This window comes from Chloroflexota bacterium, assembly GCA_016235055.1.
GTDB lineage: Bacteria > Chloroflexota > Anaerolineae > JACRMK01 > JACRMK01 > JACRMK01.
Window position 1 is genome coordinate 1 of the sequence record JACRMK010000054.1, and the last position, 52,121, is coordinate 52,121.

General features: G+C 65.0%; 43 protein-coding genes. 18 read left to right on the forward strand and 25 right to left on the reverse strand.

Annotated elements, in window-relative coordinates; translation table 11 throughout:
• Positions 1-538 precede the first annotated feature (538 nt).
• The 10 genes from HZB53_13930 (at position 539) to HZB53_13975 (ending at position 10,972) form a co-directional block, all read left to right on the forward strand.
• Positions 539-2,284 carry a GAF domain-containing protein gene (locus HZB53_13930; GenBank protein ID MBI5878745.1) on the forward strand — a complete coding sequence of 582 codons (1,746 nt, stop codon included), beginning with the start codon at positions 539-541 and terminating at the stop codon, positions 2,282-2,284.
• A 10-nt stretch (positions 2,285-2,294) separates the two neighbouring features.
• Positions 2,295-2,954, forward strand: a complete 660-nt coding sequence (locus HZB53_13935; protein MBI5878746.1) for a response regulator transcription factor — start codon at positions 2,295-2,297, stop codon at positions 2,952-2,954.
• 309 nt (positions 2,955-3,263) lie between these two features.
• Positions 3,264-3,707 carry a response regulator transcription factor gene (locus HZB53_13940; protein MBI5878747.1) on the forward strand — a complete coding sequence of 148 codons (444 nt, stop codon included), beginning with the start codon at positions 3,264-3,266 and terminating at the stop codon, positions 3,705-3,707.
• A gap of 183 nt (positions 3,708-3,890) precedes the next feature.
• Positions 3,891-5,411: a hypothetical protein gene (locus HZB53_13945; protein MBI5878748.1), complete on the forward strand. Its 1,521-nt coding sequence runs from the start codon at positions 3,891-3,893 to the stop codon at positions 5,409-5,411.
• 166 nt (positions 5,412-5,577) lie between these two features.
• Complete coding sequence (locus HZB53_13950; protein ID MBI5878749.1) at positions 5,578-6,084, forward strand: cupredoxin domain-containing protein; 507 nt, start codon at positions 5,578-5,580, stop codon at positions 6,082-6,084.
• Between the two features lie 168 nt (positions 6,085-6,252).
• Positions 6,253-7,665, forward strand: a complete 1,413-nt coding sequence (locus HZB53_13955; protein MBI5878750.1) for a hypothetical protein — start codon at positions 6,253-6,255, stop codon at positions 7,663-7,665.
• A 5-nt stretch (positions 7,666-7,670) separates the two neighbouring features.
• Positions 7,671-8,657: a sulfurtransferase gene (locus tag HZB53_13960; protein MBI5878751.1), complete on the forward strand. Its 987-nt coding sequence runs from the start codon at positions 7,671-7,673 to the stop codon at positions 8,655-8,657.
• Positions 8,658-8,687: 30 nt separating this feature from the next.
• Positions 8,688-9,143 carry a cupredoxin domain-containing protein gene (locus HZB53_13965; protein ID MBI5878752.1) on the forward strand — a complete coding sequence of 152 codons (456 nt, stop codon included), beginning with the start codon at positions 8,688-8,690 and terminating at the stop codon, positions 9,141-9,143.
• A 1-nt stretch (position 9,144) separates the two neighbouring features.
• A complete protein-coding gene (locus HZB53_13970; GenBank protein MBI5878753.1) occupies positions 9,145-10,569 on the forward strand; it encodes a 4Fe-4S binding protein in 1,425 nt (474 codons plus the stop codon).
• A gap of 10 nt (positions 10,570-10,579) precedes the next feature.
• A complete protein-coding gene (locus HZB53_13975) occupies positions 10,580-10,972 on the forward strand; it encodes a cupredoxin domain-containing protein (GenBank protein ID MBI5878754.1) in 393 nt (130 codons plus the stop codon).
• On the opposite strand, the gene HZB53_13980 is transcribed toward HZB53_13975, so the two are convergent.
• The 13 genes from HZB53_13980 to HZB53_14040 all read right to left on the reverse strand — a co-directional run bounded on the left by HZB53_13980 (position 10,956) and on the right by HZB53_14040 (position 18,491).
• Positions 10,956-11,693, reverse strand: a complete 738-nt coding sequence (locus tag HZB53_13980; GenBank protein MBI5878755.1) for a DUF547 domain-containing protein — start codon at positions 11,691-11,693, stop codon at positions 10,956-10,958. The genes HZB53_13975 and HZB53_13980 overlap by 17 nt on opposite strands.
• Positions 11,690-12,025, reverse strand: coding sequence for a thioredoxin family protein (locus HZB53_13985; GenBank protein MBI5878756.1), 336 nt, complete (start codon positions 12,023-12,025; stop codon positions 11,690-11,692). Before HZB53_13985 ends, HZB53_13980 begins: the two co-directional genes overlap by 4 nt.
• Entirely contained in the window at positions 12,022-12,408 is a 387-nt protein-coding gene (locus HZB53_13990) for a glutaredoxin (GenBank protein MBI5878757.1), read from the reverse strand. Before HZB53_13990 ends, HZB53_13985 begins: the two co-directional genes overlap by 4 nt.
• Before the next feature lie 118 nt (positions 12,409-12,526).
• Positions 12,527-13,012, reverse strand: a complete 486-nt coding sequence (locus tag HZB53_13995; GenBank protein MBI5878758.1) for a hypothetical protein — start codon at positions 13,010-13,012, stop codon at positions 12,527-12,529.
• Positions 13,013-13,202: 190 nt separating this feature from the next.
• On the reverse strand, positions 13,203-13,439 hold the full coding sequence (locus HZB53_14000) for a hypothetical protein (GenBank protein MBI5878759.1): 237 nt from the start codon (positions 13,437-13,439) through the stop codon (positions 13,203-13,205).
• Between the two features lie 18 nt (positions 13,440-13,457).
• Positions 13,458-14,153, reverse strand: a complete 696-nt coding sequence (locus HZB53_14005; GenBank protein ID MBI5878760.1) for a hypothetical protein — start codon at positions 14,151-14,153, stop codon at positions 13,458-13,460.
• A gap of 187 nt (positions 14,154-14,340) precedes the next feature.
• Positions 14,341-14,565, reverse strand: coding sequence for a hypothetical protein (locus HZB53_14010; GenBank protein ID MBI5878761.1), 225 nt, complete (start codon positions 14,563-14,565; stop codon positions 14,341-14,343).
• A gap of 181 nt (positions 14,566-14,746) precedes the next feature.
• Positions 14,747-15,004: a zf-HC2 domain-containing protein gene (locus HZB53_14015; protein ID MBI5878762.1), complete on the reverse strand. Its 258-nt coding sequence runs from the start codon at positions 15,002-15,004 to the stop codon at positions 14,747-14,749.
• A 38-nt stretch (positions 15,005-15,042) separates the two neighbouring features.
• A complete protein-coding gene (locus tag HZB53_14020; GenBank protein MBI5878763.1) occupies positions 15,043-15,684 on the reverse strand; it encodes an RNA polymerase sigma factor in 642 nt (213 codons plus the stop codon).
• Between the two features lie 528 nt (positions 15,685-16,212).
• Positions 16,213-16,431, reverse strand: coding sequence for a hypothetical protein (locus HZB53_14025; protein ID MBI5878764.1), 219 nt, complete (start codon positions 16,429-16,431; stop codon positions 16,213-16,215).
• Between the two features lie 33 nt (positions 16,432-16,464).
• Positions 16,465-16,737 (reverse strand): hypothetical protein, encoded by a 273-nt coding sequence (locus HZB53_14030; GenBank protein ID MBI5878765.1) that lies wholly within the window; start codon positions 16,735-16,737, stop codon positions 16,465-16,467.
• A 473-nt stretch (positions 16,738-17,210) separates the two neighbouring features.
• On the reverse strand, positions 17,211-17,654 hold the full coding sequence (locus HZB53_14035; protein MBI5878766.1) for a hypothetical protein: 444 nt from the start codon (positions 17,652-17,654) through the stop codon (positions 17,211-17,213).
• Between the two features lie 627 nt (positions 17,655-18,281).
• The gene (locus tag HZB53_14040) at positions 18,282-18,491 is read right to left on the reverse strand and encodes a hypothetical protein (protein MBI5878767.1); all 210 of its coding nucleotides are present in this window, start codon (positions 18,489-18,491) and stop codon (positions 18,282-18,284) included.
• A gap of 124 nt (positions 18,492-18,615) precedes the next feature.
• On the opposite strand from HZB53_14040, the gene HZB53_14045 reads away from it, so the two are divergent.
• Positions 18,616-20,406, forward strand: a complete 1,791-nt coding sequence (locus tag HZB53_14045) for an SWIM zinc finger family protein (GenBank protein ID MBI5878768.1) — start codon at positions 18,616-18,618, stop codon at positions 20,404-20,406.
• Between the two features lie 109 nt (positions 20,407-20,515).
• Positions 20,516-21,094 carry a DUF2293 domain-containing protein gene (locus HZB53_14050; protein MBI5878769.1) on the forward strand — a complete coding sequence of 193 codons (579 nt, stop codon included), beginning with the start codon at positions 20,516-20,518 and terminating at the stop codon, positions 21,092-21,094.
• A gap of 182 nt (positions 21,095-21,276) precedes the next feature.
• On the opposite strand, the gene HZB53_14055 is transcribed toward HZB53_14050, so the two are convergent.
• Positions 21,277-23,682 (reverse strand): hypothetical protein, encoded by a 2,406-nt coding sequence (locus HZB53_14055; protein MBI5878770.1) that lies wholly within the window; start codon positions 23,680-23,682, stop codon positions 21,277-21,279.
• Positions 23,683-24,506: 824 nt separating this feature from the next.
• Here HZB53_14055 and HZB53_14060 point away from each other — a divergent pair.
• The 4 genes from HZB53_14060 to HZB53_14075 all read left to right on the forward strand — a co-directional run bounded on the left by HZB53_14060 (position 24,507) and on the right by HZB53_14075 (position 37,358).
• Positions 24,507-27,467 (forward strand): DEAD/DEAH box helicase, encoded by a 2,961-nt coding sequence (locus tag HZB53_14060; GenBank protein ID MBI5878771.1) that lies wholly within the window; start codon positions 24,507-24,509, stop codon positions 27,465-27,467.
• 10 nt (positions 27,468-27,477) lie between these two features.
• Positions 27,478-30,642, forward strand: a complete 3,165-nt coding sequence (locus tag HZB53_14065) for a PD-(D/E)XK nuclease family protein (protein MBI5878772.1) — start codon at positions 27,478-27,480, stop codon at positions 30,640-30,642.
• 15 nt (positions 30,643-30,657) lie between these two features.
• Positions 30,658-34,077, forward strand: a complete 3,420-nt coding sequence (locus HZB53_14070; protein MBI5878773.1) for a UvrD-helicase domain-containing protein — start codon at positions 30,658-30,660, stop codon at positions 34,075-34,077.
• Between the two features lie 65 nt (positions 34,078-34,142).
• Positions 34,143-37,358, forward strand: coding sequence for a CHAT domain-containing protein (locus tag HZB53_14075; protein MBI5878774.1), 3,216 nt, complete (start codon positions 34,143-34,145; stop codon positions 37,356-37,358).
• Between the two features lie 230 nt (positions 37,359-37,588).
• On the opposite strand, the gene HZB53_14080 is transcribed toward HZB53_14075, so the two are convergent.
• Both HZB53_14080 and HZB53_14085 read right to left on the reverse strand, forming a co-directional pair.
• Positions 37,589-37,822 carry a CsbD family protein gene (locus tag HZB53_14080; GenBank protein MBI5878775.1) on the reverse strand — a complete coding sequence of 78 codons (234 nt, stop codon included), beginning with the start codon at positions 37,820-37,822 and terminating at the stop codon, positions 37,589-37,591.
• A gap of 216 nt (positions 37,823-38,038) precedes the next feature.
• Positions 38,039-38,290: a hypothetical protein gene (locus HZB53_14085; protein ID MBI5878776.1), complete on the reverse strand. Its 252-nt coding sequence runs from the start codon at positions 38,288-38,290 to the stop codon at positions 38,039-38,041.
• A 714-nt stretch (positions 38,291-39,004) separates the two neighbouring features.
• On the opposite strand from HZB53_14085, the gene HZB53_14090 reads away from it, so the two are divergent.
• Together HZB53_14090 and HZB53_14095 are read left to right on the forward strand one after the other, a co-directional pair.
• Positions 39,005-40,924: a HAMP domain-containing protein gene (locus tag HZB53_14090; GenBank protein ID MBI5878777.1), complete on the forward strand. Its 1,920-nt coding sequence runs from the start codon at positions 39,005-39,007 to the stop codon at positions 40,922-40,924.
• Positions 40,921-41,565, forward strand: a complete 645-nt coding sequence (locus HZB53_14095; GenBank protein MBI5878778.1) for a response regulator transcription factor — start codon at positions 40,921-40,923, stop codon at positions 41,563-41,565. Before HZB53_14090 ends, HZB53_14095 begins: the two co-directional genes overlap by 4 nt.
• Positions 41,566-41,647: 82 nt before the next feature.
• On the opposite strand, the gene HZB53_14100 is transcribed toward HZB53_14095, so the two are convergent.
• From HZB53_14100 to HZB53_14140, 9 genes are all read right to left on the reverse strand, one after another.
• Positions 41,648-43,885 (reverse strand): hypothetical protein, encoded by a 2,238-nt coding sequence (locus tag HZB53_14100; protein ID MBI5878779.1) that lies wholly within the window; start codon positions 43,883-43,885, stop codon positions 41,648-41,650.
• 14 nt (positions 43,886-43,899) lie between these two features.
• Positions 43,900-44,382 (reverse strand): hypothetical protein, encoded by a 483-nt coding sequence (locus tag HZB53_14105; GenBank protein ID MBI5878780.1) that lies wholly within the window; start codon positions 44,380-44,382, stop codon positions 43,900-43,902.
• Entirely contained in the window at positions 44,366-45,658 is a 1,293-nt protein-coding gene (locus HZB53_14110) for a hypothetical protein (GenBank protein MBI5878781.1), read from the reverse strand. Before HZB53_14110 ends, HZB53_14105 begins: the two co-directional genes overlap by 17 nt.
• A 14-nt stretch (positions 45,659-45,672) precedes the next feature.
• Positions 45,673-46,773, reverse strand: a complete 1,101-nt coding sequence (locus HZB53_14115) for a cytochrome c3 family protein (protein ID MBI5878782.1) — start codon at positions 46,771-46,773, stop codon at positions 45,673-45,675.
• Positions 46,774-47,051: 278 nt separating this feature from the next.
• A complete protein-coding gene (locus tag HZB53_14120; protein ID MBI5878783.1) occupies positions 47,052-48,029 on the reverse strand; it encodes a hypothetical protein in 978 nt (325 codons plus the stop codon).
• Between the two features lie 207 nt (positions 48,030-48,236).
• Positions 48,237-48,770 carry a hypothetical protein gene (locus HZB53_14125; protein MBI5878784.1) on the reverse strand — a complete coding sequence of 178 codons (534 nt, stop codon included), beginning with the start codon at positions 48,768-48,770 and terminating at the stop codon, positions 48,237-48,239.
• A 205-nt stretch (positions 48,771-48,975) separates the two neighbouring features.
• Positions 48,976-49,989 (reverse strand): hypothetical protein, encoded by a 1,014-nt coding sequence (locus HZB53_14130; GenBank protein MBI5878785.1) that lies wholly within the window; start codon positions 49,987-49,989, stop codon positions 48,976-48,978.
• Complete coding sequence (locus HZB53_14135; GenBank protein ID MBI5878786.1) at positions 49,989-50,912, reverse strand: tetratricopeptide repeat protein; 924 nt, start codon at positions 50,910-50,912, stop codon at positions 49,989-49,991. Before HZB53_14135 ends, HZB53_14130 begins: the two co-directional genes overlap by 1 nt.
• Positions 50,913-51,058: 146 nt before the next feature.
• Complete coding sequence (locus HZB53_14140) at positions 51,059-51,514, reverse strand: response regulator transcription factor (GenBank protein ID MBI5878787.1); 456 nt, start codon at positions 51,512-51,514, stop codon at positions 51,059-51,061.
• Positions 51,515-52,121 lie beyond the last annotated feature (607 nt).

The window sequence follows — 52,121 nt, forward strand, 5'->3', positions numbered from 1 at the left end:
GTACGGGTACTTTCCAATGCCGCTTGCGATGCGCTGGCCCTCAGGCGCTTGTCACGCAAGCTGGCCCGCCGAAAAAGTGGCGCTGCCCTCCCCCCGACCCCCTCCCAACTTCGTTGGGAGGGGGCGAGATTCTTAGGGGATTGGCGCGGCGGCTGCGCCGCCGCGCCAATCCCCGTTAGCTTTTCCCCTTCTCCCCCGCGCGCGCGGGGGAGAAGGGGCAGGGGATGAGGGTGCATAGTGGCAGCCGATTCCAAAATGAGAATTGCTGCTGACGCACACCCTTGCGTTCGGGTGTGCACTGGTGTATATTTGAGCCTGCGGAACCCTAGGTCAACTCCACGTGGTGGGCAATCCGATGGCAGGCACAACCCACAAGCACGCTGATCGTCGATAACTTCATGGCAAACACAACTGGTTTGCACAACTTGGAATTCCATCACGGTGAACGAAGCGCGGTCGCTGGATCGTTTCCCCCACCACCAAGGTCCGCCACATGACGGTCCAGACATGAGTCCTCTCGACAGATAAGGCGACTGCAATGAACCTCCGTGTCATGCATTGGCTGACCGTGATCCTTCCGCTGGCGTTTTTTGCGGTGACGGAGTACATCCGGCATTTCATCTATCCGGAGTTCTTGCACTCCTGGGTGGGCTACACACTCACGCTCGGCGCTATCGCCGCAGGCGTGCTCGTCTTCTCTCAAGCAGTATTCATAACTCTGGAGCGGATGGAGCGCGACATCCTAAGGCAGAACCGAGAACTCTCCGCCCTCAACACCGTCAGCCGCGTGGTCGGTGAATCGCCCGACCAACGCGAGTTGCTGAAGCGCGCGCTGGACAAGGTGCTGGAGGTCACGTCTGTCGAAACCGGAGTTGTCTTTCTCGCAGACGAAGAGCTGACCGGATTGACTCTGGCAACTCATCGCGGCATCCCACCGGAATCGGTGGACATGATGGCGCATCTCAAAGTGGGCGAGGGCTTTGCGGGCCGCGTGGCGCAGACGGGCGAACCGCTGTCCGTCGAGGACTATGGTGAGTATCCCGAGTCGACGCGCATATTTGCCCAACGGGCCGGGGTTCATTCTCTCGCCAGCATCCCCCTCAAAGCAAAAGACAAAGTGTTGGGGGTGATGTCCATCGGCAGCCGTGGCAGGCGGCGTTTCAGTCCTGAAGAGTTGGCACTGCTTTCTGTGCTGGGCAGCCAGATCGGTGTAGCCATAGAGAATGCCCGACTACACGACAAGGTGCAGCAAACCAGCAGTTACCTCCAGACGATTATCGAGAGTTCGGGCCAGGCGATTATCGTGATTGATCTCCAGGGCAAGATCGTGCTGTGGAGCCGCGGGGCAGAGACGATCTACGGCTGGAGCAAGGAAGAGGCGATCGGCAGCGTCATGCCCATGGTCCCCGAAGACGGGCGGGCAGAAGCCGGCCGCAATCTGGCACGCATCCTGCAGACGGGCGAGACACTCCACAATTCGGAGGTCGAGCGGCTGCGAAACGATGGGGCGCTGATTCCGGTCATGGTGACGGCATCGCCCATCCGGGGTGCCGACGGTCGTATCGTGGGCATGGTGGGCATCTCCACCGACATGCGCGACAAGAAGCGGCTGGAAACGGAGCTCCTGCGGGAGAGGCAAGCGCTGGCGGTGATGGAGGAACGAGAGCGCATTGGCATGGATCTCCACGATGGCGTCATCCAATCCCTGTACGCCGTGGGTCTCAACCTTGAGAACTGTGCCGACATGATACAAGAAGCGCCGGGCGACGTGGAGTACCGGCTGGGCGAAGCCGTCAAGAGCCTGAACGGCGTGATCAGGAACATGCGCAACTACATCTTCGGTTTGAGGCCGCGGTCTCAAGACAGCCACGGCTTCGACCATGCCCTGGGCGAACTGGTTAAGGAGTTCAGGATCAACACCTTGATCGAAGCCGAATTGACCGTCCAGGGCGAGGCGCACACGCGGCTCGCGCGAGACCAATCCGATCATCTCTTCCACATCGCGCAAGAGAGTCTCGCCAATGTTGCAAAGCATGCCGGGGCTACCGCTGCGACCGTCGCGCTGTCTACGGACAACGGTCGGCTGATCCTTTCGATTTGCGACAACGGCAAGGGCTTCGATTCAAAGCAAGCCCGCACGCAACATGGGCAGGGTCTGCGCAATATGTCGGAACGGGCTAAAGCATTGCGTGGCACGCTGCGCGTGAACGGTGACACGGCGCAAGGGACGCAAGTGGTCGTGGAGATGCCTGCGCCTGTGGGGCAGCCCCAGGAACGAGCGTAAGGAGATCCCAGTGACAGTCGCTCCTCTTAAGGTCCTCATCGTGGACGATCACGAGGTCGTGCGGGTCGGCCTGCGCTCTCTGCTAGATCGGAAAGACGCCTTCACCGTGGTGGCAGAAGCAGAGTCGGTGGCGGGCGCTGTTCAAGCGGCGGCGCGTCATGCGCCCGATGTGGTGATCATGGACGTGCGCCTGCCAGACGGCAGCGGCGTGGAAGCTTGCCGCGAGATCCGCAGCCACAACCCGCAGATCAAGGTCGTGATGCTGACCTCCTATGCCGACGACGATGCCATCTTTGCCTCCATTATGGCGGGAGCATCCGGCTTCTTGCTCAAGCAGATTCATAGTCGCGCCTTAGTCGAGGCGCTTCAGGTCATCGGTCAAGGCGGCTCGTTGTTGGACCCGACGGTCACTCAGAAAGTGCTGGAGCGCATGCGGCGCTTGGGGGAAGGTGAAGCAGAGTCCAGGTTGGCAGGTCTTTCCGATCAAGAACGGCGCATCCTCTCGCTAGTTGCCGAAGGCAAGACCAATAAGGAAATCAGCCAGGTGCTTAGTCTGAGCGACAAAACGGTCAAGAACCACGTCAGTAACATCCTTGGTAAGCTGCACATGGCACGGCGTACTGAAGCCGCTGCTTACTACGTCAGAAGTGAGGGTCAAAAGGAAGAGTAACCATAATCTGTAACCGAGCCCCTCGTTGACGTGATGTAACAGGCAAACTATCAGATCCGGAATTCCCGGATCGCCACGACGGCTGGACCGAATGGACTAGAAATCCCTAGTCCATTCGGCTTTTTTTGACCCATGTCTTTGAGGATCTATCGGGACATGTGCCCCTCACTCGATCACCGCAGGAATGATACGATACCACAGGCAAGTTGAGCGGCACGACAAGGCGAATTGAATTCCCAAGGAACTTGCGACACCAACGTTCGAATGATACCGGGTCCATCTGCTTCCTGACCTTCAAGGGCGATGGCGGTGAATGAAAACATCCGCTTGCTGATCGTGGATAGCCACCAGCAGGTCCGACGCGAACTTGCTGCCAAGCTGTTCCGGCGTCTCAATCCGCAAGTCGTCGGTTGGGCAGACGCGAAAGACGCAGCGCTGCGTCTGCTAAGCGAAACGCAAGCCCATGTCGTGTTGTTGGATGCGCAAATAGTCGATAGTTTCGCAATTTGTCAGGCTTTGGTTGAGCAACAGCCGGCTACGAAGATCGTGGTGTTGACCTCCTATGCGGACGAACAAGAGAAACAGAAAGCGTATCAATCTGGCGCGTCAGCCTATCTTCTAAAAACCATCCCTTCGGAAGAACTCCTGAGTTGCATTGAAGCGCTATACGCGCAACCGACCGAGTCGCCTACGGCAGTGCGCACAGGGTTAGCGGAAGCGCATCGTAAAGAGAGCGTTGCAGAGCATAAGTAGACAGGGGCGCAGGTCGAAACCAGAGCCAGTGCACGACGTTGCTTTGGGCGTGCGACTGCATTGGATGGCAGATGGCAGAAAGGAGGAGAAACCGGACGAAACAATTATCGCAGGCAATCAGTTGGACAGGTTTAACAATGAGGAGACCCGATGTGGTCCAACAGAACTAACGAAGGAGACGCAATGAAGACACCAAAACGCAGACCGATGCTGTTCACACTGCTGGCACTGCTTGCCCTGGCCGTGCTGGTGGCGTGCGGCGCCGGCGCCGGCCCATCAGCCCAGGATCTTGAGGCGCTGAAGAGCCAACTCGCCCTTAAGGACAAAGAGGCGGCCGCCCTCAAGGAGCAGCTTGCCCAGGCTCAGAAGCCGAGCGCGCCAGTGGCCCCGGTCACCGTGGTACAGAGCGGGCAACTCCAGCCGATCCCGGCCGGGGCGCAGCCCACCGGTTGGGATACGGCGGAGTCCATTCGCGGCGGATTGAAACTGCTTGCCACCTACGACTCCAGCGGCCCCAATGCCTGGGATCCGGCAGCCCACCCGATGGTGTACTACACCAGCGAGGGCCCGGCCAAGGAAGGTAGCCCGGGAACCAACAAACTGCCCGGCGTGCAGGTCATCGATGCTTACAGCAAGCAGGTGATCGCGTCGCGGCTGTTCGATTTGAAAAACGGCACGAACGGCACTCCGCACACGGTAGGCATTTCGCCCGACGGCAAGTACCTGTACATCGCCGGCGGCGCATCGGACCCCGAGAAGTTGGAGCGGATCCTGATCATCAATGCTCAGACTTTGAAACTCGACATGGTGCTGGGCCTCCCGGCGCAGCGCCTGCACCACGCCGCCGGTTTCAAAGACTGGCAGGGACGCGACCGCGTCGTGATCGACAATGGGTTTGGCGCCACGGGCGGTCCGCACTTTGTCCTGGACCCCAAGGATCGCAACCGTGTTGTGCGGGCGATTACCTACGATAATGTGCGCCCCATGGGCCACTCGTACACGGCCGTCGATCCCACGGGCAAATTCATGTACATCTCCATGGGTTCCGACACGATTCGTGAAGGCGAGTCCTACGAAGCGGCGATGGCGAAGTTCGACCTGGAGACGGGCAAGGTTACGGTTATCGACGGCGTAGGGAACCACCCGATCGGCGTTGCCTTCACCGCCGATGGCAAGTACACCTACGTGAATGACGGCACCAACAGCCTGACCTTCAAGATCGACAACGCCACGAACAAAGTGGTGGCTAAGACGAGCGCGGCCGTCATCGGGCCGTACGGCCTGCGCTTGAACTGGGACGAGACGCAGCTCTGGACGGTCGGCAAGGGCGAAGGCAGCCACAACCGTGGCGGCGCGCTCGGGCTCATCGATACGCGGGAGTTCCGGCCCAATCGTGAGACCAATCAGCCGTTCAACCTGGGCGGGTCGGCCTCCAGCATCGACCATGCGATCCTCCACCCCGACCCGGCCGTGAACGAGATGTGGGTGAGCAACATGAATGGCTGGGAAACGATCGTCTTCGATCTGAACACAAAGAAGACGAAGGCGTACATCGCCTCGCCCAACGGTGGGGACACCCACTCGGGCGGTTTCGTCAAATACGATAAGGACTTCAAGGGCGAGCTGCTGATCGACATGTTCGGCCCCCAGAAGCCGATGTACGCAATGATCCTGGAGAAGGCCAAGGCAGCAGCCGCCAAGTAAGGCAGACCAACACCGGAGTTGCTCGACCGCACACCGGCATGATGACCCGAAACCGCTGGCTACAGTCATGCTTGAACCGGCGGTTTGACAGCTCGCATAAAGTGGCGTGCCCTTTGTCTTCGGGGCAGAGGGCACGCCAGATCAGATCAGACGGAGGCAAGTTCTAATGGTTCGAATCGTCATCCTGTTAAGCGCCTTGATACTGGCGGCGCTCTCCGCTGGCTGCGGCGGCCCGTCGGCGACTGCGCCGACTTCAGCCCCGCAAGCCGCTCCCACGAATGCACAGTCGGCCGCGCCCACGACGGCACCGACCAAACCGGCGGCGCAGCCAACCGCGCCCGCAGCCGTAGCGACCAAGGCGCCTGCAGCGGCGGCCACCACGGCGCCCGCGCCGGGCGGCGCGACGCCCTTTAAGCTCACGCTCACCATCTATGACATGCAGCCGCCGGAAATGATCGTCAAGGTCGGGAGTAAGATCCATTTCGTCATCACGAACACGGACACCGAAGAGCACGACCTGGTCAGCGCAGGCGCCAAGCTCAGGAGCATCCTGGTGCCTGGCAACAAGACAGTCGAGGTTGACTGGACGGCGCCAGAAACGCCCGGTACGTTCGAGGCGATCTGCACTATTCATCGTGAGATCAAACCACTGGTTATCAAAGTGGAGAAATAGGTTTCACAGGCGCGACCAGCCAGTTAGTGGCGACATAGACCCGTCCGGTGAGGGGATCAAATAGAAGAAAGCACGTTGACCGATGCCCCGACCGCAGTGCGTGGTCGGGAAACGACGGACCAGATACTACGTCCGCCAATGGTCGTAGCGTGGAAAGAGAGTATAGCCGTGACGCAGAACGTTGTGCCCAAAGGTTCAGGCCCCGCCCCCGCTGCCGACGCTGGTTGGCCTGTGTCCGGCCGCTCCCTGTTGATCGCCGGCCTGCTCATCATCCTGGCAGCGATTCTCGCTGGTGGTTGGCTGGTGCCGGTCGTGCTCGCGGGCGGCAGTCAACTCTCAGAAACCAGGGTGGCGCGCAACGAGAATGCGCGCACCGTCGCCGAGTTCTTAACCCGCGATGCGGGTGATCTGGGCCTGGATATGGGAGAAGTCGTTGCGCTGTACGCCACACCACAGTATTTCAGGATCGCGGACAAGGCTAGTGATGCGGCGCTCTATGCGCCTGACCAGTTTCTGGTCTTCTTCATCAGCGAAGACATCCATCACGGGGAGTTGCCGCTTGCGGCGCCCGAGGCGCGTCTGCGGCTGGGGGCGGGACGGGAATACAGCGCTCATGGCGGAACCCAGGTCATCTCGGATGCAGAACACCATCGCACCAGCGTCGCGCGGTTCCCGCTGACGGATGCCGAAGGGCGCAGCCTTCTGGCGGGCGCCGCCGCGATTGACCTTGTATTGCGCAATCCCGAATCGCGCAGGTCAACCGCCACCACCACCGTTCGCTGGGATCTGCCAATCGAGTATCCAGACAGCCTGCAAGGCGGCAAAACGCTTACCGCGGGGACGCTGCTGGCGCTGGTAGCCGGGTTGCTGGCGGCGTTGTCGCCATGTCTGGCGCAGCTGACCGCGTGTTATCTCACGACGCTTGCCGGCGTCGGCGCGCGGCAGGCAGGGGACAGTCCCGTGGCGGTGCGCGGACGCGTGTTGCGCACAGCCGTTCTCTTCGTAGTTGGCTTCACGGCCGTATACACCCTGGCGGGGGCGACGGCTGGGTTTGCCGGGCAAGCCATTCAGAGTTCGGGTCTGATTGTGAGGTGGAGCGGCCCGCTTGGGGTCGTATCGGGTGTGCTGCTCGTCGGTATGGGATTGTGGGTCGCCATCAACGCCCGTGCGCCGTTGGTCTGTCGCCTGCCGATGCCGACTTTCATGCGCCTGAGCCAGAAAGGCGGCGTGTTGGGGCCCATGATCATGGGCAGTGCCTTTGCGCTGGGCTGCGCCACGTGCTTCAGCGGCGCGTTGTTCGCCGCATTGTTGCTCTACCTTGGGACGACGGCGACCGCCCTGCAAGGCGCGACGATTCTCTTCATCTTCTCGCTGGGCATTGGCGTCCCGTATCTGCTGGCCGCCGCGTCCCTCAGCCGGGCACTGCCCGTGCTTGACCGGCTGGGGAAAATGACGCCGCTGGTTGGACTGGTTTCCGGCTTGGTCATCATCGGCTTCGGCTTGCTCATGCTGACCGGCAATTTCCATGCCGTCAGCGACGAAGTCTATGTGTGGCTGCGCTGGATGCGGCTGTTGGGCTAACACGGATGAAGAAACACGGGCTCTCGCTGATCGTTCTGCTGTTTAGCGCATGGTTCGCTGCCGCCTGCGGGGAAGCCCCCGCGCCGGCGACATCGCCGAGCGGTTATGCGCACCCCGAGGTGCTGGTTGACCCGGCGTGGGTTGCGGCTCACCTGAAGGATCCTGCGTTGCGGCTGATCGACGTGAGCAGCAAGCGGGATGTGTATAACCAGGGGCACTTGCCGGGCGCGACGTACATGAACGTCACGAGCGAGCTGACGAATCCCCAGGACCCCGTCAAGAGCACGGTGTTGTCACAGAGCCAGTTGGAAGGACTGCTGGGGCGTATCGGCATTCGCCCCGACAGCCTGATCGTGCTGTATGACGACATGAACAGCCTGTATGCCGCGCGCGCATTCTGGGTGCTGCGCTACTATGGGCATGAGAAAGTCGCCATCCTGAACGGCGGCAGCCAGCGTTGGACGGGCGAAGCGCGGGAGCTGAGCAGGGAGGCGCCCACGCCGCTGCCGGCGGAGTACAAGGCGAAGGCGCCGGCGGCCGGCTTCCGCGTCACGGCCGACCAGGTTCGTGCTTCACGCGACCAAACCAATACGACCCTCATCGACGCTCGTTCGGCGAAGGAATACAGCGGCGATGACGTGCGTGCCGCCCGGGGCGGGCACATCCCTGGGGCGGTTAATGTCGAGTGGAGCAAGACGATCGCGCCGGACGGCACGTTTCGCCCGGCCGACGAACTAGCTCGACTGTACCAGCGCTCGGGAAGTGCCGGCGACCGGCCGGTTATCGCATACTGCCAGACCGGCGTGCGCAGCGCCCACACATGGTTTGTGCTTCGGTATCTGCTGGGATACCCGAACGTCACGCTCTACGATGCCTCGTGGGCGGAGTGGGGCAACCGGTCGGATCTGCCCGTGGAATCGGGTGTGACGCCCGCTGCGGGTATGCCAACGGCAACACCGAAACCGACGGCTGAGCCTGATCCTTGCGAGTGATATCACAATAGCAACGACGGAGTCGATAGCATGATTAAGAGAAAATGGCTGATACTATTGGCGCTGGCGGGGATTGCTCTGTCGCTGACCATGACCCCCGAGGTCAGCTCGGCGGGGCCGGGCGTCACACGCGACTTGCTCATTTCGGCCAAGGCGTTCGAGTACACCCCCGGCACCATTCGCGTCAACCAGGGCGACACGATCAAAGTCACGCTGGTTGCCGAGGACGTCAGTCACGGATTTTATGTCGATGGATATGACGTCAACATTATTGCCCGACCCAGGGAAAACGCGAGCATCGAGTTTGTCGCCGACAAGGCGGGCAAGTATCGCTTTCGCTGCTCGGAAACCTGCGGTACCATGCATCCGTTCATGATCGGCGAGTTGATTGTGGAACCCAATAATCCCCTGTGGAGCTCGTTCGCGCTGGTTGGTGTGACGACATTGGGTATGGTGCTATTCCTGGGTCTGCGAAAGGAGCAATAACATGAGCGCCAGTACCGTTGGCGGATGGCGTTTCGACCTGACGCGCATCGCCTTCATCAAACGCCTGCTGAAACATCGCGGCTTTCAGACTTTACTGATCCTGCCGAACCTCTTCGCATTTGTGCTCGTCATCCTGACGGGACTGATTGGCACTCCGGTGGGCAATCGCAACTTTTCGATCATCTTCACCTGGATCGTATGGTGGGCGCTCCTGATCGTCCTGCTGATTCCATTTGGAGCGCGCATCTGGTGCACGATGTGCCCGATTCCCGCACCCGGCGAGTGGATTGACCATATCGCGGTCATCACCAAAGGCAAGGAGCAGCGCCTGTCGGTCGCCACGAAAGGGTGGCCCAAGCGCTTCAAGAACATCTGGCTGCAAAATGGTGCGTTCCTGAGCGTGGCCCTGTTCAGCGCCATTATTCTGACGCGACCACTGGCGACCGGCCTGGTGCTCCTGGCCTTCATTCTGCTGGCCATTTCGCTGTCCATAAAATACGGCAAGCGCGTCTTCTGCCGGTATGTCTGCCCGGTGGGCGGCTTCATCGGCTTGTACTCGATGTTTGCTCCGGTTGAGGTGCGCGTCAAGGATCCGGAAGTGTGCCGCGGCCATGGCGCGAAAGAGTGTATCCAGGGCAGCGAAAATGGCTATGGGTGCCCCTGGATGGAGTATCCGGGCAATATGGTGCGCAATACGTACTGTGGCATGTGCACTGAATGCCTCAAGACCTGCTCGCAGGACAACATTGCGGTCAACTTGCGCCCGATTGCCGTCGACCTGTTCGTCGACAAAGGCCGCGGCCTGGATGAGGCCTACAAGGCGTTCATCATGCTGACGTGCGCCGTGGTCTATTCAGTGGTCATGCTTGGCCCGTGGGGCTGGATAAAGAATTGGGCCAACATGGCCAGTGCGCCCGAGTTTCTGGCGTACGCGAGCATGTTCCTGGCTGCAAACCTGCTGGTCGTTCCCGGCCTGTACTTCCTCGCGGCCTGGGTCGGCAAGCTGTGGGCCGAACGCACGCCGTCCACCGCATCGGCCGCGCCCGTGCGCGTGGTGACGCCGAAGAAATTCTGGATTGACGTGACGTATGCGCTGGTGCCGATGGGGCTGGCGGGCTGGATCGCCTTCAGCCTGTCGTTTGTGTTCGTCAATGTGTCCTATGCGATCCCGCTGATCTCCGATCCGTTCGGCTGGGGCTGGAACCTGCTTGGCACCGTCGACTATCACTGGACGCCCTACTTCCCGGCGGTCGTCGGCTATCTGCAGGTTCCGATTCTGCTGGCCGGCCTGGCGTTCTCGATCTTCACAGCTTATCAGATTGCACAGCAGCATTTCGGTGCACGAGCGCGCGCGCTGCGCAGTGTGATCCCCATCTCGCTTTTCCTGACCGCGTTCACGTCGCTTTTCGTGTACCTGTATATGTAGGAGGCCAGCCATGAAGAAACTAGAAGTCATCAGCGTCGCAGCGGTACTGGCGATCATTATCGCCGTTCCGCTGCTGATTGTGGCATATCAGTACGTGTATGCTCCGGCGCAGGACCCGCAGGCGATCACGCTCATCATGCGAACGCCGGAGAACGGCAACGTGACGCCGCTGGTGATCCGCGTGAAGAAAGGGCAGCCCGTCACCCTGCATGTGACCAGCCACGATGTTACGCACGGCCTGATGATCGCGGAACTGGGTGTGGACGCCGGTGTCATTCATGCTGGCAAGTGGACCACCGTGCAATTTACGCCGGAGGAAGTCGGCGAGTTCTCGTACACCTGCAACATTCGTTGCAGCCCATTGCATCCAAAAGCGCGAGGCATGATTATCGTCGAGGAGTAATCTCCCCCATCCGTTTCCCGTTCAACTGCCAGTTGTACCTGAAGTAGCGCAGACGCACCTGCGGCCGGTGGCGGGCGAGATATGCCTGGTCGTCGACCGGCAAATAACGTTCGATGTAGCCCAGCAGCGAATCCGCCGCGCGCTCAAAATCGCCGCGGTACCATTGGAAGATCTGTGATAGCCATACGGTATGCGTTTCGCGCTCGACGCGGACGCCGTCCGCGCTTCGGATGAACTGCCCCGCCGCCATGTCAAGCTCGGCGTCAATGCGCTCCGCGGCGTAGAGGCCGCGCTTGAGCGGCGGGCAACTGTTCGAGGCGCAGACCAGCGCGAAATGCACGCGCGGCTCGCGCAGCTCCCCGCGGAGGATACGGTTCTCGATCGTCGTGAGGCTGAACGGGCGCCCGCCGACCCGGTATCGCTTCAGATAGAAAAAGCGCAGCAGACCAAACCACCCATCCCCCATCACGCCGCGATAGTGCGCGTTGGTTTTCAACTCGTCGAGCACCCCCGCGATGACGAGGCAGTTATACGCGTTGATCCAGAACGCGAGCCGCTCCTCGCGTGCATCTAGCGTGCCGAGGTTGAATGTCTCCAGCTCGCGCGCACAGCTCTGTGCGCTGCCATCCGCCAGCAGGGCCGCGTAATCAACCTGGCCGTGCTCATCGACAAAGCGGCTCAGCACCCGATCCAGTTGTGGCGCACCGTGCAGCCAGCTCATGGTCTTGAAGCTCCAGCCGGTCCCTCGCTGACGGCGGCGCGAATTTTCTCGCGCAACGCCTCGACGGTCGGCGCCCCGCGGAAGCCCTGCGGCGTGAGGTAGACCCGGCAGCCGAGTGCATACTGCTCGCGCCGCTCGGGCCATAGCTCCTGGCCGTTCAAGCGGAACGACGGGGAACCCAGGAACTGGAGTCGCTCGGCTTCGTCGTCACCGTGCACGTTGACCATTCGAACGTCAGTCTCCATGCCCTCGGCGGCAAGCGCCGTCTGCAAGTGCGCTAGCCCCGTCTCCCAGGATGGGCAACCGTCAAAATACAGCAGATCGATTTTCATGTCTCCGCCTCCTGATTGTTGGCTGCTTCTGCTCCGACAGCGCAGCTGCGACTGTCATGAACGCTGCAGGCCCCGGCCTCGCTCCGCAAGCCATTGCGCACGCGCTCGATCAGTCCCGTCTGTCGAATTCCGAGGCGCCTCAGAACGTCGCCTGGCCACGGCTCGACCAGCGTAGTCCCGTCCGGGAAGACGACGGTGGGCACGGATTGATAGCCGCGCGCCAGCTTCGCCAATTCCACGCGGTAGCGCGGATCGCCCAGCATCACGTCGCGCCATTCGTGCGCTATCTGATGGTGTTTCAACGCTAAAGCCAATGCGCGAGACTGCGGGCAGGCGTCGTGGCCGTATACGATTAGCTGGGCTGCAGGTTTTGTGTTATCCATAGGGCAATAGTCCGGAAGGTTCCTCTCGCAGTTACCGTACAGAGGCCGTTGGCTAAATTAAGAAACCGGGGACGCCGCGCCCCCGGCTCCATCGCCGTCCCGTGGCCGGCATGGCCGGTCAATGGGCTGCCGCGATCTGGTGGTTCAACAGGCCGAGCACGGCGCCCCACATGAGGTGCCCGAGGAAGAAGACTGCTGCGTTGAGCTTGAGCATGACCGGATCGGCCAGCGGCGCGACGATGAACCACATCAGCGCGAAAATGACCGCGCCGTACACCATGCCCGCCGTGATTTGCCCGCCGCGCGCGCGCGCGCGCGGCGCGATGAAAAACGTGAAGATGAGGCCGAAGATGACCGAGTTCATCATATGTCCCATCAGCCCGGCCACCACCGCGACCAGATCGAACGGGACCGGCACGGCGACGCCTTGCAGGTTGCGCACGACGGTGGCTGCGATGAAGACGACCGGCGCCCAGAAGCCCGCGCCGACGACGGCCTCGATCATCATCTCCCACATGCCCATGACGAGGCTCGCGCCGAGCCCCGGCACGAGCCATTTGGCCGAGACGACAGACCGTGTGGCGTTGAGTGTTGTGCTTGTCACTGGATGTTCCTCCGCAGATTGAAGATGCTGTTCATGCTGAAATAAGCGTGAATGAGGACGGAGACGCGTCGCTGGTGGCGCCACCACTGGCTTGTCACTGCCCGTCCGCTTCACTTCTTCAGATGCGGGGGCCAGGGGATTTCTTACTCATGACACAAAACTGCGCCGGCGGCTGCCGGCGCACTGGCCGTTACATTTCGGTGACGGTACCGCCGGCAGGTGCTTCCTCCAGCAGCGTCAGCGCCGCCCGGAGCACCGCGCGCTGCCCAGCCACATCATGTGGAGCACCCAGCGTCTGGCCCAGCACGTTTGGTGTCAACAGCAGGCGCGGCACGCGCATGGCTGTCAGGCGGACGCGGAAGGCTCGTAGGCCGGCGATGACGGTTGGAATGCCCGCCGCCTCGAAGACCCGCGCTACGTGTCCCACGGACACATGGCAGACCGGTCAGGCTGGCACCAGCAGCGCGCCGTCGACGTGCTGGCGTTTGAGCAATTCGGCCCAGTGCGGCGCGGTTTCCTTCAACAGGCGGCGCTGCGCCGCCGCGCCGACAAACGAATACGCGTGCGGCAGCAGTTCGCCGATAGCGCCCTCGCGCTGCAACTCTGTCAAGTGCGCCAGCGGCAAGACCACATTCGGGTCGGCCTGCGCCGCGCGGATGTCGTAACCGCCGTGCCGTACGCGCAATAGTGCGGGCGGCGTATCGAACGGGATCTCTGTCAGCGCCGGCGCCTCGCGCAGAAACTCATCGATCCGGCGGGCCGCCTCCGCCTGCGTCATGTCTTTGACGCCGAACGGTTCCGGGTCGCGCCCGGCGACAAAGTGGCCGCTCGACGCCACCAGCGCAAGGCGCGCCTGCGCGACCGGCTTGCGCATCGGCGTGAACGGCGCGTCATCGTACGCCCAGGGCCCCGGCGCCGAGTAGCTCTGGACCTGGCCGTCGCGAATGTGGCTGCGGATGCGCGCGAAATCCCCGTCGACGAGCGCGTCGCCCAGCTTCCACAGCAATTCCTGCAGATAGGCGGTGGCAGCTTCGTCCGACAGTCCCTTAAGGAACTTGAAGTTGAGGTCGGTGCGCGAGCCATACGAAAACGAATTCTTGAATTCGCTGAATGTCTCCTGTGGAGCAAGCGAATCAGTCATGTGTTGCCTCCTGAACGATGTGCGCCTGTCCGGCTGAGCGTAGCCGGATCAGCGATGCGAGACGATCTCCCACAGGTCGGCTTCCAGGCTGCCGAACGAGCGGTTTTCGATGATCCGTCCGAGTTCCTGGCCGCCGTCCAGCAATTCCCATTTTGGCTTTGGACGGGTACTTTCCAATGCCGGCTTGCTATGAACTGGCCCCTTGGTGCTTATCACGCAAGCGGGCTCGACAAGAAAGCGGCGTTGCCCTCCCCCCGACCCCCTCCAACGAGAATTGCTGGCCGCCGTCGCAGACGATGAAGGTCGGGATGGCCTTGATGCCAAAGGCCTGCGCGCGTTCCTCGTCTTCGCGCGGATAGATTTCGAACTGCCAGCCGGGCAGGTGGTTCGCGATACGCGCCAGGCGCGGCACGTTGCGGAGGTATTGACGCGTTGGGAGCCGAAATTCTTACCTGCGCGCTGCGCCGATGGGCGGCGCTTCACCGCGGGGCGCGCGGTTGTGCACGGATAGACGCTGTTCCGAGCTAGAGCGGAAGCGGTCGATCGAGCGGGATCACGGCGAGGTGATGCTGCGGCCTGGCGCTCGCGGGCGGCTAGGGGTGCGCGGCCGGCGGCGAGCCGGCGCGCAAGACACGCATGAGCGCCTCGAACTCCTCCATGCAGTCGGGGCACATGGCCAGGTGTTTGTACACCAGCGGCAGCATGGCTGCGGCGTCCTCGCCGCGCATCACGCAATCGGCGTATTCGTCCAGCAGGCGCAAAGTCTGGTCACAGGAGTACTCGACGTCCTCCGTGCGCGCCACCATGCCGGCCAGGCGCTGCATTGCTTTCTTCGGGTCAATCATCGCCATGTGCTTTCGCAGCTTAGACGCGCCGCATCGCCCAAGCGTTACCCCTCCGCAAACGCCGACAGGACGTCGTGCGCCGTCAGATGCTCGCGTTGCAGGGCGGACTTGATCCGCCGGCGCGCGTCGTGCAGCAGTTTGTACAGCGCATTGCGGTTGGTGCCCATCCGCCACGCTACCTCTTCGAGCGGCATGCCGTGCACGTTGACGGCCATCAGGGCCGTGCGCTGCTTGTCGGTCAGTTCCTCGGCGATGATTCGCTCGACGCGCCGCACGATGTCGTTTTGCTCGACGGTGCGGGCGGGCGAGGCGGAGGAGGCCATCGGCATGCTGTCGCCCTGCACCTCCATCAGCGCATCGAGCGACGTGTCTTTCCAGCGCCGGCGGCGCAGCTCGGTCAACGCCACCCGTACGGCAATCTTGTGCGCCCAGGTTGTAAAATGGCTGCGCTGCTCGAACGAAGACAGGTTGTCCAGCACGCGCAAGAGCGTTTCCTGTACGACGTCCTCGGCGAGCTCCTCAAACTGCGGGTTGGACGGCGACACCCAGTTGGCGAGCGCATAGGGCAGGCCCGAGAGGATGATGCCGCGCAGATCGGCCAGGGCCTGCTCGCGCCGCTCGCCGGCGTCGTGCAGGTCGGCCAGCCAGCCGGTATTCGTGCGGGCCGCCGCTGCCTGAAGTTTCATCGTGCGTACATTCTAGCACGCCCCCACGGCGCGCCAAGCGACATGTGTTCGCATCGCCCGCTGGTCTCTGAGCGCCGGCTGTAAGAACCATGTGGCTGAATATATCGAGTAGGCATTTCAGAACCAGGTGGATCAAATTGCCATGACACACATGCCCGCCGTCCCGTCGCTCACGCCCGCTCAGATGGTGGAAGTCGACCGGCTGATGATCGAGCAGATCGGCATCCAACGGATGCAGATGCTGGAGAATGCCAGGCGCAGCCCCGCGGAGTTGGCGCGGCGGATGCTTGGCGGTCACGTCAATCCGCGCCGGATCGTTGTGCTAGCGGCGCCTGCGCATCGAGGTGGAGCCGCTCTTCGCCGCCGATACGGTTGTCAGGCTCGGTTGATAGGTCATGCGTTTACGGCCCGGCGCCGGCGACCGGCGGGTAGTCTGGCGTCCGGTTACACACGGCGTCGGCAGCGCCACGCGCCAACTGGTTCGCCAGCTCGAAGGCGATGCAGGACAAGCGGCTGACGGTCGCACGGTCAAGGCTGCGCGACGGCCTGGTCAATAGCTCGCGCGATAGTGGCCGCGCCAGGCCAGCCGGCGTACGATTGCGCCACGCGCCCGTGGCGGTTGAAGAGCGTGAAGCTCGGCGTGACGCGCACGCGGTATTTGGCCAGATACGGCCGCGCTTCCGGGGCATCTACGTTCACGGTGATAATGCGTACGCTTCCATCATACTGCTTCTGCAAGGCACTCACGGTGCCATCGCGCTTCAGCGCCTGGCAAGTGATTCACCAATCGGCGTGAAACCAAACCAGCACCGGCTGCCCGGCCGTGCCTTGCTCGGCGGCCTGCAAGCCCGGAATATCGGTGCCCAGAGGGTTGGCGCTAACCTGCGACCCGATCGCGCTGGTGAAACCGGCTGCCGTGTCGCTGCGGGCCGTCGACCACCAGACCACGATGGCAACAGCCGCCATGGCGACGGTGCCGAGGACGATCAGCCGCCGGCGTGATGCGGCGGGTGATGTTACGACTGCCCGGCGAGTGCGTTTTACGTTTGACATGAATTCCCTCGTGTGCGACTTTAAAGAATCGTGCGGCTTGCGTATGCCCACCGCCGCGGCCGACACGTATGAACTGGCGACGAACGGCGACGCGACTGGCGGCCAGCCAATCGCGTCGCCGCTTTGCCGCCGTAGTGCCGCCGGGTATTTGTTTACCGCGTCTGCCGACGCATATTCGTTGGTGTTGCCGCGTGTCCGGCCTGGTCGGCCGCTCGATGGCCGCATGCGCGATGCTGCTGGCACGACTCGTATTGAATTCTCACTTGAAGCATGCCGAGCGCGCTCCCCTATGTTTTTCGCCCCTCCCCGCGAAAACGGGGAGGGGTTGGGGGTGGGGTTGATGGGTACAAGCGAGTTCGCCCGGGGCGCCATCCCGCGCAAGCGTGCAGGGCGCTCATGCGATTTACGCCCAAACTGAGTAGAACGGGTTGCATGCTCACGACGACTACCCGGTAAACAAGTACGCCGCCGGATTAGCGCTTCGAGAGCCGCTTGAATGTCACGCCGGTCACCATGCCGTAGATTACATGGCCCATCAGACTCATCCACTGCGTCGTGCCGATGACGAGCACCATCTGGCTCATGCCGAGCAGCAGCGGCATCAAAACGAGAGCACCCAGCACCCACCACACCATGCCGTTCAGGACGCCGCCGACCAGGGCGGTGGTCAGTGTATTGGGCGCACGCGACGCAACCAGCCCATATACCGCGCCGATGAACGCGCTGATCAGCATGTGCACCCCGAAACCGACCACCGCGTTATCCTGATGCACGAGCATGCCGATCATCGGCAGCATGCCCATCATAGCCATCAGCATGCCAAAGACGCCGCCGCCGGCCAGTCCTGCCAGCGCACCGGCAATGATGGGATGGATGGTTATCCCTGATTTGACCTGCATTGAACTGGTAACTGCCATTCGTAGCCTCCTATATGGTGAATTAATCCTCGCTCGCCGGTATTGACGATGCCAGAAGCGTGAATCTTACGGGAAGCACAACAGGAACGTGCGATGTGAGTTCGCGTGCCCAGATTGGCTGGGATTGATGACGTACTGCATACTGCGTTGGCGCACTGCCGGCGCGCTCTGCGACTCATCGCGCAGGAGGCATCGCGCCGCTGGCTGTCGCTCGGCGCCTTGCCACGCGCCATCTATCGGCGGCTAGCCAGCGATTGTGGCGTGCGTTGTGCGTGACACTTATTCGTCTAACTGTTACAGTGCATCGGCGAGCTGATCCACAAACTCCACATAACCCGTAGCGTTACCGGACAAGGCATCACGGTGATCCGTCTCGCGAAGAGCGTTTTGGCGAATACATTGAGCAAACCATGCAGGGCGTGCGGAGCAAGACTTTCATGTGGCGAACCAAAATGTACTTCTCCCCAACAAAGGCGACATTCTCACCCTATTTTTCGTACCATCAGCCGCCGTCAGTGCAAGGAGTTGGTGTCATGCTCAGCGTTGTTGGTCTCGTGGAAGTCGCACGCTGTGTGCGACGCAGCCGTGAACGGCGCCGCCTCAACGCTGAGTCGGTTGGCAGCGCGATTATTCCTTGCGCACTATGCGAGCGGCTGGTGATTGCATGGATGAAATGCGCGCTTGGTCACGCGCGGCCCGCTCCGGCGCGGCGGCATCGCGGCCGCGTGCGCTCGCAATTGCCGGCCGTACCCGCCATAGACGAGTGCCGACCAGCGACAGCAGCCACGGCACGCGGTAGGTCAGCGCGTACAGCATCAGCAGATGAATACTGGACATCGCGACTGCAGTCGCGTTGCAGTGCAAGGATCTACGGGCCGGCGTGATCGCGACACCAATTTCGCTTGCCCCACACCGTGAGTCGGACTAGAATAGAGGCAGGAAGACGCCCGGGGGCCTGTGCATGATTCTGCCGAAACTGACCGAGTCCATAATTCGTGCCGCCGCAACGCCGCAAAGCTTCGAGCGCGGACAAGACTACTACCAGCGCGACGCGATCTCGAACCCGGCGGTGCTGGAGAGTACGCTGATGGGCGACTGCGAAGGCACGCAATCGCCCTACTACCGCGTCCGCGTGACGCTTGACTCGGCCGGTATTCGCGCCGGTCAATGCACGTGTCCTTACGAGGGCGGCGGGTTGTGCAAGCATGTTGTCGCGCTGCTGCTGACGTACGCGCATCACCCCAAACGATTCGTCGTGCGGCAGGAGCCTTCCGCCTTGTTAGCCGAGCTCGATCGGGACGCCCTCATCATTCTGTTGACGCAGTTGCTGCGCGAGCGGCCCGAGTTGTATGACGTGGTCGAAGCCGCCATTGCGAAACCGGAACCCACCGGCAAGCGCGGAAAAGCGCGACGCCAGAAAGTGGATGCCGACGTGTATCGCCGCCAGGTCATCGGCATCCTGCACAGCCTCGACGGCATGCGCGCCTCCGAAGCGTACTGGCACGTGGATGGGTTGACCGGTCAACTAGATCAGGTGCTAGAGACTGCCGTCAAGTTCCTCGATGCCGAGGATCCGGAGACAGCGCTCGAAATCCTGCTGGCGCTGGTCGAGGAAGCCGGGCGCGCCATCGAATACATCGACGACTCGGACGGCTATTTCGGCGATTTCATGAGCGGGCTGGGGCAACCGCTGGCGGAGGTCGTCTTGAGTTTAGACTTGAGCGCAGTCCAGCGCGACGCGCTCGTGCGCCGGATCGAGGCGCAGACGCGCTATCTGTCCGACTACGGCATGGATGAGGGTCTCGACCTCGCCATCCGGGCTGCACGGGCGGGATGGGACACGGAGAGCGCGCCAGCCAGCAACGACATACATCGTGGGCGGGACACGGCTGAGGAAGAAGCGGACGAAGAGGAACCGGCCTATTTCGGATCGGGCGCGAACCCGTTTGGCGATCTGACCGATGCCAAACTCAACGTCCTGAAACGCCAGGGACGCACCGCCGATTACCTCGCGCTCTGCAAGCAAACAGACCGCCACCTGCGCTACGCGCTCATGCTGTGCGATCTGGAGCGCGTGCCAGAAGCCATCACGTACGCAACCAGGCACTTCGATTCGGCGCCGGAAGCGCACGCCCTGGCGGCGCATTTGCGCGAGTTGGGACACATCGACGACGCAATCGCCATGGGCGAGCGCGGTCTGAATTTGGCCGGCGCCAAACTGCTGCTGGCGCAATGGCTCGCGCCGATTGAGGAAGCGCAGGGACGCACGCAACCTGCGCTGCGGGCGTGGCAGGCGGCGTTCGCCGAACACCCCACGCTGACCGCGTATGAGACGTTGAAACGACTGGCGGGAACGTCGTGGCGGAAACTGCAACCGCAGGTCATGCAGGCGCTGCGGATGACAGGCACCGCGTTGACGCTAGCTCAGGTCTTGCTGGTGGAGGAAGCGTGGGACGAAGCAATCACGGTAGCGGAACGGCGCGACGCATGGTACGATGTGATTGAAACCGTCGCCGATGGGGTCATCGGCCACCGCGCCGAATGGGTCGCGCAGATGAGCATCAAGCAAGCCGAGCGCTTGATGGAAAGGGCGGATAGCAGCAAGTATGTCTATGCAGCCAACTGGCTGACGAGGGCGAAAGACGCCTACACACGGCTTGACCAGGCTTCGGAATGGCAGGCTTATCTGGAGAAGGTGAAGCAGACGTACAAGCGGCGCCCGGCGCTGCAAGCGCAACTGCGCCGGCTATAGCACGCGGTGTATTGGTGTGGAATCGGACACTGAACTCAAAGTCTTCATCTCACTGCACGATCCGACCTGCGACGAGTGCGGCGCCACACTGCCTCGCGGCGGCTGGATCATGCCGGTCGGGAACAATCGCGCACTGTGCTTGAGTTGCGCCGATCTCGACCACCTCCTCTTCCTGGCGGCGGGCGATGCCGCGCTCACGCGCCGGGCGCGCAAGCACTCGGCGCTGTCGGCGGTCGTCCTGAAGTGGAGCCGCGCCCGCAAACGCTACGAACGGCAGGGCCTGCTGATCGAGCCGCAGGCGCTGGAGCAAGCCGAGCGCGAGTGCCTGGCGGACGCCGACGCCCGGGCGCTCCGCCAGGAGCGCGAGGCGGTGCGCCGCGCGGCACTCGACCAGGCATTCGTGGAGCGCTTTGCCGCGCGCGTGCGCGAACTATTTCCGCGCTGTCCACCCGGGCGGGAAACCATCATCGCCGAGCATGCGTGCCTCAAGTACAGCGGGCGCGTCGGTCGCACGGCCGCGGCGAAGGAGTTGGACGAAACAGCGGTGCGCCTGGCAGTGATCGCGCACATCCGCCACAGTGAGACCGAGTACGGGCGCCTGCTGGGACAAGGGCGCGAGCGGACGGAGGCGCGCGCGGCTGTTGAGAGCGAGGTTGCCCGGGTGCTGGCACACTGGGAAGCGGGCTAGGCGAATCGCACGGGCATGTCCGCCAAGTTGCCGCAACACCTTGCACTTCACGATCCTGATTGGTCCTGCGAAGGACCCGCTCCCGTGCAAAACGACTCATCGTCTGCGCGCACCCAATAAATAAGAACCTCTGCTTCCACATCGGAAGCAGAGGTTCTTTTCGTGGTGCCTAACTGCGAGTACTACGGTTCGCGCACGTACGGCGGTTTGTACGGATTCGCGACGTTGTGCGCTTTGTCCGGGGCGTAGTCGCGCCCGGCGCCGTGGCACAACGTGCACGTCTCGACCTCGTCGCCGCTCCAGGGATCGGCCGGCGTCGGATCATCCGTGTTGAACTTGGCGTGCGTGCGCGCTTTGTCGCTGTCATGACACGCCAGGCAGGCCAGGCGCGAGGGGTTCTGCTTCCACGCCGCGCTGCCCTTCGGGTCATGGCACTTCGTGCAGTTGCGCACATCCTGCGGGAAGATCACCTCGTTGAACGCATTGGGATTCCCCGCGTAGATACCCTCGGGGTAATCCAGGTAGCGGCCGAAGTGAACGGCGTGCAGGCGCTTGGCCAGCGGCATGGCGCCGTAGCCGCTCCAGCCGGAGGTCGACGTTCCGCCGAGGCGGGAGAAGTTGTCGCCGGTGCCCATGCGGGCGTAGTCGTGGCATGCCTTGCAGTAGTCGGTGTCGAACGGCTCCGGGTGCTGCGGACCCGCATCCAGGTGGAAGATCGTCTTGCCGTGGCAGTCGGCGCAGTTCGTCGCCACCTTGGGCTCCACCGTTGCCGTGCCGACCTGGAAGGTCATGAAACCGATGGCCGGCGCCGTGACGTTCGGCTGCTTGCCCGCTACCGGCTGGATCCACGAGTAAATCATGTACGTGCCGGGCTTGAGCCCCGCCACGTCGTCAAGCGGGTACGTGATGTTGCCCGCGCTGCGCGTCACGGTCGGGTCCGCGTAGTCGAGCGGGTCGGTCAGTGCGCGCAGATCGTTGATGGCGTAGCTGCCCTGCGCGACGATGACGAACGGTTCCACCATCGTGCCGGCGGTCGTGCCGCCGCGGGCCAGCGGGAGCGGGCCTGGCTTCCAGCCCATGATCTTGGTGACCGGGCTGTCGTAAATCTCGAAGCGCGACTTCGCGCCCTGCAAATTGCTGCGGAGCGACACGGTGCCAGCGGTGGCGTTGGATGTGACGGTCACGTCCTTGAGGACGCCCTTCAGCCAGTCGCGCACCTGGTCGGGAGTCTGCGGTCCGGCGGGAGCCGCCAGCACTTGCGGTGCGTTGCCGTTGACGGCGATCTTGAACGTATCGCCGGCGTTGAACGTCCAGACCTTGGTCGGCGTGCCGGCCGCGGCGATCGAGCTACTCGCCGAGGCGCGCAGCTTGTCGGCGCCGTTCTTGGCCGCCATCGTCAGCACCGGCATCGACTCGTAGCGCGGGCCATACACGAAGAGGCCGGCGGTCGCGAAGTTCGCATTGTCGACTTTGGCGTGGTCGATCGGGTTGCCCTTGTCGTCCTTGATGACCAGCGTGACGACCGGCTTGTCGCCCTTGGCGTAGAACTTGCCGTTGGCGGGCGCCGTCATCGTGATGGCGACCGTGTTCACGATCTGGGTGATCTTGTGTGCTTCGGTTACGCTCTTGCCAGCGCCGCTGTCCGCGGCCGGATGGCATGTCGTACAGGCTGCGTCGTTGGCCTGGGCGCCGCCCTTATGCGCCTCAAAGCCCTTCGGCATAGACGCCGTCGCGCCGAACCAGGTCGCGTCGTGACAGGAACCGCACGCCTGGCGCGTCGGCACGGTCTTGTAGCGGTCGTCGAGATGGCAGGTCGCGCAGTCCTTCACGTTGGACGGGAAGACAACGCCGGTGTAAGCCTTGAAATTGCCCGTGACCGGGTCGATGTTGAATGGGTTCTTCAGTTCCTCGCCCATGTGGACGCCATGCGCGCGGCGCATGATCGAGTCGGGCGTGCGGAGGGTGGCGTCGGTCGAGGCCGGCGTATTGATGTCACCTGTGTAGGCCGCGTAGCCGTCATTATTGTGGCAGGCCTTGCATGTGCGCACCGGGTCCGAGTCAATCGACCAGCTGCCCACGGGGCTGCGGCCCGGATCGATGTGGTGCATGTAGAACTTGCCACTGTCCGCGCCCTTGTGGCACGACTGGCACTTGGTGCCATCCGTGATCTGCTTTTCCACGGTGGCGGTGCCGATCTGCACCTCGACGAGCGGCATTTGCTGCTGCAACCCGTTGTCCTTCAGCACGGCCCAGACGGTCACGATGTACGTGCCCGGCTCTTCGTCGGTGACCGACTTGAGCGCATACGTCACGACGTTGCCGTCGACCTTGGCGTCGGGGTTCTTCAGCAGGTCAATATAATGGTGCGGCGTCTTGGTGCGGTCCGTGTCGGCATTCAGCAGTTTGACCGCGGTCTTGGTCTTCAGCGGATCCTGCGGGCCGGCTATGTACAGGTTCATCGTCGCGAAATCGTCTTTGGTTCGCGCGGCGCCGAAGCTATCTTTGAGGGTGACGGTGACGACGGGCTTGTCGCCGGCGACGAAATGGGTGCCGTTTGTCGGTTTGGAAACCGCGATGGCGACGGCCACGCCGCGCTCAGTTCCTGCTGGGAGCGGGCCTTGCGGGCCGGTGGCGCCGGCGGGACCCGCTGGACCAGCCGGACCGGCGGGGCCTGCCGGACCGGCTGAACCGGCGGGACCCGGTGCGGGCTGGCAGGCGATCAGTACCAGGAGAGCAAACGCAACGAGGGCGGCAAGCCGCAGAACTCTGTATCCCTTCATCAATAAGGCTCCTGAGATGGTGATGGCGTTGGGTATCCGATAGGCAGTGCTCTACCTTCTGCCCAAACGCAGACGTCGGGCGCAGCCGTAGCGCCCCGCGCCATGCACCGTCGTCAGTGCCGCTGCTGGTTGCCATCATCAGCAACCGGACCGCCATTGCAGATCAAGCGATCGTGCCCCCAGCTCCGTCGTTCAGCCAGGAGAGGTCGTACAGAACTACCGTATTATGACAAAATCGGAAGCCGTTGTCAACGTCGGAATGTGGAATTGGGTATATGCGGATAAGCGCAAGGCGTTGGAGGGCAAGAAATCAGCCGCGACCCAACAACCCGTCATTCCGACACGTCATTGTCCACGGGCTTCGTGCCGGTATGTCCATAGCCGGATGCGGCCAGCAGCGTGCTGATGTATACTGGTGCTGTCGAAAAGCGCCTCGCTGACAAGATCGTGGCGCTGCGATGAGCACATCGGGCGCACGGAAATGACAAAGCAACGCGATGCCGTGCCTTCCGTGAGTTTGGGGGCGTTCTGAATCGGTCCACGGCCATCCGCGCGCACGCGGCGACGGCCGCCGGACGGTTGCCGTGGAACCGTATGCACAGATCGCCATTGCGTAACGACTGGAGTCAATCATGAGCGATATCGAAGTCCAGATCGCGCGCCGCCGGCAGCGCGCGCTGGAGGAAATCAAGCGTGTCACCAATCGCGGCACGCACCCCTTGTTCAGCACGTTCGACGTGCAATCCGTGTCGGGGCGCGACTACGCCGTGACCATCCGGTCGTTGACCGAGCGCCGCAATTCGTGCACTTGTCCGGACTATCAGACCAATCTGATCGGCACGTGCAAACACATTGAGGGCGTGCTGGCCCACCTGCGCAAGCGTCACGCCAGGCAGCTTGATGAGCTGGCCGCGCAGAAGCCGCACACCACCGAGGTCTTCCTGCACTATGACGAAGATATCAAAGTGCACGTTTCACTACCGCTGCCGCGCTCGGCTGCGCTGCGCGATCTGCTCAAGCGCTATTTCGACTCCGCCGGTCAGTTGCAGGGGCAGGCGCTTCAGATGCTTCCCGCATTGCTCGACGAGTTGAACGCGCTCCCCGCGCGAATGAAACCGTTGCTGCTGGTCGATCAGTCGGTGCGCGCGCATCTCGCGCTGCTGCAAGACCAGGCCGAAGTGGACAGGCAGAAAGAGTGGTTCCTGGAACAGGTGGCGCACGGCAATCGCTCGCTCACCGTCCTCAACTCGCCGCTCTATCCTTACCAGGAGCGCGGCGCGCTGCATCTGGCGTTTGGCGGGCGGACGCTGCTGGCCGACGACATGGGGCTCGGCAAGACGGTGCAAGCCATCGCCGCCAGCGCCTTGCTGCAGCAGTTGCGCGACATCCGCCGCGTGCTCATTGTCACGCCGGCCTCGCTCAAGCACCAGTGGGCGCGCGAAATTCGCCGCTTCAGCGCGCTACCTGCAACGGTGGTGCAGGGCGGACTGGCCCTGCGGCGCGCCCAGTACGGCGCCGACAGCTTCTTTACGATCATCAACTATGAGCTTGTGCGGCGCGATCTGGCCGAACTCGAACGGCTGGGCCCCGATCTCATTATTCTCGACGAGGCGCAGCGCATCAAGAACTGGCGCACCAAAACAGCCGATGCCGTCAAGCGGCTGCGCAGCCGATACGCGTTTGTGCTGACCGGTACGCCGCTGGAGAACCGCCTGGACGAGCTGTACAGCATCTTCCAGTTCATTAACCCACGTATCCTCGGCCCACTCTGGCACTTCAATGATCGCTTCTTCGAGCTCGAGGAACGCGACGACCATTCGTACAAAGTACTGGGCTACAAGAACCTCGACGAACTGCGCGGCACGATCGCTCCATACGTCCTCCGCCGCACGCGCGACGAGGTGCTGCGCGACCTGCCGCCGCGCGTGGACAACAACTACTTCGTCGAAATGACGCCGCCGCAACTGCAGGCCTATGACGGCTTCAAAGAGACGTTGGCCAAGCTGTTATCCATGTCGAAGCGACGCCCGCTCACGCCCAAAGAGCAGGTCTTGCTGCTGCGCGCGCTGATCAAGATGCGGCTGATCTGCAACGCCCTTGCGCTGCACGACAAGACCATCCCCGCCGCCGACCGCGAAAAGACCGCGCCCAAGCTGCGCGAACTGCATCACATCCTCGAGGAGCAGATCGCGAGCAACGGCCACAAAGCCATTGTGTTCAGCCAGTGGGAAGGGATGCTCGACCTCACCCGCCCAATCATGACCCGGCTCGGGCTGGGCCATGTGAAACTGGCCGGCTCGGTGCCAACCGCCAAACGCGGGCCGATTGTCGACCGCTTCCTGAATGATAAGGCCTGCAAAGTCTTTTTGTCCACCGACGCGGGCGGCGTGGGGCTGAACCTGCAGGCGGCGGATCTGGTCATCAATCTTGATCTGCCGTGGAATCCAGCCGTGCTCGAGCAGCGCATCGGGCGCGCGCACCGCCACGGCCAACTGAACACGGTGCACGTCGTCAATCTGATCGCGCAGGGCACCATCGAAGAGCGTATGCTCGACACCCTGGCAGCCAAGCGCAACGTCTTTGGCAGTGTGTTTGGCACGGCCGATGCCCCGAACGCGATCTCGTTCCGCGATGCGGGCCAGGGCCTGCTCAAACGGCTGGACAGCATGCTGGACTCGGAGTCTAAACCGGCCGACGAGCCGGAGCCAGTAGACGAAGAGCGCCACGCTGCTGCGGCCGCAACCGCTGAAGTCGCACGCGACGTGCCAGCCCATGCCACGCCATCGTTCGACGTCGGGCTGCCCGGTCGCCGCAGCCTCCCGCCGGCGCCCGCCGCCGCACCGGCGTCTCCGACCGTTGCGGGCTTCGCCGCCGCGCTGGTGGCGCGTTATCCCGGACGCATCCTTCTCGTGCGGCACGCACCGGTCAGCGGCAGCGTGCTCGTCGTGGTGGATCGTGAGCCGGCCGAATTCCGGCGCACCGTCGAGGCGTTTGCCGGCGAGTATTTCGCGCCGTCCGCGCCTCTGATCCATTTGATGGAGCAGGAAGGCTATCGCGCGTTCGCCGCGTTCGCGCCGCCGGACGCGCTCAACGCGGCGTCCGGGGCAGACGTCTGGCGCGCACCGGCATTGCCCCCGTTGGCCGACAGCCGTGCGCAGTCCGAGCAGCAGGTAGCCAGGGCGCGCCAGGCTTTTGACTTTGCCGCCAAGCGCTTGCACCTGGCGGAGGTCGTATTGCGTGGCGGCTTTCCGGAGGAGGCCGTGCGTCCCATACGCGATGCGCTTGGATGGGCGCTGTCGGCGCATCTGCTGTTGGCTTCGGCGCGCGAGAGCGCCGACGGGTCGCCGACGGCGGGCCGTGTTGAGCCATCGGCCGATCTGCCGACGGCGCGCGTCGTCCAAGCCGCGTTGGTGGAACCAGGCTATATCACAGACGACCTGGCGGCGCGTCTTGCGCGAGCGCGCGAGTTGACCGAGCCAACCGCAGCCGGCGAGAGCGCTCCCCTTTCGGTGCGCAGCGCCGAATCGCTGCTCGTCGGCGTAAACCAACTCATCGACGCAGGCCGGCAGCGCGTGGTATCACAGAGCCTGTAGGCGCTGACCCATGGCCGCAGACCTCCTCCTCGCGCCCGCCATCGGCGGCAAGACGGCCTATGCGATTGCCCGCATTCACGCCGTGCGCCGCGCCGAACCGCTTGCAGCGATCTGGGTCATCCTGCCCAGCAACGTGCAGGTCGCCGCCTTTCGCCGGCGGCTGGCGGCCGAGCCGGTGATGCCCGCTCCCGCGCATCTCGGCGGCGCGCTGGGCGTGCGGCTGGGCACGTTCTACGCGGTCTATGCCGAACTGCTGGCCGAGGCGGGAACGCTGGTGGCATGTCTGGACGAGCCGGTGCTCTATCGCCTGCTGCGCGATGTGGTGGCCGATCTGCATGCGCGCGGCGAACTGGAGTTCTTTGCCCGCGTGCGCGACAAGCCTGGCTTTATCCGCCTGCTGCATGCCACGATTCAGGAGTTGAAGCGCGCGCGCCTGGCCCCCGAAACGTTCGCCAGCAAGGTACAGGGCCGGGAAGCGCGTCTGGGCGAACTCGCGCGGATTTATGCCGGCTACCAGGCGCGCTTGCTGGCTTCCGATTGGGTCGATGACGAGGGCCGCGGCTGGCTGGCGGCGCTTGCTCTGCAGCGCGACCCGCTGCTGGCCCGCTCCTGGCGGCTGCTCGTGGTCGACGGGTTCGACGAATTCAACTCCACGCAGCTTGAGGTCATGCGCTTGCTCGCGTCATCCGTGCCCGAAACGCTGATCACCATGACCGGCGCCGATCGTGAGCGCCTGGCGCACCGCCGTTTCGCGCGCGCCCGCCGCCAACTGGAGGCAACGCTCGACCTCCGGCGCGTGCCGGACAGCCGGGCGGTCACCCCCGCCGCGACACCGGAGCTGGCGCGGCTGGAAGCAGCGCTATTCGAACGGCCGTCCGACGTGGTAGTCGCAAGCGCGGGTGCGCCGCATCAGCCGCCCGCGATCGAGTTCGTGCGCGCGGCCACCCGCGCCACGGAGACGCGCGCCGCGTTACGCTGGATCAAAGCGCGCATCGTGCGCGACGGCTGCGCCCCGCGCGAAACGGCGCTGCTGGCGCGCGACGGCACCCCGTATCGCGCACTGATCGAGGAGACGGCCGGCGAATTCGGTCTGCCGGTGCGGTTCATGGATAGCGCCGACCTGATCGCGAATCCGGCGATCGCGGCGCTGATCGGCCTGCTCGCGCTGCCGCTGGAGGATTACCCCCACCGCGCCGTGGTCGACGCGTGGCGCAGCCCCTATTTCGACTGGAGCGCACAGGGTATTGTGACGGGCGACGCGGAGCGACTGGATGCCGTGGCGCGCCGGGGTCAGGTCAGCGCCGGCCGGGCGCAGTGGCAGGACACGCTGGCGCGTCTCGCGCAGGCGCCGCCGGATGACGACGGGCGCGAGGACGATGAGGCTCCGCTGGCCGCGCCGGCCGGTGCGGCGGCGGCGGCCCTGCGGCGCACATTCGACGCCTTCTGCGCGCGGCTGGAGACGCCGGGGCCGGCCGCCACCTTCCGCGACCACGCGGCGTGGATCGAGGCGCTGATCGGCCCCGACCCCGATCTGCCCACCGCGGCCGGCACCGACCCGGGCCTGCAAGTCGTCGCGCGTGCGCGAGCGGCTGCGGCGACCGCCGAGCGCGACGTAGCCGCCCTGCGCGCGTTCAAAGACGTGCTGCGCGCACTGGTGCTGGGCCAGTCGGTGCAGAGCGCCGGGCAGCGACCGGTCGCCTACGCCGAGTTCTGGACGGAGTTGCGCGGCGCGGTCGAGGCCGCCACGGTTCACACGCCTCCGCCGCCCGGGCACGATCATGTGGTCGTCACATCGGCGCTCGGCGCGCGCGGACTGTCGTTTCGAGCGGTCGCGTTGCTCGGCATGGCCGAGGGCGAGTTCCCGCGCGCGTCCGTCGAAGATCCGCTGCTGACCGACGCCGACCGCGCATGGCTCGGACTGGCGCCGCGCCTTTCGGGCGATGAGGTCACGATCTTCTACGAAGCCGTGACACGTGCGCGCGAGCATCTGCTGCTCACGCGCCCCGATCTGGCCGACGACGGCCAGCCATGGGAACCGTCGCCGTACTGGCTGCATGTGCGCGAGCGGATCGCCCCGCACGCGCCGGAGACGCGGGCGACGGACAGCGTGCCGCTCGACGATTGCGCTTCCGTGGCGGAATGGGTTAGCCAGGCCGCCGCGGCCGAATGGGCGCCGCCGACCGCCGGCGTCAAGGATTGGGCTGCGGACGTGCCGTCCCGCCTGCAAGCCGCCGCACACGGCGCCGCGGTGCTGGCGGCGCGGCTTTCAACCGGTGCGCTCAGCCCGTTCGACGGCGACCTGTCGACCCTGCATAAGCGGCTCGCGGCGGACTATCCGCCCACCCGCGCATGGAGCGCCAGCCGCCTCGAGACATACGGCGCCTGCGGCTACAGCTTTTTCGCAGCCCACGCACTGGAACTGGAGCCGCGCCCGGCGCCCGAGGCCGGCTACGACGCGCGCCAGTTCGGTTCCATGCTGCACGCCGTGCTCGAACAGTTGTATCAATCCAGCGGCGACGCGGCCGATGTCGAGGCACTGCTGGCGGCCCTGCCGGCTGTGGCGCGCGCCGTGTTCGATAGCGCACCGGAGAGGTACGGCTTCCGCCCGTCGGCGCTCTGGCAGCAGCAGCGCCGCGAACTGGAAGCGCTGCTGGCCGACAGCGTGCGCGCGCTGGCCGCGTTCAACGGCGGCTGGACGCCCGTGCGCTTCGAGCTCGCCTTTGGCATCGGCGAAACGCCGCCGCTCGTCGTACAGCGCGACGGCACGGAGGTCCGCCTGCGCGGCTATATCGACCGCGTCGACCGGCACGCCTCCGGCGCCCTGCGCGTGATCGACTACAAGACCGGCTCGACGCCAATTCGCGACCGCGACCTGCAGAGCGGCGTGCGCCTGCAACTGCCGCTGTACGCGCAGGCGCTTCGCGCGGCAGGGTTGGATGAGTCCGTGGCGTCCGGTTTCTACTGGCACGTCGGCGCGGCCAAGCCCAGCAGTTTGCAGTTGGAGATGTATCCGGGCGGCGTTGATGCGGCGCTGGACATCGCTGCGCAATACGCCGTAAGGCACGTGTCGCGCGCGCTGGCCGGCGACTTCGCCCCCCGTCCCCCGGCCGACGGCTGCCCGGTCTGGTGCCCGGCCGCCGCGTTCTGCTGGCACTACCGCCCCAGGCGACATTGATCCGTGCCTGAGCCTATGACTTCGATCCTTTCGCTACTCGGCCTGCGCGAGCGCCAGACGGATGCGGTGGCGATGCGCGATCGGCACATGTCCGTCACGGCCGGCGCCGGTTCGGGAAAGACGCGCGCGCTGGTCGGCCGCTATCTGGCCCTGCTGGAGGACGGCGCGCCGCTGCGCTCGCTCGTCGCCATCACCTTCACGGAGAAAGCGGCGCGCGAGATGCGCTCGCGCATCCGCCAGTTCATCGGCGCCTGGCAGCAAAATGAGGGGCTGGACGCCGAACGGCGCGCGTTCTGGGCCGACGCATACGCGCAACTGGACAACGCGCGCATCGGAACGATCCACGCTCTGTGCGCCGCCATCCTGCGCGCGCACCCAGCCGAGGCGGGCCTCGACCCGGCATTCGAGGTGTTGGACGAAAACAACGGCGCCGTCTTGCGCGCGCGCGCCGTGGAAACCGCGCTGGCCTGGACCGCCAACGATGGCGAGGCCGCGGCGCTTTTCGGCCTGCTGCCCGAAAACGGCCTGCGCGACCTGCTCGGCAAGTTGCTGGGCGCCGCGGATGCGTGGCCGGACGCGGCGGACACGCCGGCGGCCTGGCAAGCCAACCGAAGCGCCGCCATCGCCGATGCGCTGGCCGCGTTTGCGGCAACGGCGGAGGTAAGCGGCGCGCTCGACGCGCTCGCGGCGTTGCGCGCCGGCGGCGCGCTGGTCCGCGTCGCGGGCGACAAGCTCGCGCCGCAGGTCGAAACGCTACTTGAACTGTGGGGCCGGATCGAGCCGGCGCGGGCTGCCGCGCAATGGGACCGGGCACTCGAACAGTTGTTCGTCTGGCGACGAACGGCGCTGCCCGGCCGGGCCGGCAAAGCGGGCGCCGCCAAAGACGCGGTCAAGGAGTTGCGCGAAGCGTATGACGCGCAGTTGGATCCGTGGCTCGGCGGCAAGGATTCCAAAGACGCGCCGCCGCGCTGGGCGCTCGATGTGCGGGCGGGCGAGGCGCTGCCGCTGCTGCGGCGCGCGCTGAATGCCGCCCGCGGCGAGTACGACCGCCTAAAAAACGAACGCCGGGCGCTGGACTTCGATGACCTCGAAGCGCGGACCGACACGCTACTGCTGGGAACCGCATCCGTTCGCGCGCGCTGGCAAGCGGAGCTGCGGGCGGTGCTGGTCGACGAGTTCCAGGATACGAACGAGCGCCAGCGCCGCATCGTCTACGCGCTGTGCGGCCTGAGTGATGCGCCGGCGTCGGCGGACGCGGCGGGGGCCCGGCTCTTTATTGTCGGCGACGCCAAGCAAAGTATCTACCGCTTCCGTGGCGCCGATGTGACCGTCTTCCGCACGGTGCAGGCCGACCTGGCGCGGCGCGGCGGCACGCTGGTCGATTTCGACCTAACCTATCGGGCGCACCAACCGCTGGTCACGCAGTTCAACACGCTGCTCAGGCCGATCCTCGGCGCGGCCGACGACCCGGCCCGCCCGTATGCCGTGCCGTACGCGCCCCTGCGTGCCTACCGCCCGGCGCCGCACGAGTCAACACACGCGCCATTCATCGAACTGTGCCTCGGCATCGGCGCGGACGCCGCGACCGCGCGCGAAGCCGCCGCCGCGCAGTTGGCCACGCGCCTGCGCGCGCTGCACGACGACGAGCAGATCCGCTGGGGCGCGATGGCGCTGCTCTTTCGCGCCTCGACGAACTTCCCGCTGTACGAGGATGCGCTCGAGCAGGCCGGTATCCCATACGTCACCGTGGCCGGCAAAGGTTTCTATGACCGGCCGGAGGTGCGCGATCTGCTGAACCTGCTGGCGGCAGTCGCCAATCCGGCGGACGACCTTGCGCTGGCCGGCGCTCTGCGCTCGCCGGCCTTTGGCCTGAGCGATGCGACGCTCTACCGGCTGCGGTGGGCGGAGGGCGCGCACCACCCGCGCGCCCTCTGGCCCGCCCTGTGCGGCGACGTGGCGTGGCTGGGCGATGAAGCCGCGGCCGCCGCGCGGACGCGGGACGCACTCGGCCGCGTGTCGAGTCTGGTTGGCCGCGTCGGCGTGGCCGCCGTGCTCAAGGCGCTGCTGGACGAGTCGGATTACCGTGGCTCCTTGCGCCGGCTCGGCGCCCGGCAACCCGCGCTGCAGCGCTACGCCGAGCGGGCCGCCCGCAATGTGGACAAACTGCTGGCCGATGCGCACGCCAGCGAGCTGGTCAGCCCGGCCGAGTTCGTCGAATACGTGGCCAGCATGCGCGACCTGGCGGCGCGCGAGGGTGAAGCGCCCGTGGAGGCGGGCGAGTCCGTGCAGTTGATGACCGTGCACAAGGCTAAGGGCCTGGAGTTCGATCTGGTCGTCATCGCCGATGCCGCCCACGCGTCGCGCGGCGCTGTGCGGCTACTGCTCGACCCGCGGCTCGGCCCGCTCTTTCCGATGGAGGCGGACGGTGCGCGCTCCGTGCTGCACCGTCTGGCGGCCATCCAGGACGCCGATCAGGCCGACGCCGAGGAGCGGCGCCTGCTGTATGTGGCGGCCACACGCGCCCGCGAGAAGCTGATCGTCAGTGGCCACCTGAAGCGCAAGGTCGACGGGCAACCAGCCCTGGACGGCTGGCTTGCATGGATCGGCGCCGAGGTCGGTCTCGACGCCTTGACGGTCCCCGAGAATCTCGTCGCACCTCTACCGTTCGAGCTACCCGGCCTGGCGGGTGCGGCCGCCTGCGTGATTGCGCCGGTACGCCAGTCGCCCGTCGCAGACGCGCCATCCGCCGACCAGCCGTGGCCGGCGGCCGCCCCGTCGACGATCGCCGTCGATCTGGCCACGCTCGTCGCGCCGCTGCCGGCGTCGCCGCCCGAATGTGCTGACGAGAAGGTGCAGGCGGCTGAGGCGGCCGTGCCGGCGCGCGTCTGGCGCGTGGTACCAACGACCAAAGCGCCACGCGGGCCGGCGTGGGTCGTTGGGCTGCTCGCCCACGAGGCGCTGCGGCGCTGGCGTTTTCCGGACCGCGCCGACTTTTATGCTTACCTCTACCCGCACGCGCTATCGGCCGGCCTGATCGACCCGGCGGAAATCACGGACACCATCAATGTTGCGCGCAGGCTCCTTGAGCGCTTCCAGGCTCACCCGCTCTTCGCCGAGATGGATGCCGCGCAGCGATTGCACGAACTGCCGTATGTGCTGGAGCGCGGCGCCGAACTGGAGAGCGGGGTAATCGATGTGCTGTATCGCCCACTCGCGGACGATCAGGCAATCTGGCGCATCGTGGACTTTAAGACCGATGAGATTCGCAGCGAGGAGCAACTGGCCGAACGAGCCGACCAGTACGGCATCCAATTAGGCCGGTACGTAACTGCCGTGCGCGACCTGCTCGGCGTCGACGTGCAGGGCAGCCTGTGTTTCCTCGACGTGCGCGGTCAACTGCGCATGGCGCCCGCCGCGCCGGCGCCGGGGAAGTGACTGCGCTATCCCCGGCTCCGCATTTGGCTTGACATTGAAGCGCTGAACGACTAAGCTCGTTCGCGATGTCATCCCCGCTGCACGCCGCCGCGCGCGACGTCGCGGCCGGCACACGCACGCTCGACGACGCGCTCGCATCGCTGGCGCGCGAACCGCTTGCGCCGGCCGACCTGATTGCCGCCGCACAGGATGCCGAGCCGCTGGCGGTCCACGCGCCCCGCGAGGGCATGGCGCTGGCGCGGCTGGCCGCCGCTCTGGCCCGGTCGGCGGGCGAGCGCGAGGCAGACGCCGCCTGCGCGCTGCAACTCACGATCGTCGCCAACTTCACCAGTCACCTCATCGAGGCGGTAGGCGCCGCCCGCCACGTGCTGGAACTTACGGGAAGCGATGCGAGCGACACGGGCCGCGCCCACCGCTTCCGTGCTCGGCTGGAACTGGCACGCGCGCTGCGCCTGGTTGCCGAGCCCCCCGACGCCGAAGCGGTGCTGACCGAAGCGCAGGCCGACGCTCCGGCGTTCGACATGCTGCTGATGGCACACATGGAATTTGTGCGAGGGTTGATCGCGGCCCGGTCGAACCGGCACGCCAACGCGCTAGAGCATTATGAGAGCGCGGCAAAACTGTTCGGGCGGGGTGGTTCCGAGCTTGACGTTGCGCGCTGCTGGCGAAGCGCGGCCGAACTGTACAACTATTCACGGGCCGACCAGACGCTGACATTGCTCGATCAGGCGCAGGCCGTTTTCAACCGGCACGACGCGTCCCTCGATCGTGCGCTCAACGACTACGTGCGCGGGATGGCACTGTGGGCACTCGACCAGCACGGACCGGCGCTTGCACTTCAGATATGCAGTTGGCGGCAACTAACGGACCTCGATGCGCCTTACCACGCTGCCGCAGCCCAGTCCGAAGCCGCCGTCCCCATATTCTCCCTCAATCGTTACGCCGAAGCCGAGATGCTGATGCGAGACGCCCGCGCACACTACGCGCAGGTCGGCGCGGCGGGCGACATGGCGCGCTGCGACATCAACCTCGCCGCCCTCTACAACGAGACGAACCGCCCGCGCGAGGCGCTACCCCTGCTGCAATCCGCGCTGGTACACGCGCAGAGCACCGGCCGCCTGTACCGCGCCGCCATTTGCCAGGGCGGGCTGGCCTTCACCTATCGCCACCTCGGCCAGTACGACCGCGCCTTGCAGTATAGCCTGCTGGCGCGTCCGGTTTTCGTGCAGGCGGACATGCTCAAAGTCGCCGCCGAACTGGACGAGGATCTGGCCGGCACCTACCAACGGCTCGGCATGGACGCCGCGGCCGAGGCAGCCTACCGCAGCGCCGTGGCCTACTACGACGCCAACGACCAGCACGCCAGCCGCGCACGTCTGCTCTGGCGGCTGGCCGAGTTCCGGCTGGCGCAGCATGTGCCCGACGCCGCCGAGGCACTCCTGCGCGGTGCACGCGCCATCTGCGTCGAACAGCAGATGGATACGTTCACCGGCGAGTGCGACCGCCTGCTGGCCGAGGCCGCCATGCAGCGCGGCGACCTCGCTGGCGCGGCCGCTCATATGCGCGATGCGCGCGCGACCTTCGCCGCGCAGAATCTGCCGTTCCACACGGCGCTGTGCGACCGGCTGGACGGCGAATTGCAGCTCGCGCGCGGCGATCTGCCCAGCGCGATGGCGCGCCTGGACCGGGCACGACAGGTACTGGAGCCGGTCTCGCCGGCTGAGACCTGGCGCGTGCGAGTCGCGCTCGGCGAATGCGCCGTGCGCAGCGGCGACCCGGGCAGTGCGCTCGACCATTGGCGTGCCGCTATCCGGCTGGCCGCCGCGATGCGCGCGCCGCTGCCCACCGAGCGGATCGCCTCGGCGTTCTTTGCCGCTCACGGCGGCCTGATCACTCCGGCCTTGCAGTTGGCGATCCAGCGCCGGCAGTTCACCGCTGCGCTGGAAATCGCCGAGGCGGCCAAGACGACGACCTTTGCCCGCTTCCTCGCCCAGCGCGAGCGGCCGAAAGACACCAATGCACAAGATGGGGAGGCGCGCCGCCTGCGCGGCGAACTGACGGCGCTGCAGGCACAGCTCGATCTAGCCGCGAAGCGCGACGGCAAGCCGACCACGGAGCCTCAGGTGATGGAACGCCTGCAGCAACTGGCGCATGCGTATGACCAACAGGTCGAGCAGGATCGCGTACTGTCCGCCGGCGATCTGAATGCCGAGCCGTTCGACCTGGCCGTGCTGCGCGAACGGCTGAGCCGCACGACCGGCGCGCGCTGGCACTGCCTGGTCTACCACCTCGACGGCGACCAACTGGCGTGCCTGTCGCTCATGCCGGACCAACTGACCGCCGGCCTGCGCACGCTTTCACGCTTGGATGCGGCCCTGCTGCGCGACTGCACCAGCACCGAGCCCGACCTGCGTGAGCGCATCTACCGCCACACGCTCGGCGGCTGGCCGCTCGGCGCACAACTGCCCGACGGCTACCTGCGCCAGTTGCACGACTGGCTGATCCCGCCCGACGTGCGCGACCTCGATCCGGACGGCACGCTGTTCATCATCCCCTCGGGCGCGCTGCACAACCTGCCGTTCCAGGCGCTGCTCGACGGCGAGACGCGGTTGATCGAGCGCGCGCCGATCGTCTATGCGCCGTCGCTGCAGGCGCTGCAGACGATGCTGAACCGCGCCGCGCCGGCGCGCGGGCGCGCGCTGTTGTGCGGCCTGTCCGACTACGGCGAGCGCGCACCGGCGCTGAACCACACACGGTCAGAGATCGATGCAATAGCGGGGATTGTGGGCGCGGAAGCGCGCGTGCTGTGGGGACCCGACGCGACGCCCGAGGCATTGCGCCAGATGAGCGCGGAGGGCACGCTGGCCGGCATGACGGCGATCCATATCGCGGCGCACGCGGTGCCCGGGCGCATCGCGCCGGTGCAGGCGCGCATCCGGCTGCACGGCGACGACCTGAGCGCAACCGACATCCTCGACCTGCGGCTGGGGCCGGCGGTGGTGACGCTCTCGGCATGCCAGGGCGCGGTCGGCGAACTGCTGCCCGGCGACGAGCTCTCCAGCCTGGCGCGCATGTTCTTCTACGCCGGCGCGCGGGCACTGGTGGCCAGCCAATGGCCGGTCGAAGACGCGCCGACCATGCGGCTGATGACGGCATTCTACGGCGAACTGCGCGCCGGCGCGTCACCGGCGCGCGCGCTGCAGCGCGCGCAGATCGCGCTTCTGCGCGCGGGACTGCCGCCCTACCACTGGGCAGCCTTCAACGTTTTCGGCACGGGGTAACATACGGGGTCAGCCTGTGGCGCGCGCAGGCCGACCGGCAGTGTGACACCGTATTTGCGCCTCGCGCCATGTGCACGGTCAACTAGCGCACGCGCACGGGATATCAACACAAAGTCACAAAGGCACAAAGAAGAACCCTGCACGTGTGCCTGGCGTCTTCGTGCCTTTGTGTTGGATTGGCTTAGCGTCAGGCTTGCTGCGCATCGGGCCAGTTATTTCAGACAACCGCTTTAATGACGGCGCCGGACCGGGTTCTCTTTGTCGTAGTCGGCAATCCAGCGATTGATTTCCATTACGGCCTGGCCGATCGCATAGCCGTACCGTCGCCGCAGGGCGAACGCGAGCTCCTCCTGGGTGCCCGTCATCTTGGATATGTCGTCATCGGTCAGCTTCGCCCAGCGACGCTTCAGGCCGCCTTTGAGCTCGTGCCAGCGGAGATGCAGCTTGTCGTTGGATGCAGCCATGGTCAACTCTCCTCTTTCGTCGCGGCTTGAGCGGCTTTCGGCGGCAATAGCGGTTGGGCCAGCGGTCCGCCCGCAACGAGTCTTCGGCTGCCGCGTTGCCTCACAGAAAGCGTAAATGAATTGTGAGCTCCGTTATGCCTGCGCTCGGCGTTGATGGCATGATAGGCGACCCGCGGCTTGCACCACTCTGGCGCTGGGCGCGGTCGGCGCGAGGCACTACGGCGCTCTGCTTGTTTTGCCGCGCTTGGCCGGCAGCGCCAGCGTGCCCGCTGCATAGCCTTCGCAGTACGCCAGCCACGCAGTGCTGCCTTGGTGCTTGAGCAGCCCGCTCGCGTATTCGGACGTGATGGGGCGTCGCGCCAGCGCATCCTGCGCGCCGTCGATAAACAGCCGTCGGCTATTGATGGTAGTCTTGTATTTCGCCGGCAGATGCACGCCCGGCGGCAGCTTGTACAATTCGTTGCTCACGGAACCTCGCGATGACCTGGTTAGATCGAATGAGACGGCCCGGCTCAACCCGGGCGGGCATCCCGGTGCGCCGGTTGCGGGCAGCCGGCACGGATCGCACCCGCATTGGCTAACCGGCGCTATGCGATTGGCAGCGGCTGAGTTGGTTAACCACGGCGTGAAACTTGCCCATGTCGCAGCCGCCGATCAACGGCTTCGCGCAATGACGGTCAGTGCCGCTCGTTTCACCGTGGTGCTCGCGACGCGGGATTCCGTCGGACTTGGGGTCATCCCGCGGCGGCGCTCGGGGGCCGACGTTGTCACAGCTATTATAACCGCCTTCCGGATGCGCTCATATCGTCCGAACGCTGGCATCGCTGTGATCTGAACCAGCCGTCGACTGTCCGTGTTTTGGCGACACAGGGGCCTTGGACAGCTTGAGATTCGCCGCCCACAGTTTACCGGCGTCCCCCCGCATAGTCTGGTGATTACGATCCAGATGCATGGGCCAGCCAAAGACCGCCGCCACACGGATGCAGCACAAGCCCGTAGGGGCGCGGTCTCCGCGCCCGCGCCCCCGCACCCGAGCACCGATGCAAGGCGTGCGGATACGTGGTCCGTCAATCAATGCGGAAGACCAACTGCTTGAGTCACCAACGCAAGGCTTCGACGGGCACCGCTTCCGCCAGCAGCCTTTAGACAAAACGGTGCGGACACGCTATTATGTAGAGTGCTATGGCTCTAAACGAAACGGTGAAACGTGCGCTGGCAGCCGGGTCGGCGGTGCTGCGCAACATGCGACGGTTCACACGCTCCGCGCTGTCGGCCCTGCCCACGAAACTGCAGCGCGGATTGGCCGCGCGCCTCGTGATTGGCACCAACATCCTGATTATGGCCGCGCTCATCGCGTTCGCCATCATTACCGGGACGCTGCTCAGATCGCGCATGTTCCGATCGGTGGATTTTGACCTGACGCATCACTCCCGCACCTACGGCGCATTGGTGCAGCAGGACATCCAATTCCTTCTGGAAGAAGCGGTCGTCATTGGCAATTCGGACGCGCTGGAACCGGCGCTGGTAACGCGCAGTGGGTCGACGCTGCGGCGAATCCTGCGCCCGTTCAGCCTCTCACACGAATTCGACACGGCCTATGTGTTGGGCGCGGACGGCGAGGTCCTGGCGCGAACGGGCGACTCCATAACCGATCCGGAACGGATCGGCCTGCTACCGATCCTGACCTACGCGGCACAGAACGAGACGCGTGTCGACTTGTTCGAAGTCGATGGCGTGCTCTGGATGGCCGCCTCCGCCGTCCACCGCACGCGCACAGACAAACGCCTGGACGCGTTCATATTGCTCGGCCAACGCGTGGACGCCCACTATCTGAAGTCCCTGCGCAATATGCTGGGCCCGGATCTGGCCCTATCGGCGCAGGGTCGTATCGTGCACACGTTTGAGGTGACGCCCGCCGATGCACCGTTGTCGCTGCCCGGCGATCCGCTCACAGGCGCCGAGTATGTACGGAATGCGCTGGGCTACCGGACATTGAGCATTGGCGGGAGCGACTTCCGTGCCGCGGGCTCTACGACGACCACGCGTGACGGCACCCCCCTGAACCTATATGTGTTCCAGGACATCAACCCCGTGAACGATGCACTGCGGGCAGCGCTGTGGCAGGTGATCGCGATCGCCGCCGGGCTGGCAGCGCTCGGCTCGCTCGCCAGCGTCGCGTTTGCGCATCGCGTTGTGCGACCGCTGGAACAGTTGGCTGTGTCGGCGCAGGCTATTTCACGCGGTGAATTCGATCAGCCCGTCGATACCCACGCAGACGACGAAGTCGGACAACTGGCGTTGGCGTTTGAGCAGATGCGCACGCGTGTGCGCTCTATGATGGCGGAGCAGCAAGCCTGGGCTGCGGAACTTGAAGGTCGTGTGCAGGCCGGGACGGCGGAGATCCGGGCGCTGGGCGAGCAGCAGGATCAGCTCCTGCACCGCGTGATCACCGCTCGCGAAGAAGAGAACCGCCGCGTCGCGCGCGAACTGCACGACGAGACCAGTCAAAACCTGGCGGCGCTGATTGCGCTGACGGGCGCGGCGCGCGACCTGCCGCCGGACGAGGCGAAGGCGCGCATCGCCGACTTGCGCCCGCTGCTGGCCGACACGCTGCAGGGCATCAAGCACATTATGCTCAACCTGCGACCGGCCCTGCTCGACGATCATGGCCTGGTGCCGGCGCTGCGCTGGCATGCGCACGAGCGACTCGACCCGCTGGGCGTTGCGGTTCGCATTCGCATGGCCGGCGTCGAGCGCCGCCTGCCGGCGGAACTTGAAAACTGCCTGTTCCGCATCGGCCAGGAGGCGCTCACTAACATCGCGCGGCACGCGGGAGCCCGGCGCGCCGAGCTGTCGTTTGAGTTCAGCGGCGACGACGCGCATCCGGCCGTCAGCATGACGATTGCGGACGACGGGCGCGGGTTCGACCCGGCGCGTGTCCCCGCGCCCGGCGCGGCTGCGCGGGCGCATCTGGGACTGCTGGGCATGCGCGAGCGGGCCGACCTGATCGGCGCGCGCGTGGATATTGATTCGGCGCCGGGGGCCGGCACGCGGGTGCGCGTGCATGCGGAGGCGGGGGCGCTCGTGAAGGAGCACGAATGAACAAGATAAGCATCCTGCTGGTCGACGACCACGCCATTCTGCGCAAAGGCCTGCGCGCGTTGATCGAGCCGCACGCCGATCTGGAAATCGTCGGCGAGGCGGCCGACGGCGCCGAGGCGATTGCGCGCGTCAACGAGTTGCTGCCCGATGTGGTCGTGATGGACATCGCCATGCCGGGCATCAACGGACTGATGGCGGCGCGGCAGATCCTGCAGGCGCACCAGCAGATGCGCATCCTCATGTTGACGCAGTACGACAACCGCGAGTACGTCCTGCCGCTGCTGAAAATGGGCGTGGCCGGCTACGTGCTCAAGCAGACGGTGGACAGCGACCTGGTCGCGGCGATTCGCGCCGTGGCCGGCGGCAAATCGTACCTCGACCCGACCGTGACGCGCCTGGTGCTCGACGCCTACCTGCATGACGAACCGGTGGAAGATACGTACAGCCTGCTGAGCGACCGCGAGCGCGAGGTGCTGATCCTGGTCGCGCAGGGCCACACCGCGCGCGAGATCGCCGAACTGCTGCACATCAGCGCCAGCACGGTCGACGTGCATCGCGCGCATATCATGCAGAAGCTCAACCTGCACAGCGTGGCCGAACTGAGCGCCTTCGCCGTGCGGCGGCGCTTGATCCGCGAATAGTTGCGCGCCGCCGGCGCCAAAACAGTGCGGCCAGAGGTGCAATGCCCCTGGCCGCATCGTTGTTTGTTCCGGCGGCGCCGCGCTACGGCGTGTACGATTTGCCCGAGTCGTGCGTCTGGCCGTGACAGGTGATCATGCAGTAGGCCGTCGAGCCATTATTGACCCACGCAGTCTGGCTGGTGTAGCCGCTCGTGGGCCGCACGACCGAGGTGTCGAAGTTGATCAGGTGCGACTGGTCGCTGCCGTGCGAATTGTGGCAGGTGTAGCACGACGAGCTTTCAGACGTCACATGAAAGGTGTGGTAGTTGGTCGAGCCGCTATGGAAGCGCGTGTTGGCCTGCGTGCTGCTGCCATTGGCGTAGGTCGTATACTGGTGGCATTTGAAGCAGACTTCGCCGTTGACGTTGGCGCGGTCGCGCGTCGTGTAGTTGGCCGTGCCGGTCAGCAGATGCAGCCGCGGCGAACCGTGCGGACCGTTGGCGCCCTGCATGGTGTCGGCATTGGTGTGGCAGTCGGTGCAGTAGATGATGCTGGTCGCGGAATAGCCGGTAACGAACCCGCCGGCGGGCGCTGTGCTGTTCTTCCCCTGGGCAACCACCGGGTGGTAGCTGGCGTTGTTCGGGTTGAACTGCTTGGCCAGATCGCGGCTATCCAGCACCTGCGTGGTCGTGATCGCGGTGATCTTAGTCAGGCCGTTGGCGACGTAGGTCGTGCCGCTCCAGCCGTCGGGCTGGTAGGTCGGCAGTGTCGTGAACGACGAGTGGCACTTGAGGCAGACCTGGTATTCGCGGTCGGCTGCCGGCAGCCAGTTGAACGTGAACGGCGGGCCGGTCGAGGTCCAGACCGGGTCGACGCCGTCGGCGCCGTTCATCACCCGCTGCGTGTTGGGCGCCTTCGTGGAGCCGGTCGTCGCGTCGCGCGTCGCGCGGTGCGGCTCGTGGCAGTCCTCGCATTCGATATGGCGGTTGGCGCCCGTGTAACTCGTGCCCGTGCTCTGGTCGGGCTGGTGGATGCCGTTCGTGGCCGCGACGTCGTGTTTGAAGATGCGCGTGGTGGTATTCGTGTAGAGCGTGAACGCCGGTTGCACGTTCGTGCCCGTTCCGCCGGATTTGTGACAACCGAAACAGAGCGTCTCCTCGGGTGAGACCTTGCGCAACTCGATGCCCGTCGCCGTATGCGGGCGATGACATGCCGCGCAATCGTCGGAGATCGCCGAGTGACTGGGATGCGGGTCGCCCGTCAGCGGCGCTTTGGTCGGTTGTGCCGGCTGAGCGGTCGGCGTCGGCTGCGGCGGCAGCGTGTTATACACCGTCAGCATCGCTTCGTCTACGTATATCCAGACACTCTCCGCCGAGCCGTTGACGGTGCCCAGCAATCGCACGCGCGCATTGTTCACCTGCGTCGGCGTGCCGAAGTAGGCCGACACGTTGAACGACTGCGTGGTCAGCGCCGACGGCGGCAGTGTCGTCGTATTGTACGTCGTGATTGTCGTGTAGTTGCTGCCATTGTTATTGGAAACCTGCAACGCGATCGAATCGTTGTAGCCAACCGAACGCGTCATGTAGAACCGGAAATCGAGCGTCGCCGCGACGATCGTCGTGTACGCAGTGTCCTGAATGGCGGTGTACGTCCAGTTGCCGCTGCCGAACGCGCCGTTGCACTGCGAGACAGCATTGTTGAACGCGGAGTCGACGCTGTTGGCCGCATTGACCTGCGTGCAGCCCGATACCGTCTGCGTCGTGCCCCACAGCCCTGTGCTGGCCACTGCCGCCATGGGCAGTATTAACGGCGGCAGATTCTGAACCACGGCCGGCGTCGCGGTTGGCTTGGCCGTTGGCAGCACGGTCGCCGTCGGCGTCGCGGTGGCTGTCGCTGGTAGTACCGTCACCGTTATGATCGGCGTTGCCAGTGCCGGTGTGGTCGTGTAGACCGCCGTGGCCGAGGGTGTGGCAGTGGGCAAAGCCGTCGAAGTGGCGGTGGGCGTGATCGTCGGGATGGCGGTAGGCGTGGTCGTCGTCGATGGGCTGGCGGGCAACGTCGCCGTCCGCGTCGCCATCGTAGGCACGCCGGACATGGTCGCGGTGAATGCCGGGGACTGCGTACTGGTTGCCTTGGGTGTGGCGGTGGCGGTAGCACTGGGCGCTACCGGCGCCAGCGAGGCGCGAGGCGTAACCGTGGACCCCGCACCCTGCACGGGCGCCGCCGGCGCCAGATGGAGTGCCAGGAACAGACCGAGGCAGAACACGGCGATTCGCAGCACCGGCCATGTAGCCGCCGGCCGTTCCGCGCGCGTACCCTTCCTCCTGTGCCTGTTGCTCATCATAGGTTCCCGATCTATTTGGACCCGCCGTGCGGGTCCCGGTGACAGGCAATGCATGTCTTGCCGGCCGGAATGGTCGGGTGCGCCGCCGGCGCCTGCAGCGCGCCGTTCACGGTTGCCGGCGCAGTCGGCACGTTGGACCCCGCCGCCTGCCGCGCCGCAGTTGTGGCGGCCGGTGGGATGAGCGTGCCCGTCGCCACCGCTGCGGCCGTTGCGCGTGCGGCCGCCGGCTCGGGTGTGTAATTGTAGACGGGCGCGCCCACGCCCGCGCGCGCCGTCGGCAGCGCGACCGGCACACCAACGGACACCGGAGCCGTCGCGGTCGCGGTCGCCGTGGCGGCGGCCGTGGCGCGCGCATTCTGCGCCTGCTGCACTGCATCGCGGTACTGGTTCATGTCGATCGCCAGCCAACCCAGCGTAACAACCGCGACCAGCGTCAGCACGGCCGCGGCGATCACTTCACGCCGCCAACCGCGCAGCCTAGCTCTTCTTGGCATAATGGCACATGGTGCAATCCTGCCGCCCGTCGATCTTGTGCGGCACGGACGGCGGCATGTTCTTGCCCGCTTCGTGGCACGCCGTACACATCGCGTCGGTGCGATTGGAGTGCGAAGCCGGCAGCCCCTTCAGCACCGTCTTGGTGTGGCAGGCAACGCACGACGGCTTGTCGCTGGTCGGATGCGGCGCCATCGGCACAGTCGCTACCTGCGTGTGGCAGACTTTGCACATCTGATTGGTGCGCCCCTGGTGCGAAGCGGGTAGCGCCACCAGCGCTTTGGCGTCATGACAACCCGTGCACTGATCGCGCCCGGCGGTGGCGTGCGCGATAGACGGCACCGGAATGCCGCTGGTCTGGTGACAGGCCAGGCACATGCCGTCGGTTCGTTTGACATGGTCGGCCGGCAGCGGCGCCATGCGCCCGTTGCCGTGGCAGGCCGTGCAGGCCGAGTAGCCGCCGGTTGGGTGCGCGATCGCTGTCACCGCTTTGTCGGCATGCGTGTGACAGACGGTGCACATCTGGTCCGTGCGGCCCTTGTGCGAGACGGGCAGGACGACCATTCCTTTATCGGCGTGGCACTGTGAGCACGGCTGGCTGGTGCCTTCGGGGTGCACATAGGCCGGCACAGTCTGCGTGCTCGTGTGGCAGATACTGCACATCGGTTCGGTGCGGCCCTTGTGCGAGGCGGTCAAGGCCACCAACACGCCGGACTTCTCGCCGTGGCACAGCCCACAGGCCGATTTGTTCTTGATCTCATGCGCGATCGCCGGTACCGACGCCACCTGGCCGATATGGCAGGCGCGACAGACGCGATCGGTGCGCCCGGCATGGTCGGTCGGCAGCGGCGCGACCTTGCCGGTTGCGTGACAATTGGAACACACCTCGTTCCCCTTCAGCGCATGCGCCAGGTCGGGCGGTTTGGCCGTGCTGGCGATGTGGCAGGTCTGGCACATGGTGTTATCCCACTTCGCGTGCGAAGCGGGCACCGGGAACAGAGAGGCATGACAAGCCAGACAGTCGCCGCGTCCTTCCGTCGTGTGCGGAATCGCCGGGCCAACGACCGCCGGAAGCGACGCTGTCGGCGTGGCGGCCGGCGCGGGTGGCGCCGTCGGCGCCACCGCAACGGCCGTGGGCCGCGCCGGGGCACCGGCAGGCGTCGGAACTTCGCTCGGTGCGGGCGTCGTGGCGTCACAAGCGACCACGACGACCGCAGCGAACGCCAGCGCTGCGCACAACGCAATGAACCGCATGAAGGGGAACGAGTGGTTGAACATGGGTCAGCTTTCGCTTACTTCTTGTGACAGTCCTCGCACACGCCACGGTTGTTGCGACGCAACAGGGCCGAGTCGCTGGTGGGCGCCACGCCACCGGCGTAGCCGGCCATCGTGGCGCTCGTGCCGTGCGCGTAGTGGCAGGTGATGCATGCGAGTTTGTCGCTGGCTTGCTGGGTCGCCGAATAGCCCGCGGGTTGCTGCAATGGAAGCGATGTGGTCAGGCCGGACGTCGTCGGAACCCCGGTCGTTGTCTTGTGGCGGTAGCGAATTTGCGCGCCATTGCCGTCGGCGGCGTCGAACGCCTGTCCCACGGGTGTTTGTGTTTGCTGATAGAGCATGTGACAACCACTGCACCACGAGGTGATGCCATCGCGGTAGCGTGCTGTGGTATAGTCGGCCACGTACCCGATCTGGTCGGGGTTCAGGCCGCCGGTCTCATTGGACACCACCTGCACGTAACCGGCCAAAGTCGGGTCTTCAAACTCGATCGTCGCCGGGTGCAGCCGGTTCTGCAGCAACCGGTAACTGCGCGCGCCGTGCGGGTCGTGGCAACTGGTGCAGCCCAGCGCCATCTGCACGTTGCCCGCGCCGGCCATCTGGCCGGGCTGCGTGCCGGGGCCCGGGTACCATTCCGGAATACCGCCCCAGTAAAGCCCGGATGACGGGCTGTGGCAGCCCAGACAGCCGGTGCTCGAACTCCACGGCGTGTCGGCACCCCAGGCTGCGCCCAGCGATCCATCGTAGTTGTGCCGCGAGGTCGTGGCGCTACCCTGGTACGTGTTGAAACCGCCGCCGTTCAACGCTGCCCCGGTCGGTGTGTACCGCCCGTCCAGCACGTTGGTATTCGAACCGCCCGAACTCGTACCGTGGCACGTCAGGCAGAGGTCGGAGCGGGAGGTACCGATCAATAGCGGGGACTGCGACCCGGTATGCGCCCGGTGGCAGCCGGCGCACTTGTCGGTGGTGGCCGTGTAGTTGCCGTGCGGGCCACCGTTGGCCTGCGCTGCCTGTGGAAACAGGCTGAACGTCGCCAACAGCGCGACGGCCAGGCCGATAGCGATTCGCAGCGGCCACTTGGTTTTTTGATGAAGTTGTCGATTGTCGTTCACGATCATGGCGCCACTCCAGTACGCGCCGCGTGCTGCGTGCCGTTTGCCGCGCCGGCTGTGACGAGGTTGGGGGAAGACGGCCGAAGCCGCCCTCCCCCCTCCCCGCAGCGCCGGTTCGGCGCATCCACCTCCGCCACGCCGGCCGGGCGGTCGCAGATTGCGCGACCCGCCTGCCGCCGCGCCCCTAGCCGGTTCTGGTTGCGATGGTGTGGAATGATCGAAACCGGCTAAAGATTCGGACGCGAGTGCCAGCGAACGGCTACTCGTGCCTCGAACGGAGCTAACTACTTATTGTGGCATTGCTGGCAGACGCCGCGGTTGTCCACGCGCAGCAGCGAAGCGCCCATCGCGGTGGTCGTGCTGCCCGGCTCCATAACGCCAGCCGAGTAGGTGCTCATCGCCGCGCTCGTGCCGTGCGCCACATGGCAGGTCAAGCACGCTGGGGCCTTGTCGCCCGCGCTGGTAGGCACTGCGTACGTGGCCACGTTGGTGCCGTTGGTCTGATGCCGGTACTTATAGATGGCATCGCCCGAGTCGGCTGCATTGACTGCGTGCAGGCGCGTATGGCAAGTCGTACACCAGGCCGTGATAGCTGCGATCTTGCCGTTGTCCGCATCCGTATCGGTCGCGGACGGATACTTCTGGCCGTAATACTTGTTAGCGGTGTCGCTGACGGTGTACACCTTGGCCGTCGAATCCGCGACGTCCGCAACGCCGGCGGCCTGCGTGAGGTCCGGAGTGCTGCGCAGGATGCGGTAGGTTGCCGTGCTCCCGCTGCCGGCCTTGCCGTGCGGATCGTGGCACGACGAGCATTCGAGCGTAACGCTGGGACCCGCGCCGGAACCGATGGCGCCGTTACCCCACAGGATATCGGCAGCGTAGCCGGCCATGCCGTTGACCTTGTGCTGCGAGGTCGAGGCAATCGCCGCGCCGGGCGCCGCGACGGCCAGCGTGGTGTTCATGAAGGTGGTGTTAAAGCCGCCGCCCTTCAGCGCCTTGCTGTCGGCGATGTTCTTGCCATCCAGCACGTCGGTGTTGGCGCCGCCGGCCGTCACGCCGTGGCAGGCCGTGCACAGCGCGTAGATCGAGCTGGCCTTCAACAACGGTGTGCCCACGCCGGTGTGTGCGCGGTGGCAGCCAGCGCAGCCGTCCGTGGTGGGTGTGAACCCGCCGTGCGGGCCGTTATCGGCCGAAGCGGGGCTGGCCACAAACGCGACGACGACGAGCGTGAGGACCAGTGCGATGATCAGTTGCTTCTTCATTTTGAAGATGCGTCTCCTTGCGAGTTTGAGCTGCGAACGAGCTATTGGTAGACTGCATGCGAGCGTGCTATGTGGTTGACCACCTCCTCTTACTCCGCAATTAGGAACCGAATCCCTCGGAGTCTAGCGACGGGTTCGCGCGTCCGTCGCGTGCCAGGGCCGGCGTCGGCCCGTAGCCCCCGCGTCGTCACGGGAGCATTACGCGCATCAGGATTTCGGGTGATGACACGTCATGCAGGTGTCGTTCGCCCGCCCGGCGTGCGGGCCGGGAATGGCCGGGGCATCGCCCAGGCCTTGCAGGTGGCAGGCCAGGCACTGCTCGCGGCCGGCCACCGGGTGTTTGAACGGCGCGGGCGTCGGCTGCGGCGCGCTGGGACTCAGCGCGTGGCAGCCGCGGCAGGTGCCGTTCGTGCGCCGCAAATGGTCTTTGGGCACGCCGAAGTACGTCGGGCTTAGATGGCAGCCCAGGCAGTCGCTCCGCCCGGTCAGTTCGTGCGGAATGAACGGCGGCGGCGGCGGCGGCGGCGGTGGCAGCCCCGTCGCAAACGGCGCGGGCGTGGACGTGGGGCCGGAGAGCGGCGCCGTGGGGCGCGGCTTGCCCAGCACCGGCGTGCCGTAAGTCTCCTCTTTCGACGAGACGCCGGGGATCGCCGTGGGCAGTTCGCGGCGCTCGCCGAGCGACGGCGCGCACGCCGCCAGCGCCAACCACAACACGACCATCCACCAACCCAACCGTTTCACTCATTCCGCCTCAGAAGACCGTTAGAGTTTTCGAAACCCGCAGCCTCACGCATCCCGCAGCCTGCCCTAATGCGGGTACACCCGCAAAGTGTCGGAACGGTGCGCTGACGGTAGGGGCCGACCTGCGTGTCGGCCCGCAGCGCGCTAAGAGGGCGCACACGCCGGTGCGCCCCTACCTGATCCCGACAATTCCTGGGCATACCGCCTAATACAGCCACACCTGTACGCGATTGTTGCTGCGGTCGGCGATGTAGATGCGACCGTTGCCGTCAATCGCAATATCGTTCGGGAAGTTGAACAACCCTTCGTCGACGCCGAAGTCGCCGAAGCTGAACAGCGGCTCGGCTTTCGGCTGCCTGACGTCGTAGACCTTGACTTCCTGGCCGACGGCGTCCACCACATACAACCGCTGCATGTCATCCAGCGCCAGGCCGCGCGGCAGCCCGAAGCCGGAGATCACGTTGATTAGCCGGTTCTGCTTATCGAAGACCTGCACGCGTCCGTTGTTGCTATCGCTGACATAGGTGCGTCCGTCGGCGTCGGCGATGACCGAGTTCGGGAACGAGAACTCGCCCGGCTCTTTGCCTTCCTTGCCAAGCGACTGCGCCATCGCCAGCCCGTTGCCGCGCACCACACGGTGCCTGGTCGCAGTGACTTCGGTGACGAGCAGATCGCCGCCGACGAAACGCAGGCCGAGCGGCATCCAGCCATCATCCGTCCACGGCGTCAGGCTACTCAGGAAGTTGCCGCCCGCGTCGTACGTGTCCACCGACTTGCGCAGGCGGTCGCTGACGAAAATCTTGCCGCTCGCGTCGACCGCCACATAGGCCGGGGCGCGGGTTCCGATGGCCGACTTGGGCGGCGCAAAGCCAAACAGCGGCTTGCCGGCGCCGTCGAACGCGCGCACCATCCGCTCGCCTTCACTCTCCGTAGCGTAGATACGCTCGCCGCCCCACGTCACGGCCACGCTCCATGGCTCGCGCACGCCGTAGATCGAAAACAGATAGTGCGGCTTGATGATGCCCGAGATCGGACCCGTCGCCGGCAGAATGCGGCTCAGCGGCTGGCGCGTCGTCAGGTACTGGCTCCACAGGAACACCGACAGGCCGATCAGGCATAGCGGGATCAACAGGATCAGGAAGCGGCGGCGCGGCTTGCGCTCGTCGTTCACCGGCTCGACGGATCCTTCGTCGACGGTTGCTTCGATCGGTTCGCTCATTATTTCGACTCCTGCGACACGCGGCCAAGCGCCTGCGAGGCCGCGATATCCTGCGGATTGGTCGCCAGATAGGTCTTCAGCGCGGCGGCGGCTTCAGCGCGCCGGTTGAGCTTCTCATAGGCCAGGCCGAGGCCGAGGTAGGCCGACGTCAGGCCGGGGTTGTCCTTCACGAGCGCTTCGAATTGGGTCGCGGCGGCCGCGGCGTCGCCCTGCGACAACTGCGCCATCGCCCGCGCGATATTCGCCTCCGGGATCTTGCCCAGCGCGGAATAGCTCTTCACCATGCCCTGATAGGCTTCGGTGAAGTCCGGCACGAACCGCACGGCGTTTTGGAAAGCGGCGACCGCCTGCGTATGATCGTTCGCTTTCTGATACGCCGTACCGAGCATATACAGCGCGTCGGAATCGGTGCGGTTGATTACGGTGGCTTGCTTGAACGCCGCCAGCGCTTTGTCGTTATCGCCCTGTTTGTCGTACAGCACGCCTAGCTGGTAGTACACCAGTTCCATGCGCGGGTCGAGCTGCGCCAGCGGGTTGTCTTTGTAGCGGTCGATCAACTGCTGGTACGTGGCGATCGCGCCGGCGTTGTCGCCCTTGGTGGCGTAGGCGCGGCCCAGCAACACAATCGCTTCCATGTGATTGGGATTGATCTTGAGCGCTTCCCCCGCCTGAACAATCGCCTGGTCAACCAGTCCCTTGTCCAGATAGAACGCGGCCGTCGCCACGCGCAAGTCGGCATTCTGCGGGTTCTTGAGGACCATGTCTTCGAGGTGCTGCGCCTGCTGGTCGGCCGCCTGCTCGGAGACGTGCACGTAGCGGTCGTAGTAGTAGTAACCGCCAAAGGCGGCCAGCGACAGCAACGCCAGCGTGCAGGCTAGCCAGAATGTCCAGTCGAACCGCTGCGCGCGAATCGGTTTGATCATAAGCCTCCTACCGGCGCGCGAGGCGCCAAGAACACAAAAAACCTTGCCGGACGGTCGCCGTACATCAGCGCCGTTAGCAAGGCGATCATCACCTTACGGATGTGAATGCCGTCATGACATTCACCGTGTTCACTGCCAAACCTGCGTTAATGCGTTGGTCGGGCGCGCCGCCTCGGTTGCCGGCGAATCTCGTCCAGCAGCGTGCTGCTGGCATTGGGACACAGGAACGCCTGCCCCTGCGCCACACAGGCTATCGCATGGGCCAGCGAGCCGGACACGTCCTCAGTCTGCACGAAGCCAGACACACCCATGCGCAACAGTCGCAGCACTGCCGGCAGATTGCCCGCATCGCCCAGCACGATCAGGGCCGGCGGGCGCGCCATCTGCTGCAGCGCTTCAATGCGGTCGAACGTATCGTCCGGCACGCCTTCGATATCAACCACGACGACGGCCGGATGAAACTCGCTGACTATCTGTGGAGTCAGTATGGAGTGCGGGATGCCCGCCGCCATGCGCATGCCGGGACTCAGCACCAGAATGCGCTGAATCATGCCACGCAACGAAGGGCTATCACTAGCCAGCAAGACGGCGATGTCGTCCACGGTGTTCTCTGTTTCTTCGAATTGGTGGTCTTGTGACAGCCCTGCTCCCGGTGTTCGTCTGCGCCCAACCTGTGAATAAGATAACAAACTAGACTACGTTTGTGAATACCGTAACTTATGCGTATCAATTATGAGAAACCACTATTGTTATACCGAAAAGACATTACTCACATGGCCTATTAGACGTTATTTACACGATATTGTTGGTGTAGCTAGTCATAATTCGTTTAATGCTCGAAGAATCCCGGCGTATGTGGCTTGCCACGATACCAATCGGCCCGTTCTCAATCGTGTCGAGGGGTGGACCCCTGGCGGCTTCGGCAGGTCTCAGCCGACGGCCTTGCGTCCACGTGGAGTCGGCCACATGTCGTGCCCCTCGCTGGCTCGTGACCCCCCTGTTCGAAATCGCATTGCGGTGCAGCAATTCTCAATTTGGAGTCTGTCCACCAGGTTGCCCCCTCATCCCCTGGCCCCTTCTCCCCCGCGCGCGGGGGAGAAGGGGAAAAGCTAACGGGGATTGGCGCGGCGGCTGCGCCGCCGCGCCAATCCCCTAAGACTCCCGCCCCCTCCCGACTTCGTTGGGAGGGGGTCAGGGGGAGGGCAGCGC

Bases quoted from the DNA above. Each gene is read 5' to 3' on its own strand.
- HZB53_13930 (MBI5878745.1), top strand. From the start codon at position 539: ATGAACCTCCGTGTCATGCATTGGCTGACCGTGATCCTTCCGCTGGCG.
- HZB53_13945 (MBI5878748.1), top strand. From the start codon at position 3,891: ATGAAGACACCAAAACGCAGACCGATGCTGTTCACACTGCTGGCACTG.
- HZB53_13950 (MBI5878749.1), top strand. From the start codon at position 5,578: ATGGTTCGAATCGTCATCCTGTTAAGCGCCTTGATACTGGCGGCGCTC.
- HZB53_13960 (MBI5878751.1), top strand. From the start codon at position 7,671: ATGAAGAAACACGGGCTCTCGCTGATCGTTCTGCTGTTTAGCGCATGG.
- HZB53_13965 (MBI5878752.1), top strand. From the start codon at position 8,688: ATGATTAAGAGAAAATGGCTGATACTATTGGCGCTGGCGGGGATTGCT.
- HZB53_13970 (MBI5878753.1), top strand. From the start codon at position 9,145: ATGAGCGCCAGTACCGTTGGCGGATGGCGTTTCGACCTGACGCGCATC.
- HZB53_13975 (MBI5878754.1), top strand. From the start codon at position 10,580: ATGAAGAAACTAGAAGTCATCAGCGTCGCAGCGGTACTGGCGATCATT.
- HZB53_13980 (MBI5878755.1), bottom strand. From the start codon at position 11,693: ATGAGCTGGCTGCACGGTGCGCCACAACTGGATCGGGTGCTGAGCCGC.
- HZB53_13985 (MBI5878756.1), bottom strand. From the start codon at position 12,025: ATGAAAATCGATCTGCTGTATTTTGACGGTTGCCCATCCTGGGAGACG.
- HZB53_13990 (MBI5878757.1), bottom strand. From the start codon at position 12,408: ATGGATAACACAAAACCTGCAGCCCAGCTAATCGTATACGGCCACGAC.
- HZB53_14005 (MBI5878760.1), bottom strand. From the start codon at position 14,153: ATGACTGATTCGCTTGCTCCACAGGAGACATTCAGCGAATTCAAGAAT.
- HZB53_14015 (MBI5878762.1), bottom strand. From the start codon at position 15,004: ATGGCGATGATTGACCCGAAGAAAGCAATGCAGCGCCTGGCCGGCATG.
- HZB53_14020 (MBI5878763.1), bottom strand. From the start codon at position 15,684: ATGAAACTTCAGGCAGCGGCGGCCCGCACGAATACCGGCTGGCTGGCC.
- HZB53_14030 (MBI5878765.1), bottom strand. From the start codon at position 16,737: ATGTCAAACGTAAAACGCACTCGCCGGGCAGTCGTAACATCACCCGCC.
- HZB53_14035 (MBI5878766.1), bottom strand. From the start codon at position 17,654: ATGGCAGTTACCAGTTCAATGCAGGTCAAATCAGGGATAACCATCCAT.
- HZB53_14040 (MBI5878767.1), bottom strand. From the start codon at position 18,491: ATGTCCAGTATTCATCTGCTGATGCTGTACGCGCTGACCTACCGCGTG.
- HZB53_14045 (MBI5878768.1), top strand. From the start codon at position 18,616: ATGATTCTGCCGAAACTGACCGAGTCCATAATTCGTGCCGCCGCAACG.
- HZB53_14050 (MBI5878769.1), top strand. From the start codon at position 20,516: ATGCCGGTCGGGAACAATCGCGCACTGTGCTTGAGTTGCGCCGATCTC.
- HZB53_14060 (MBI5878771.1), top strand. From the start codon at position 24,507: ATGAGCGATATCGAAGTCCAGATCGCGCGCCGCCGGCAGCGCGCGCTG.
- HZB53_14065 (MBI5878772.1), top strand. From the start codon at position 27,478: ATGGCCGCAGACCTCCTCCTCGCGCCCGCCATCGGCGGCAAGACGGCC.
- HZB53_14070 (MBI5878773.1), top strand. From the start codon at position 30,658: ATGACTTCGATCCTTTCGCTACTCGGCCTGCGCGAGCGCCAGACGGAT.
- HZB53_14075 (MBI5878774.1), top strand. From the start codon at position 34,143: ATGTCATCCCCGCTGCACGCCGCCGCGCGCGACGTCGCGGCCGGCACA.
- HZB53_14080 (MBI5878775.1), bottom strand. From the start codon at position 37,822: ATGGCTGCATCCAACGACAAGCTGCATCTCCGCTGGCACGAGCTCAAA.
- HZB53_14090 (MBI5878777.1), top strand. From the start codon at position 39,005: ATGGCTCTAAACGAAACGGTGAAACGTGCGCTGGCAGCCGGGTCGGCG.
- HZB53_14095 (MBI5878778.1), top strand. From the start codon at position 40,921: ATGAACAAGATAAGCATCCTGCTGGTCGACGACCACGCCATTCTGCGC.
- HZB53_14100 (MBI5878779.1), bottom strand. From the start codon at position 43,885: ATGAGCAACAGGCACAGGAGGAAGGGTACGCGCGCGGAACGGCCGGCG.
- HZB53_14105 (MBI5878780.1), bottom strand. From the start codon at position 44,382: ATGCCAAGAAGAGCTAGGCTGCGCGGTTGGCGGCGTGAAGTGATCGCC.
- HZB53_14110 (MBI5878781.1), bottom strand. From the start codon at position 45,658: ATGTTCAACCACTCGTTCCCCTTCATGCGGTTCATTGCGTTGTGCGCA.
- HZB53_14115 (MBI5878782.1), bottom strand. From the start codon at position 46,773: ATGATCGTGAACGACAATCGACAACTTCATCAAAAAACCAAGTGGCCG.
- HZB53_14120 (MBI5878783.1), bottom strand. From the start codon at position 48,029: ATGAAGAAGCAACTGATCATCGCACTGGTCCTCACGCTCGTCGTCGTC.
- HZB53_14130 (MBI5878785.1), bottom strand. From the start codon at position 49,989: ATGAGCGAACCGATCGAAGCAACCGTCGACGAAGGATCCGTCGAGCCG.
- HZB53_14135 (MBI5878786.1), bottom strand. From the start codon at position 50,912: ATGATCAAACCGATTCGCGCGCAGCGGTTCGACTGGACATTCTGGCTA.